Raw genomic sequence first — 57,435 nt, forward strand, 5'->3', positions numbered from 1 at the left:
CCTGCTCGGCTTTGCCGGCATCCCCTCGGAGCAAATCGAGGACGCCGTTTCCTGTCTGCAAACGGCCTGGAAAGACGTTTTGAAAGAAAAGGAGATTGATAGAAATGAAGGCTTATGAAAGGCTTCTCCATTACGCGTCGTTCGACACCACATCCTGCGAGGACAGCGAAAGCTGCCCCAGCACGCCGGGCCAGCTCCGTTTTGCGGACGCGCTGGCGGAGGAAATGAAGTCGCTCGGCTTTTCCGGCGTGCGCCGCGACGAATCCGGCTATGTCTACGGCACGCTCCCCGCGAGCTGTGAGGCAAAGGCCCCGGTGATCGGCCTGATTTCTCACATGGATACCTCAGACGCCGCGCCCGGCGCGGGAATCCGGCCCCGCATCGTCAGAAATTACGACGGCGGCGACATCGTGCTGAATCGGGAGAAAAACATCGTCATGCGCGCGGCGGATTATCGCAACCTGGCGGACTGCATCGGAGAGGACCTGATTGTGACCGACGGAACCACACTGCTCGGCGCGGACGACAAAGCGGGCATCGCGGAGATCCTGACGATGGCGGAGGAACTGAACCGCCGGGGGACCCCGCACGGAACCATCGCCGTCGCATTTACTCCTGACGAGGAAATCGGGCGCGGCGCGGACCGCTTCGACGTGAAGGGCTTCGGCGCCGACTTTGCCTACACGGTGGACGGCGGAACCGTCGGCGAGCTGGAATACGAGAATTTCAACGCGGCGGGGGCCGTCGTTACCGTGCATGGGGTCAGCGTTCATCCGGGCGACGCGAAAAACCGGCTGCGCAGCGCGGCTCAATTCGCCATGGAATTTCATTCCATGCTTCCGGAGGCGGAAACGCCGGAGCACACCGAGGGCCGCGAGGGCTTTTACCACCTGACCCGAATCGCGGGCGACGCGGAGCACGCCGAGCTGCGTTACATCATCCGCGACCACGACCGCGCGAAATTCGAGGCGCGCAAGGAAACCGTCCGAAAAATCGCGGACTATCTGAACGAAAAATACGGAGCGGGGACCTTCGAGCTTTCCCTCTCCGACTCCTATTACAATATGAAGGAAAAAATCGAAGAACATCCCGAGATTGTCGCGCGGGCCGAACAGGCCATGAGGGAAGCGGGCATGGAACCGCGCGCCGTCCCGATCCGCGGCGGCACGGATGGGGCCCGGCTCTCCTTCATGGGGCTTCCGTGCCCGAACCTGCCGACCGGCGGACAGAATTTCCACGGCCGGTTCGAGTTCATCCCGATCCGGTCGATGGAACAAATGGCGGAAGTCCTGATCAATCTGGTGAAAGCAGGCGGACGAGAATCATGAAGCTGGATCTGAAGCATCCCTCCTTGGAACAAAGAAACGAATACCTCTCTTTCGCAAAAGACTGGGCGGATCACGAAGAAGAAATCACGCCGTACTCCGCCCGGCTTCTGGGGCGGAGCTATGAGGAATGGCTCGCCGGCACTCTCCGGATGGAGCGGGAAGCCCCGGAACGCTTTGTCTGCGCGCACACGTTCTTTCTGACGGATGAAGCCGGAAAAATTTTGGGCGCGGTCAATATCCGCCATGAGCTGAACGGCGAACTGCTGAAATCCGGCGGGCATATCGGGTATGGAATCCGCCCCTCCGAGCGCCGGAAGGGGTACGCGGTCCGGATGCTCGCGCTGGCACTGCCGATCGCTGAACAATTAGGGATCGCAAGGGCCTTGATCACCTGCGACAAAGAGAACATTGCCTCCGCGAGAACGATCCTCCGCAACGGCGGAGTGCTGGAAAACGAGCTTGCGCTGGACGGCAGGACCGTCCAGCGCTACTGGATCGGACCGCGGCAGTCCCAATGCGGCGCTTTTTGAAATTTTATATCGCATTCAATGCAAAAATGTGATATGATAAATCGGTAAAGGCAGCCCCGTCGCAACGCTGTTTTTCAATTGAACCTTCTGATATTTCATGATATAATTAACTTTTATTAAAGATTGCAGTTAAAGGGGATTTACGGAACATGAACCTAGCCAACCAGTACCGCACGCATTTCTGCGGAGAAGTCAGCGAACAGCAGATCGGAAAGGAAGTCCGCGTAGCGGGTTGGGTCGAGAATATCCGCGACCACGGCGGAATCAAATTTCTCGATTTAAGGGATCATTCCGGCGTGGTGCAGATCGTCGTCTACGACGACGCGCTTCTGGCGGAAGTCAGCCGCGAATGCAGCCTGACCGCATCGGGCGCCGTCGTTCTGCGCGACGAGGAGACCGTCAATCCCAAAATTCCGACCGGGACGGTTGAGGTGAAAGTGGAAAATCTGACCGTGCTGGGGAAAGTGCTGGACAGCCTTCCGTTCGAAGTCCCCCTCTCCCGGGAAACCAAGGAGGACGTTCGACTGAAATACCGCTACCTGGATCTGCGCAATCCGAAGGTTCATCAGAATATCGTTCTGCGTTCCCAGGTGATCTCCTTTCTTCGCCGCAAAATGACCGACCTGGGTTTTCTTGAAATCCAGACGCCGATCCTTTCCGCCTCCTCGCCGGAGGGCGCGCGGGACTACCTGATCCCCAGCCGCCGGCACCCGGGCAAATTCTATGCCCTGCCTCAGGCCCCGCAGATTTTCAAACAGCTGCTGATGGTTTCCGGCTTCGACCGCTACTTTCAGATCGCCCCGTGCTTCCGCGACGAGGACGCGCGTGCCGACCGCTCGCCGGGTGAATTTTATCAGCTTGATTTCGAGCTTGCGTTCGCAACACAGGAGGATGTGTTCCAGGTCGCGGAGGAAGTCGTCGGCGAAACGTTCGCCAGGTTCTCAGACAAAACCGTGACCAAAGCGCCGTTTCCCCGCATCCCCTACGCCGAATCCATGCTGAAATATGGCACGGACAAACCGGATCTGCGCAATCCGCTGGTGATTCTGGACATTACCGATCTGTTTGAGGGGACCTCTTTCAAACCGTTTCAGAAGAAAACCGTCCGCGCGATCAGCGTGCCGGACTGCGGCGGGCAGCCGAAAAGCTTCTTCGAAAACATGCTCGGCTTTGCCGAAAGCATCGGCATGAAGGGCCTCGGCTATATCAAGGTCGCGGAAGACGGGCAGTATCAGGGCCCGATCAATAAATATCTTCCCGACGATAAACGCGCGGAACTGACGAAGCGCGGAGATCTGAAACCGGGAACGGTGATCTTTTTCGTCGCGGATGAGGCGGATGCGGCCGCCTCCCTTGCCGGGCAGATCCGTACGGAGCTGGGCCGGCGCCTCGGGCTGATCGACGAAAGCCGTTTCGACCTGTGCTTCATCGTCGATTTTCCAATGTTCGAACTGGACCCGGACACCGGGGAAACCGTCTTCACGCACAACCCGTTCTCCATGCCGCAGGGCGGGATGGAAGCGCTGCTGAACAAAAAACCTGAGGAAGTCCTCGCCTACCAGTACGACATTGTCTGCAACGGCGTGGAACTCTCCTCCGGAGCGGTGCGGAACCACCGCATCGACATCATGAAAAAGGCGTTTGAGATCGCGGGATATACGGAGGAGGACTTGAAAACCAAATTCACCTCGCTCTACCACGCGTTCCAGTTCGGCGCCCCGCCGCACGCCGGCATGGCGCCAGGTGTCGACCGGATGCTGATGCTTCTGACAGGAGAGGAAAACATCCGCGAGGTCATTGCGTTCCCGATGAATTCCAACGCGCAGGACATGATGATGGGCGCGCCGAACGAAGTGACGGAACAGCAGCTGCGCGAAGTGCATATCCGGCTGCGGAAACCGGCCGAAAGGAAGGTCTGAGATGGTCACTCACGAGGAGATCCTGAAAATCGCCCGCCTTGCAAAGCTCTCCGTCGCCCCGGAGGAGCTGGATGGCCTGACCAGGGATATGAACAGCATCATCGAATTCGCGGACGCCGTCAATTCAGTTGCCGCCGAAGATTCCGGCTTCGACAACATCAACAACCTGTCGAACGTATTCCGCGATGATACGGTCGTTTCCTCCTTTAGCCGAGAGGAAATCCTGAAAAACGCACCGAACCAGGAAGACGGATATTTCCTGGTCCGCCGGCGCAGTTAGGAGGCCCGGATGGAACAGCACGGATTGATTTCTAAAATCGGCGGGCTCCTTCGTTCCGGGGAAATCAGCTGCACGGAACTGACCAAAAAGTATCTGGAAACCGCCGAACAGGAAAACGGGCGCCTGAACGCCTATGTAAGACTGACGCCGGAAACCGCGCTGAAAACCGCGGCCGAGGTGGACCGGAAACTTTCGGCGGGTGAGAAGCTGTCCCCTCTCGCCGGAATTCCGATGACCCTCAAGGACAACATTTCCACCAGCGGCATTGAAACGACCTGCTGTTCGAAGATTCTGCAGGGCTATGTCCCGATCTATGACGCGACGGTGTGGTCCATCCTGAAGCAGCAGGACGCGGTCCTCATCGGAAAGACCAACATGGACGAGTTCGCGATGGGCTCCTCCTGCGAGACCTCCTGCTTTGGCGGAGCGAAAAATCCGCATAATACTGAGCGCGTGGCGGGCGGCAGCAGCGGCGGGGTTGCTTCGGCAGTCGCGGGCAACCTCGCGGCGTTCGGCCTCGGCTCGGACACCGGCGGCTCTATCCGTCAGCCCGCCAGCTTCTGCGGCATCGTCGGATTCAAGCCGACCTACGGAGCGGTTTCGCGCTACGGGCTGATCGCCTACGCCTCCAGCTTCGACCAGATCGGCCCCATCACAAGGAGCGTGGCGGACGCCGCGCTGGTCTACGACGCGATCGCCCAGTACGACCCGATGGACTCGACCAGCAGCGACAAGGCGGCACCCGCGTTTTCCTCTTTGGGGAAGGACATCAGGGGGCTGAAAATCGGCGTTCCGAAAGAATATTACGACGGGATCCGCCCGGACGTCAAAGCCGCTCTCGAAAACGCTTTAAAGGTCTGCCAGTCGCTCGGCGCGGAAATTGTGGAATTTTCGATGCCTTCGATCAAATACAGCCTGCCGGTTTATTATATCCTCGCCTGCGCGGAGGCTTCGTCCAATCTCGGCCGCTATGACGGCATCCGCTACGGCACCCTTACGGAACACTACGCCGACCGCGACGAGATGATCTGCAGGACGCGCAGCGAGGGCTTCGGCGCGGAGGTCAAGCGCCGCATCCTTCTCGGCACCTATGTTCTGAGCGCCGGTTATTACGACGCGTTTTATAAAAAAGCGCAGAACCTGCGCGGGACACTCGTCAAGGCGTTTGAGGACGCATTCTCCCGCTGCGACGTGATTGCGGCCCCGACCGTCCCGATGACGGCGTTCCCGCTGAACTTCACCGCGCGGGACGCGGTCGAAACCTATTTGACCGATATCTGCACCGTTCCGGTCAACATCGCGGGCCTGCCGGGCATCAGCGTCCCGTGCGGCTTTGGAAGCGACTCCATGCCGGTCGGACTTCAGCTCATCGGCGCGCGTTTTTCGGAACCGGCCCTGTTAAACGCCGCGTTTCAATACGAGCAGGCGGCGGGAGACGACGTTTTCCGCGCCTTGGAAACGGGGGTCGCACGATGAATTACGAGCTGGTCTGCGGACTGGAAACCCATGTGGAACTCGCGACAAAAACAAAGATTTTCTGCTCCTGCACCACTGAATTCGGCGGAGAGCCGAATACCCACTGCTGCCCTATCTGTATCGGGCTGCCGGGCACGCTGCCCAAGCTGAACCGGGCCGTTGTGGAGTACGCCGTGATGGCGGGCCTCGCCACCAACTGTGAAATCAGCCCGGTTTCCAAAATGGACCGCAAGAACTACGTATATCCGGACCTTCCGAAGGCATATCAGATTTCCCAGTACGACATGCCGCTGTGCCGGAACGGCCGGGTGGATCTGTCGAACGGGCGCAGGATCCGCCTCAACCGCATCCACATCGAAGAAGACGCGGGCAAGCTGGTCCACGAGCGCGGCAACACCTTCGTCGACTACAACCGCGGCGGCGTCCCGCTGATCGAGATCGTCACGGAACCCGACCTGCGCAGCATCGCGGAAGTCGAGGAATACGTGGAAAAGCTCCAGATGATTCTGCGCTACATCGGCGTTTCCGACTGCAAGATGCAGGAGGGCTCGCTGCGCTGCGACGTCAACGTGTCCGTTCGCCCCGCCGGGCAGGAAGCGTTCGGCACCCGCGCGGAAATCAAGAATATGAATTCGTTCGCTCATATGGTGAAAGCGATCGAATACGAATATGACCGGCAGGTGGACCTGCTGATGAGCGGCGAAGAGGTTGTGCAGGAAACCCGGCGCTACGATGAGGAATCCGGCTGCACCGAGGGAATGCGCGGCAAGGAAGACGCCGACGACTACCGCTATTTCCGCGAGCCGGACCTCGTGACCATCCGCATCACGGACGAAATGCGGGAAACCCTCCGCGCGAAGATGCCGGAGGACCCGCAAAAGCGCCTGACGCGGTTTGGATCGGATTACGGTCTGCCAGAAGCGGACGCGCGGCTGCTGATCGAGCACCGCCGCATCGCCGACTATTTCGAGGCGGCGGCGAAGGGCACGAAAAATCCGCGCGCGGCGGCCAACTGCATTCTGGGGCAGATGTTCGCCCGCCTCGGCAGCGAAGCCGAAAAAGAGCGGTTTGACGTCGCGGTTTCCCCAGAGCGGCTGCGCGAACTGATCCTGCTGCTGGACGCGGGCAAAATCCGGATGAACCTCGTGAAATCCACGCTGGAAAAGATGCTGGACTCCGGCAAGCCGGCCTCGGATTTTCTGAATGAAAAAGATCTTGCCGGATTGAGCGCGGATGATTTAAAAGCGATCTGTGAAAAAGCCGTTGCGGAAAATGAAGCGGCCGCTGCGGACTACCGCGCCGGGAAAGGAAAAGCGCTGAAAGCAATTCTCGGCTCTGTCATGAAGGCGACGCGCGGGCGCGCCGACCCGCAGGAAGCGGAAAGGCTGCTCGCGGAGCTGCTGAAAAAATAACGGAGAGTTCGGGCGGGCGGCTTCGGTCAATAACAGAAAGGGTAAGTGCTTTATGGATGTAAACATCCTGCTATTTTCTGATTTTGAAATCTTGGATGCTTTTGGCCCTGTGGAAATTTTAGGATGTATTGAGGAATACAGTCTGCATTACGTTTCAGTTACCGGCGGAATCATCAAAAGCAGACAGGGTACAAAAGTATTAACCGAGGAAATGAAAGACGCCGATTCTTATGGAATTCTGCTCATTCCCGGCGGGCAGGGAACACGGCCTTTAGTGAATGATATTGATTTCATCAAAAGGTTGTCCTATATGGTCATGAAATCAGAATATTGTCTTGCAATTTGTACAGGTTCAGCATTACTTGCGAAAACGGGACTTTTGGATCGTAAAAAAGCGACTTCGAACAAAAAGGCTTTTGAATGGGTACAATCAATCGACAAAAACGTTTTGTGGGTTAGAAAAGCCAGATGGGTAGAAGATCAAAAATATTATACATCTTCCGGGGTGTCTGCCGGAATAGACATGACATTGGGTTTTATCGCGGAAAGATTTGGAAAAGAGAAAGCACAAAAAATTGCCGAGCATATCGAATATATTTGGAATTCGGATTCTCATAACGATTTATTCGCGAAATGCGAAAGAGGCAAGCAGAAAATGGTTCATGGAATAAATTTGGAAAACGTCATGGTGGACTGCGATGATGAGCAAAAGCTGTGCGAATTTTATCATCAGCTGCTCGGATGGGAAAAAAGCCAAATGTTTGGCCATCCCGCGTTAAGCAGCGAAAACGGGACTGTATTTTTGTTTATGGAAGAAAAAGATTATGTTCCGCCCGTATGGCCCGAAGAAAACGGAAAGCAGCAAAAACAGATGCACTTTGATTTTCAGGTCCCGGACGTTGCGGCGGCAGTCGAATATGCTCAATCCATCGGGGCGGCGAAGACGGTAGCCCAATTCGGCGGCAATGAATGGGTAACGATGACGGACCCCGCAGGACATCCGTTCTGCCTTTGTGCGAAGGAGAATCAGCCTTAACTGCGATCCATGTCATTTTTACCAAACGCGTCAAAATATCTCGTATCAGTATATGATGTGAAACAAAGGCCGCGGGAACAAGGTTTGTTCCCGCGGCCTTTGTCATAATTTTTTCAGGAATCTCAAACCCCCGGCGGGGGTATTTGGCAGCTCAGACCCGGTTCAGCCAGTCGCCGTAGCCTTCCCGTTCCATCTCCTCCTTCGGGATGAACCGGAGCGACGCGCTGTTGATGCAGTATCGCAGACCTCCCAGTTCCATGGGGCCATCGGCAAAAACATGTCCCAGGTGGGCATCGCCGGTCCTGCTTCGCACCTCCGTGCGGATCATCCCGTGAGTCAGGTCCTTGTGCTCCGCGACAAGCTCCTGCGAAATCGGCCTGGAAAAGCTCGGCCATCCGCAGCCGGAGTCGAATTTGTCTTTTGACGTGAACAGGGGTTCTCCGGTGGTCACGTCCACATAGATTCCCGGCCTCTTTTCGTCCCAGTACGCATTCTGAAACGGCGGTTCCGTCGCGGCGTTCCGCGTCACCTCATACTGCGTTGGGGTCAGCTTTTCTTTCAGCGTCCGCGGGTCCGGCGCCGTGAATCGGTCCGGGCGTTCAACAGCCTCGGCCGCTTTTTTGATCTTCGCCGGGCTGATGTGGCAGTAGCCGCCCGGATTTTTGTCCAGATAATCCTGGTGGTATTCCTCCGCCGGATAAAAATTTTCGAGCGGCAGCACTTCCACCGCGACCGGCTTCGCCAACGTTTTTTGCAGGCGTTCGATTTCCGCGCGGATCACCGGCAGGTCTTTTCCGTCCGTGTAATAGATGCCGGTCCGGTATTGGATTCCGCTGTCCCCGCCCTGCCGGTTGACAGAAGCCGGATCGATCGCGTCGAAATACAGGCGCAGCAAAAATGCGAGCGATACCTTTCCCGGATCGTACTTCACGCGGACGGTCTCCGCGTGCCCGGAATCCCGGCACACCTGCTCATACGTCGGGGCTTCGTCCGGGCCGTTCGCATAGCCCGCCTCGGTTTCCAGTACCCCGCGAACGGACGAAAGATACTTCTGCATGCCCCAGAAGCATCCTCCCGCCAGATAAATTTCAGACATTATTGTTCCTCCACAATGTTTTGCACCCGCCCGACCTGATCTTCTTCCTCCAGCATCACCTTGATGCCGTGCGGATGCGTCGGGCTTTTGGTCAGGATCCGTTTGACATGGCCGCGCGTTAGCTTGCCGGTTGGCTGGTCTTTTTTCAGCACGATATCGACCAGCGCGCCGATTTCAATATTTTTCCGGATTTTACCGTCCATCGGTTCACCTTCCATCTTTCCCCGTATTTTGCTTTTTACGCCGGTGAAGCAAAAGCAACGTGACCGCCGTCAGAATCGGCGCAAGCAGATAAAGAAGCGGCAGCAGGAACGCCAGCGGCGTTTTCGCCGTCAGATAAACCGCCGTGGAGCCGTTCGCTCCGCCGATAACGGAAAGCGGTTCGGCTCCCGAAAACGCCGCTTTGATTCGAAACAGCACCGGGCGAAAAACCGCACAGGCCAGGACGCCGCATTCCAGAAGCGTGATGAGGCCGAAAATCATCGCGGCAAGCCGCAGCAGCGACAGGGATATTTTTTGTCTCTTTTCCCCGCCTATTCCCATTCAAAAGTCCCCCTTTTTCTTCCTCCACTGTAGCGGATTCCTGCCCGGATGTCAAGGCGGGGTATTTTTCGACCCCGGTCCCGGCTTTTGATCTCGGGACAATGCATCCCGCCCTGTAACGGCTGGATCATGGATCGTGTTTTTAAAAAAATCAGGGACCGCCGGATTACCGGCGGTCCCCTTTTTATTCATCAGGCCGTCTTCATGTGAAGCCTGAGCCTGTCTGAAATCATGGCGATAAATTCGGAATTGGTGGGTTTTCCTCTTGTATTGTGGATTGTATATCCGAAATAGGAATTCAAAATATCCACGTCACCGCGGTCCCACGCCACTTCAATCGCATGGCGTATCGCGCGTTCCACACGGGACGCCGTGGTGTTGTATCTCTTTGCAACACTGGGGTAAAGCTGTTTGGTCACTGCATTGATAATATCCGGAGTTTCAATTGCCATAATAATGGAATCACGAAGATAATGATATCCTTTAATATGCGCCGGAACGCCAATTTGATGCAGGATCTCCGTCACCTGAATTTCCAGGGACGGCTCCGGATCCTGAGAGGCCTGTCTGGATTTCGCGGGCGCGGCCGCAGAAAGGCCGTTCATATCGCAGAGCTGAACAATCCGGTCCGCCAGATCGGCGGCGTCGAACGGACAGATCGCAAAATACGCCGCACCGGACATCATGACCTCCCGCTCCAGCGTGGGACTTGTAAAATTGGAAACAATCACAAAAAGCGGTTTTGCCCCCGGCATTTTCGTCCGGGTCGCTTTGATCACGCCGATTCCGTCCAGCCTTGGCATGAAAAGATCGGCAAGCACTACATCAGGATGGATCGTTTCTATTTTTTCCAATAGCTTTATTCCATCTTTCTGCGCATAGCTGACTTCCAATTCAGAACTTTCAAAAACTCGACCGTAGTCGTTATGAAACTCCGTACTGTCATTTGCGATAAGCAATTTTATACGCTTTTCCATGTTTGATCCCCCTAATTGATTTATTATAGCGTTATAATACCATATATTGGTAAAAATGGCAATAGATTGGTAATATTTTTTTTGAATTAAGGGGAAAAAGATAAGCGCGTTGATTAAGACGCTTTTGATTTCATTGCGGAATCGACCGATTTGGATTCCGCCAGCATATTTTCAGCAAATACCCCGTAGCCGCGGGTCGGATCATTGACAAAAACATGGGTCACCGCACCGACCAGTTTACCGCCCTGAAGAATCGGGCTGCCGCTCATCCCCTGAACGATGCCGCCCGTTTGGGTAATCAGCTTCCCGTCGGTAATGTGAAGAATCAGATTTTTGCTCTGTACCTGATCTCTGTAGTCGATTCTTTCGATTTCAGCATCATAGTACTGTGGTGTGCCTCCATCAATGGTGGTCAGAATTTGTACTGCGCCAGCTTTGACATCCTGCTTCATGGCGACCTTCAAAGCGCCGCCTTCCGGAGCGGAATTCAAATACCCGTAGACTCCGGTTGTTACATTGGCAACCAGTCTGCCCATCGCGTCGCTGTCGGTAAAATACCCGCGAAGCTCTCCGGGTTTTCCTTTTAGTCCCTTCGACACACCGTTAATGGTGACCGGAACAATATCGCCGCTTAGCAGCGGCATCAGCTCGCCGGTGTCGGAATCACAGATTCCATGCCCCAGCCCCGCAAAGCTTTTGGTTGACGGGTCATAATAAGTCAGGGTTCCAATTCCCGCGGTGCTGTCGCGGACCCAAAGACCAGCTTTGTAGAGTCCGTCGGCTTCCGCCCGAACCGGCTGCAGGGTCACAGTGGAAAGGGTGCCGTCACGCCGGACGCAGAACCGCATGTTTTTGCCATCGCAGTTTTCCACGTCCTTTGCGACTTCACTGTTGGAACTGACTTCCTTTCCGTCAACTTCGGTAATCACATCCCCGATCTTCAGCCCCGCCTGTGCAGCAGGATTTACGGAGCCGGAGGAGGTCTGGATGTCCGCAAGCCCTACGATCACCACGCCGTCGGTAAACATTTTAATTCCGAACGGCGTTCCGCAGGGCACGACGCAGGTCTGGTCGACAATGCTGACGTCCACGGACTTAATTGGAATCAGGTGGTACAGCATTAAAGTACCCTGATACGTTTTTGGATAAGAGACGCCCGCGCTGGCTGTTACATCGCTGTCGCCGACAACCGTAATCGCACCGGACAACCACTCCAGATGGTTCCCTGTGGTCACGGTATAGGAATCGGGAGTAAAATAATCCGCCGTCAAAAGAACTACTGCCAGCAAAAGTTCAAGCATGGCGGCGGATGCGGTTAGCATTGAAATGATTTTTTTCAAAATTTCACCTCCCTTGCGCCGCACTATTACTCTGCTCACAAGGGAGGTCTTTTATGTTGTCAATTCTGTTTTATTTTACCAGAAAATAGAAAACGAAATAGGTTTTGACCATTCGCCGCCAAACGTGCCGGATATTTCATAAGGTGGGAACAAATTTATGTTGAAGGGAACGTATATCCGAAAATCAGAGCGGCATTTTATAAACATCTAATAAAAAGCTTTCCCAAATTTTCAGAAAAAATCTGAATTTTTTTCATAAGTTTAAGCAGGCCGGGATTTACCAGAAGCTCATCTTTCATTTCGGGCACACTATGGCGGGAGGTGATGAACAATGGACTTAGGTTCCGACAGCGGTATTCCCGGCATCCCCGCCGGCTCTGTTTTGCCGATCAACCAGGATTCCGATGAAAGCTATTTTCTGTCCCTGCCGGAAGAGACTCAGCAGGCACTTTTAAAACAAAATTTTTCTTCTGAGCAGCAGTTCCATAATGCCTTGGAACGTCAGAAGGAAAAAGAATAGAGAAAAAAAGCGGGCGGCCCTGAAAAGGGCTGCCCGCCGTATGATGTTGCTTACTCTTTTTCAAGGACCTGGAACCGGGAAACCAGCTGATTCAGCAGGCCCGCCTGTGCGCTCAGCTCTTCGCTGGAGGCTGCACTCTCTTCCGCCGTCGCGGAATTGGACTGAACAATGGCGGAAATCTGCTCCACGGAACGGCAAGAGTCTGGGAGCCCGCCGACACCTGGTCCGCGCCAGAGATTTGACCTGATCGGCAGTAATCGGTCCGAATCAGGAAAGCCGGGTCTTGAAATCCTCATAGTTGAACTCCCTGACGAGGCGGAAGCCCTCGGATTCCCCGTAGAGGAGGATCGCCGGAAGCCCGATCCCATTGAACGTGTTGTTCTTCACCATGGAGTAGATCGCCATGTCGCGGAAAACCAGCCGGTCTCCGGGCCTAAGCGGTTTTGGGAAGGAATAATCGCCGATGACGTCGCCCGCGAGGCAGGTCGGCCCGCCGAGGCGGTACGTATACGGCGTCTCCCCCGGTTTCCCCGCGTCCACGATTTCCGGGCGGTAAGGCATTTCCAGCACATCGGGCATATGGCACGCCGCAGAGGTGTCCAGAATGGCAATCCCCATTCCGTTCTCCATCACGTCCAGCACGGTGGAAACCAGAAATCCCGCGTTCAGCGCAATCGCTTCGCCCGGCTCCAGATAAACCTGCACGCCATACCTGTCGTGAATCCGGCGGATGCAGTCTTTCAGCAGGTCGAGACGGTAGCCCGGTTTGGTAATATGGTGCCCGCCCCCGAAATTGACCCATTTCATCCGGGACAAAAAGCGGCCGAACTTTTCCTCGAATACCCGCAGGGTACGGTCGAGCGTTTCCGCGCCCTGCTCGCACATTGTGTGGAAATGCAGCCCTTCGATTCCTTCCAGCTCTTCCGGGCGGAAGTTCCCAGGCGTTACGCCGAGGCGTGAGAACTCTCCGCAGGGATCGTAAATGCCGGTCTCGATCTCCGAGTACTCCGGATTGACGCGGATGCCGCAGCTCACTTTTCCGCCGCTGTTGCGCACCGCGCCTCTGAACTTTTCCCATTGGGAAAACGAATTGAATACAACGTGGTCGCTGTATTCCAGAATCTGATCAAACTCGTCCTCCCGGTAGGCGGGAGCGTAGATGTGGACTTCCTTCCCCATTTCTTCCCGTGCCAGCCTCGCCTCGAACAGGGAGCTGGAAGCGGCGCCGTCCAGGTATTTTCCGATCAGCGGATAAACGGAAAACATCGAAAACGCCTTCTGCGCCAGCAAAATCCGGCAGCCGGTCTCTTTCCGCACGGAATCGAGAATTTTCAGGTTTTCAGTAAGCAGTTGCTTGTCGATTACGTAGCACGGCGTGGGCGGAATCATCGGATCAAACATCATTCCCACCGTCAGCCGATCAGCGCCGGGGAAAAATCCTCGCGCCAGGGCAGCCCGCAGCGGTTCATCGCGTCCATGTACGGGTCCGGATCGAATTCCTCCACATTGAAGACCCCGGGCTTTTTCCATTTCCCGGTCAGCACCATCATCGCGCCGATCATCGCGGGAACGCCGGCCGTGTAGGCGACGGCCTGACTGCCGACTTCGCGGTAACACGCCTGGTGGTCGCAGATATTATAAACGTAATAGGTACGCTCTTTTCCGTCCTTGACGCCCTGAAAAATGCAGCCGATGTTGGTTTTGCCCTTTGTCCTTGGGCCGAGGGTGGAGGGGTCCGGCAGGACCGCTTTCAGGAATTGAAGCGGTACGATCTGCTTTCCCTCGAACTCGATCGGTTCGATCGAAGTCATTCCGACGTCTTCCAGCGCCCGCAGATGGTCCAGATAGCTCTGGGAAAACGTCATCCAGAACCGGATGCGCTGAATTCCCTTGATATTCTTCGCAAGGGATTCCAGTTCCTCGTGGTGCAGCAGATAAATATCCTTCGGCCCGATCTCCGGCAGATCGTACACCCGTTTGATTGCCATCGGTTCCGTTTCGACAAAGCGGCCGTTTTCAAAGTAGCTGCCCTTCGCGCTGACTTCGCGGATATTGATCTCCGGGTTAAAGTTGGTGGCAAACTTATAGCCGTGGTCGCCGGCGTTCGCGTCGACAATGTCGATGGAATGAATTTCGTCAAAGCAGTGCTTTTGGGCATAGGCGGAATAAACGCCCGTCACGCCCGGGTCGAATCCGCTGCCGAGCAGCGCGGTGATGCCGGCCTTCTCATAGCGGTCGCGGTAGTCCCACTGCCACTTATATTCAAAGTGCGCGGTTTCGGGCGGCTCGTAGTTTGCCGTGTCCACATAGTCGACCCTCGCTTCCAGGCAGGCGTCCATGATATGAAGGTCCTGATAGGGCAGCGCCACATTGATGACGATGTCCGGTTTTTCCCTCCGGATCAGCTGAACCAGCTCCGCCACGTTGTCCGCGTCAACCTGAGCGGTCGAAACCTTCGTTTTCCCGCCTTCCAATTTCTTCTTCAGCGCGTCGCATTTGCTTTTGGTCCGACTCGCAATGCAGAGTTCCTCAAAGACCTCCGGATTCTGACAGCATTTATGCGCGACAACGCTTGCTACGGCCCCCGCGCCGATCATCATAGCTTTTCCCATACCGGGTACCTCCTCTGGTTTATTCTTCTTCTTTCATCGGCTCCACTTTTTCCAACAGGTCGTTGACATAGGTCGGCAGCGAAAACGCCCCGACGTGGAGCTTCGTGTTATAGTATCGGGTCACAAGGCCCAAACGATTCCATTCCTCCGCCCGCAAGTCTTCCACCGGGCGCAATTTTTTGGAAGCGAAGCCGAACAGCCAGTGTCCCGACGAGTAGGTCGGAATATGCGCCTGATAGACCCGGCTGACCGGGAACGACTGCACGATCCTCTGGTGCGCGCGCTGCATGGCCACCGCGTCGTTGTGGTAAAACGGGCTCTCCTGCTGATTGACGAGAATCCCGTCCTCGTCAAGTGCCTTAAAGCAGTTGCCGTAGAACTCCTTGGTGAACAGCCCCTCTCCCGGCCCAAACGGGTCGGTGGAATCCACTAAGATCAGGTCGTATTCGTCCCGTTTGTCACGGACAAAGCGGAGCCCGTCCTCATAGAAAACGCGAACCCTGGGGTCGTCCAGTCTGCAGGCGGTCTGCGGCAGGTACTTTTTACAGGCCTCGACCACTTCGCGGTCGATCTCAACCAGGTCAATGCGCTCAATGCCCGGATAGCGCGTCAGCTCGCGCACCGCTCCGCCGTCTCCCCCGCCGATCACCAGAATCCGTTTTGCGGAAGGATTCACAGCCATCGGCACATGCGCGATCATCTCATGATAAATGAACTCGTCTTTCTCCGTCAGCATCATGAAACCGTCCAGCGTTAGAAAGCGGCCGAATTCCGGCGACTCAAAAATATCGATGCGCTGGAATTCGCTCTGGCTGCTGTAAAGCTGACGGTCCACCTTGATGGAAAAATTGACGTTTTTCGTATGTTTTTCGGTAAACCACAATTCCATCGTCAAATCTCCTTCAGAACCTGAATCGTTTTCATGCTGACATCCCGCATGCCGGTCAGCATGGCGCCCTTTTCTCCGGCATAGCGAACATATTCTACAATTTCCCGGGTAATTCGTTCTCCCGGGGCCACGACCGGAATGCCGGGCGGATAACACATGACGGATTCCCCGCTGATGCGCCCGGCGCTCAGTTCCACCGGAACCGGCTCTTTTTCGGCGTAGAACGCCTTCTGGGGCCGTTCGACCACCTGGGGCGGAATGTATTCCTGCGTGAGCAATCCGCTCTTGTCGCGCTCGTAGCGGCGCTTGATCTCGGAAAGGGCCGCAACCAGCCGCTCCGCATCAAGAGCGCGGTCTCCCATGGAAATGTAGGCGAGGATGTTGCCGAGGTCCCCGAACTCGATCTGAATATCGTATTCGTCCCGCAGCAGGTCATACACCTCGATCCCCGCCAGCCCGATGTCCAGCGTGTGGACCGAAAGCTTGGTCACGTCGAAGTCGTAAACGGTCCCGTCGTTGACCAGTTCCCGCGAAAACGCGTAATAACCGCCGATGCGATTGATCTCTTCACGGAGATACTCCGCCATGGAAACCACGCGCCGGAAGATTTCCCCGCCCCGCAGCGCGAGATTGCGGCGGGAGACATCCAGCGAGGACATGAGCAGGTAGGAAGCGCTGGTGGTCTGCGTCAGGTTGACGATCTGGTCGACATAGCTTTCATCCACGGCCGGACCGGTGAGCAGAAGGGAACTCTGGGTCAGCGAGCCGCCGGATTTGTGCATGCTGACCGCGGACAGGTCGGCTCCCGCCGCCATGGCGGAGACCGGCAGTCCCTCGCCGAAATAGAAATGGGTTCCGTGCGCCTCGTCGGCCAGAACGAGCATATGGTGTTTGTGCGCCAGCTCCACAATGGATTTCAGATCGGAGCAGATGCCGTAATAAGTCGGATTGTTCACAAAAACAGCTTTTGCGTCCGGATTTTCCTCGATCGCCCGGCTCACGTCCGAAAGCGACATCCCCAGGGAAATCCCAAGGCGCCGGTCGATGCCGGGGTTGACATAAACCGGAACCGCGCCGCAGAGAATCAGCGCGCTGATCGCGCTGCGGTGAACGTTGCGCGGCATGATGATTTTTTCGCCCTTCTTGCAGACGCTCATGATCATGCTCTGCACCGCGGACGTGGTGCCGTTCACCATGAAGAAAGCGTGGTGCGCGCCGAACGCCCCGGCGGCCAGTTCCTCCGCTTCCCGAATCACCGAGGAGGGATGGCAGAGGTTGTCCAGCGGCTTCATCGAGTTGACGTCCACCGTCAGGCATTTTTCCCCCAGGAATTCCGTCAGTTCGGGATTCCCCCTGCCGCGTTTGTGGCCGGGCACGTCAAACGGGACGATCCGCATGTCTTTAAAGCGGTTCAGGGCCTCCAGAAGCGGAGCCCGCTCCTGCCCCGTCAATGTTCCGCTCCCTCCGGCGTATCATAGACGTTCGCGCCGCTGAAAATCTCGATCATTTCCCTGCGCAGATTCTCCGTGATCGTCAGGCGCAGCTTGGGCGGAAGCTCATACACATCCGTGTTGAACAGATAATTCTGAAGGTCGATGTCCTTGATGAGCAGCTTCGTGTGGAACAGGTTGGCCTGATAGACGTTGATGTCGATCGCATCGTATTTCAGGAGGGTGGCGGCGTCAATATAATCCTGAATGGACGTGATCTTATGGTCCATAAAGAGTTTCTTTCCGCTGAAATCGCGCGTGAAGCCGCGGACGCGGTAATCGGCCGTGATGATGTCGGAGTCGAAGCTGCCGATCAGATAATTCAGCGTGTTGAGAGGAGAGATCTCTCCGCAGGTGGAAATGTCGATGTCCACGCGGAAGGTCGCGATCGCGTTGTCCGGATGATACTCCGGATAGGTATGCACGGTCGCGTGGCTTTTGTTCAGATGCGCGACGACCTCGCTGCCGGTGCCGTGGAGCACGCCCCTGCCCAGATTGCAGGAGCTGTCGATCTCATCGGGAGGAAACGCCTGCTCGGCAATCAGGAACGCGACGCTCGCGCCCTGCGGGTCGTAATCCTGCTTGCTCACATTCAGGACCTGGGCGCCGATCATTTCCGTCACGCGGTAAAGAATATCGGTCAGACGTTCCGAGTTGTACTGCTCGTCGATATATGCAATATAATCACGCTGCTCCCGTGCGCTTTTCGCGTAGCAAACATCATAAATGTTAAAGCTGAGCGATTTGGTAAGATTGTTGAAGCCGTAAAGTTTCAGCTTGTTTTCCAACCGTAACACCCGACCTTTCCCGGATTTAAAGCATTATGCGAATCACGAATTTTTTTTAAAAACAGCTGAAAAACCATTGAATTTCATGAATTTTACGGGTTAATCCTAAAAGATCTTCCTTATTCTCCGATTTTCATGTTTTTCTTGATAAATTCTCTTTAAAAAATCAATATATATTATATACAGAAATCCCTATTAGTCAAGGGAATTTCCCGGATTGCCCGATAAAATTTGGGCGCTGTCCAAAAGCCGGCGCTTCGGATTGCCTTTTCTGTTTTTTCATCCGCGGTTCAGTCTGCAAAACATCCGCGCCGATCAGGCGGATGTCTCCATCTCCATGAATAAGGTTTACCGAACCGCCGCAATTCATTCCGCAGTGTCCCATTTCTCACCGCAGTCCCAAGAGAGAAGAAGCATTTGAAAGGCAACAAGGCGGTATTTACCGGGAACTCCCGGCAAATACCGCCTTGTTGCCTTTTGAAATTGGAATTGGGTCTTGCTTATTTCAGTTCTTCCGTCGGGATTTCGTCCATATCGTCAAACGCGCGGTTTTCCCCGGCCATAGCCCAGATGAACGCATAGTTTGAAGTGCCGCAGCCCGCGTGGATCGACCAGCTCGGATTGATGACAGCCTGCTCGTTGTGCATGACGATGTGCCTGGTTTCCCGTCCCTCGCCCATCAGATGGAACACAACATTGTCTTTGGGAATATTGAAATACAGGTAGACTTCCATCCGCCTTTCGTGCGTGTGAACCGGCATCGTGTTCCAAACGCTTCCGGGCTCCAGAATCGTGCAGCCCATGGAAAGCTGGCAGGTCTGCAGAACGTCCGGGTGGACAAACTGGTTGATCGTCCTCAGGTTGCTGGTCCCGGAAGATCCCAGCCTGCGGTGGATTGCTTTTTCAAACGGGATCAGGGTCGTGGGACAAGCGCAGTGAGCCGGAGTGGAACACATGTAAAATTTGGGAGGCCGCGCTGCGTCCACGGCCTTGAAAACCACTTCTTTGGTGCCCATGGAAAGGTATAAACCGCACAAATGCCCGACCGCATACTCCCTGCCGTCGGCGATGACAATCCCGTCGCCGCCGATGTTGATCATGCCCAGTTCCCGGCGCTCCAAAAAACAGTGAACGCCGAAATTTTTCCAGCAGTCGATGTTTTGATCCAGGCGGACCTCCCGGACGACAGGCATGGCGCCCATGGTGACGATGCGGTCGATGTGGGAATAGGTGGCCGTGACGTCGTCCGGCTCAAAGAGTCTCTCGATCAGAAATTCCTTTCTGATTTCTTCGGTCGTGTAATGTTTAAAGTCTTTCTGGTTTGCTGAATAGCGTATGTCCAAGGTAATCCCTCCAGATGAATCATGAGAACGGTCAGGGCTGTTTGCCGATATAGGCCAGAATTCCGCCGTCCACATAAAGAATGTGTCCATTTACAAAATTGGATGCTTCGGAAGCGAGAAAAACAGCCGGCCCCATCAGGTCGTCGGTTTTCCCCCAGCGGGCCGCCGGGGTCTTTGAGATGATAAATTTGTTGAACGGATGATCAGGGGTGCGAAGCGGGGCGGTCTGCGGCGTTTCAATGTACCCGGGGCCGATGCCGTTGCACTGGATGTTGTACTGTCCGTATTCGGACGCGATATTCCGGGTCAGCATCTTCAGGCCGCCTTTGGCTGCGGCGTAAGCGCTGACGGTCTCTCTGCCAAGCTCGCTCATCATGGAGCAGATATTGATGATTTTGCCGTGGCCGCGGCGGATCATGCCGGGAATCACAGCCTTGGAGACAATAAACGGGGCGTTGAGATCAACGTCGATCACCTGGCGGAATTCCGACGCCGCCATGTCGCACATGGGGATGCGCTTGATGATCCCCGCGTTGTTCACCAGGATGTCGATCGGCCCGGCTTCGGACTCCGCTTTTTCAACAAGGCTTTTTACCTGATCCTCGTCGGTCACGTCGCAGACATAGCCGTGGGCCTGGATGTTCCGCTCTGCATACGCATCGAGGCCCTTATCGACAAGTTCCTGCCTCAGATCGTTAAACACGATTTTCGCTCCAGCCTGTGAGAAAGCGGTTGCAAGCGCCATTCCGATTCCGTAGGATGCGCCCGTTACAAGAGCCGTTTTCCCTTTCAGGGAAAATTGATTTAAAATATCCATCTTTAACCTCCAAATCATAGCTTGCCGTTCTTTTATCAACGGCCGGGGCACAGGCCGTTTCGACCCGGACCCTTCCGTATCAAAGCGCCGCTAAACGAAATCCTCCCGCATCGGAGTAAAAATATCCAGCAGCACGCCGGCTTTCAGGCAGGTGCAGCCATGCTCGACGCCATTCAGTTTCAACATGGTGTCTCCTGCTTTCACAATTCTTTTTTCTCCATCGATATTGAATTCAAATTCCCCGCTGACCACGTAGGTAATCTGTGTATGCGGATGATGATGGAGCGCGCCCGCCGCACCCTGTGCGAACGTGTTTTCCACGCACATCAGGTCTTTGCTGTACGCCAGTGTTCTCCTGACGACGCCTTTTCCATTATCGAAGGGTTCCGCTTCCCCGTGAAACACCCATCTTTGATTTAACATTCTGCTTTTTTCTCCTTATTCCATTTATCTTTTTTTCCAAAAGCCTTTTTAGCGGTAGGCCAAACGATGCTTAAAACGCCGACAAGAATAAACAAAAATGACACGGGGCGCGTGAAGAACATGGCATAGCTGCCGTTCGCGTAGCTGATGCTATTTCTGAAATAGCTTTCCAAATTGCCGCTCAGGACGAAAGAGAGGAGAAGCGGGCTCACCGGGATCTTGGCGATTTTCATCACGATGCCCAGCGCACAGCAGGCCAGCATCATGTAGATATCAAAAATGCTGTTCGCCGCCGTAAATGCGCCGATGAAGCAGATGACCAAAATGGCGCTGTACAAAAAGTGGTATGGGATTTTCAAAATCATCGGAAACCATCTTTTGGTTGCCAGTTCAACAATGAGTACAACGATCGCGCTTACAAGGACGCACGCAAAGACCAGGTATGATATTTCAGGATTCGACGACATCAGAAGCGGTCCCGGCTGCAGCCCGTGAATCATCATGCCCGTCAGCAGCATCGCCGTAATGCTGTCTCCCGGAATGCCGAGCGCGATCATCGGGATAATCGCGCCGCCGACAGAGGCGTTATTCGACGTTTCCGAAGCCCAAATGCCCCCCGGATAACCGGTTCCGAACAATTCGGAGTGTTTGCTGCTGGATTTTGCCTGTGCATAAGCGATCAGATTGGACACCCCGGACCCTATTCCGGGCAGAAAGCCCACCCAGAGTCCCAGCAAAAATGACCGGACGATGGTCCCGATATGCTCCGTAAAATCCTGCCTTTTGAGCCCAAGTCCTTTTAAATTCGCTTTTTTGACCTCAGGCAGCTCCTGCGAACCCTTCGCAAAGTTTTCCACGACCTGCAAACAGGCAAACACACCCAGCGTGATGGCGATCAGGCTGATGCCGTTGTCCAGATTATGGTTCCCAAACGTGAACCGCAGAACACCGGAAACGCTGTCCATTCCGAAGTAACCGAGCAGCAGACCGATTGCGGTCGACAAAAGGCATTTGAACATACTGCCTTCCGCCAGAGCCGACACCAGCGTGATGGCGCAGAAGCACAGGCTGAAGTACTCCCACGGGCCAAGCATCAGGGCCAGCTGGGCGATCAGCGGGCTTAAAAAGGTAGCGATCAGAATGGAGCCGAGCGTTCCGATAAACGACGCGATGATCCCGATCGAAAGCGCTTTGGAGGCCTCGCCCTTCTGCGTCATCGGATAAGCGTCAAAGGTCGTCGCGATGGATGAGGAGGCGCCCGGAATTCCCATCAACGTCGCCGAGATGAAAGCGCCGGACACGCCTCCAATATACATGGCCAAAAGCATGCAGAAGCTGGTTTCCGTATCCATGCTGAACGTTACAGGGAGCAGGAGGGAAATGCCAATCGCCGCGCTCAGGCCCGGTATGGCTCCGAAAATAATGCCTACAATACAGGTCCCCACGATCAGAAGAAAATGAACAGGCTGAAAACAGATCAGCAGACTTGTCAGATAGGTACTCATGATTCACCCCTTAAAATATGCCCAACACACCTTCGGGCAGACTGATGGCAAAACCTTTCGTAAAGATCAGGTAAAGCGCGGCTGTCAGGGCAACCGCAATCACCGCGGACAGCGCCGCCGGCACCTTTTTTCCGCCGCTCAGCATTTTGATCAGAACAAACGATATGACCGGGGTCGATATGTTAAAGCCGAGGAACTGAAGCCCGACGGCATAGAGGACCATCACGCCGAAAGCGACGAAAAGCCGTTTCCAGCCGTCCTTCGCCAGATAAGCCTCATCTTCCTCCCGTTTCAGCAGCGATTCGACAAGCATGCCTAATCCGCATACCGCCATCAGCGCTTCCGCAATAATTGGCATCAGGGTCGGTCCCGGCTCGACCAGGTTCGCCGGCGTTCTGATCTCCTGTGTGTGATAAAAAAAGAACGCGGCGGCCAATACGGCTCCAATCCCGACAATGCCGTCTTTTTTGAGCGTTTTTTCTCCCAATGGGATTCCCTCCTTTTTTCTGCGCTTGCCTCCCGTTACTGCTTCACACTGTAAATGCCGAGGTCCTTCGCCACCTTCACGGCGCTGTCGTATTCTTCCTGGTACATCTTCTGGGATTCCTGGACGTCGTGCCACTCGGCAATCTGGCCCATCTGTTTCATGCCCTTGGTGTATTCCGAGTCCGCGGACGCGATGTTTTTCAGGGAGGCGTTGATCTTTTCGACCAGGTCCTGGCTCATGCCGGCAGGCCCGACCAGGTAATAGCTCGTACCCCAGGCGACATTCTGATACCCCTGCTCCTGGACGGATTTATAGTTCTGTTTCTGCGCCGCGGCGGCGTCAAAATCTTCAATTTTCGCCCCGTCCGTCCCGATCGTGGCCAGGACCTTCAGCTTGCCCGCCTTCTCATATTCGAGCCCGTTGCTCAGCGAAATGCTTCCGATATCAATAAATCCGCCCGCGAGATTCGTCAGCCGGTCCGTTTCTTCGGCGCACTGCACATTGTTGAACTTGACTCCGCACTCCGACTCGATTTTTCCCAGCATAAACTGTGTCGTTCCGCCCGGAGCCATGCCCGCCTTTACGATTCCCGGATGGGTTTTGCAGTAATCGACCATTTCCTTGAACGTGTTGTAGGGAGCGTCTTTCCTCGCCGCGATGCAGCGAAGCCCGTTGTTCCCGATGGCCGCTATCACCGTTACCTGCTTGGCCGGATCGACCTCGCTGGTTCCGGTAATATACTGCGTCATGATCGCCGTGTGCGCCACACAGAGATTCGCGCCGTCCGGCTTCTGGTTTGCAATGTTCTGAAAGCACACGGCGGTATTGTCGTAATTGTAGACCGAGAAATTGATCCCCTGCTCCTTATTGAGCCCCGTGGAAAGATACCTGGTCGTCAGATCGGAACCGCCCCCGGCCTTTCCGGGCACCATCAGGTTCACGGTTCCGGCCGGCCAGTTTACACTCGAGGCCGAATCGGCCTTTGACGCGCCGGAAGACGCGGAGCTCCCCCCGCCGCTCTGCGAACACGCGCAAAGCATGGACCCCAATAAACATACGGCTAAAACGCTTTCCAATACTTTTTTCATTTTCATACTCCTTTTTATTTTCTTGATGCTGATGCATCAGCTTTCCACGTAGAATACCTGGCGGCTCTCCATCAGGCCGTCCTCTTCGAGCCTTGCGAGATCCATGCGCTGAGGATTCCCAGGGACATCCGTCTGGCAGTAGAATCTGCCGTTCTTTTCTTCCGGCCGGTACAGCATATACTCCCCGACCGGCTTGCTGATCGGCTCATGGTACTCGATCAGCTCGTCCTCCCTGTACAGACACCCGAAAATCGCATTCAGGTATACCCTGCCGCCGGAAGAGAAGCGGACGTGGTGTTCCCTTGCCATGTCCCTGATCCGGATCAGGTCGTCCATCCGGCTCATTCTGCCGACGGACGGCTGCAAATGGTCCACGCCCTTCTCTATGTAGGTCTCATAGGCAAACGAGATCCTCATGGATTCCCCGAATGCGATTGGAATCGAGATCCCCATGTTCTTCAGCCGCTTGATCTCATTCATATCGTGCGAATGGACCGGCTCTTCCAGCCATGCGGGACGGTAAGGTCCCACAAGCTCTGAAAAATGGAATGCGGTTTCGGCGTCCCATTTTTGGTTGGCGTCTACCGCGATATCGATTTTGTCACCAACCGCCTTTCTGACCTTTTCCAGCCGCCTTACATCTCTTTCGATATCACTGCTGCCGACTTTGAATTTGACGGTCGTATACCCCTCTTCGGCATAACGGACCATGTCTTCCACCAGCGCGCTGTCGTCCAGTAAGATCGAACCTCCTCCCTTGTAGGCCGCGGCCCAGTCCTTTTTCGCGCCGAGGAAACGGTGCAGCGGCAGTCCTGCCCTCTGGGAAAGAATGTCCAGCATCATCAGGTCCAAAGAACCGACTTCCACTGCCTGCGGGCTTTGGAATCCGCTGTTCCGCACCTTCCAGTACAAATTTTTCCGCCACTCGTTGTAGCTTCTTTTCTCTCCGTTGAGAATGAGCGGAAGGATGTCTTTTATAAAACCGCGCCCGACGCAAAGGTGCGCGCAGGCGCCTTCTTCATCGTAGAGCTCAATGCATCCATGCTCGGGCGCAAATTTTCCCATCCCGCCCGTGCCGTCCTGAAAGGGCCTTGGCAGCGGAATCGGCTTAAAGCTGTAATATACCGCTTTTCGGAACTGGATTTGATCCTTAAAATCAAATGAAAACATCAGAAGCCTCCTAGGTGTTCGCGCTGAATTTTGTCTTATATTGTAACCGCTGCCGCGGGAAGGATCAATTCTTTTCCTGACCAAAAAGGCCTTTCGTTTTTATGCAGTACAACTTTGGATTTCAGTATGAATGAAAAACATTTCAATCGGCTTTTTTGCATTTCAGTTTTATTTCAACATGAAATGGATCCGATGCCTTCTCCTAAATTTTTTTTTACAAAATTCTTTGGGTTTATGGTATAATCGTACAGAAAAATATTATTTTGACGTCTCTTTTAGGAATGGGAGGAAATTATGTCGGGGATCGCTCTGTTTGCTCCGGACGATGAGACCTGCCATCAGGCGGAGGATTTTCTGAAAACAGCGAAAGACAGCCATATTTCTATCTTTAAAAGGAGCCAGACGGAAGACATCCTCGTGGAGGCCCAGAAAGCCATATCCGAGGGAGTCACTATCATCATTGCGAGGGGCCGTCAGGCGGAGATCATAAAAAAGAATACGAATGTCACCGTTGCGGACATCGTATTAACGGCTCAGGAACTTGGCCTTCTGATTCTGAAGGCCAAGAATATCATCGGCATCAATAAGCGCCGGATTTGCATCGGACTGTTCGGATGGGGGGAAATGTTCTGCGATACCACCTATTTTGAACAGCTGTATGACGTGACTTTGAGGCGTTATCCGCTGCACGAAGAGGAAGAATGGCGCAATGTAATCCGGAACTCGGTAAATGACGGGATTGACATTATCATCGGCGGCAAATCCGTTATGGAATACGCCGAGGCGATCGATATTCCCAGTCTCTACCTCTCGGGAACCGGGGAATCTCTGCGGGTCGCCATAAAAAATGCCGAGTCTCTTTACCATATGGCAAAAATCGAGGAGCGCAACTACGCTCAGTTTTCCACCGTGCTGGACAGTTCTTCCAACGGCATCATCAAACTGAGCAGCAACGGCAAGATCCTGATTTTGAACCGCATGATGGAGGAAATTATCGGCATTGGTTCGGACAAGCTGATTGGGCTTCCGATCAACCGCATTTTCAAGGAGATCAACCAGGAAAAGATTCTTGAGGTTTTAAACGGAGAAACCGAAAACTATTCCACGCTTCTCACTTTCCGAAACCAGGAGCTGGTTTTGATCATGGAGCCGATCATTGTCGATCAGGCGATCGAGGGAGGCATCCTTTCCTTCAACCGCTTGCACCGTATTAATGCCGCAAACAAAAATCAGCTGGAGAAGCAGTATCTCAGCGGTTATGTCGCGCACGCCACATTCGACGACATCAGTAAAAAAATGAAAGGGCTTTATAAGATCGTGGAAACCGCGAAGCTGTACGCCCTGTCTTCCAGCCCGATGCTGATCGAGTCGCTTTCCGGCCCCGAACTGGATGTGATCGCTCAGGGAATCCATAATTACAGCATGAGGAGAAACGGCCCATTCCTCATGATCAACATGGCCGGCATGACGGAAGATCAGCAGTCCGCCGCGCTGTTCGGCACGCCGGGGTCCCAGGACGGCGGCGCCCTTTTGGATGCGGATCACGGCACGCTTGTCATTCAAAGCATCGACAAGCTCAGCCTTCCCATCCAATACAAACTGACCAGAGCGATCCGCTCCAAAAGGATCTCCACCGGCAAACGGCCGTCAGACTTCACGATTTTTGACACGCGCATTATCGCCTGCACCGCAAAGGACCTGACCGAACTTAGAAAAAAGTACCTGTTTCGCTCCGATTTGTACTTCACTTTAAAGTCGCTCTGCCTCAGGATCCCGGAGCTGAAAGACAGGCCGGAAGACGTGGCCTTCCTGCTCAGCACCTACACCAGGCAATATATGCAGCAGTACTCCCGGTTTCACGTGCTGACCGGCCAGGCCAGGAAACTGCTCCTGGAATATCCCTGGGAAGGAAACAGCATTCAACTGCAGACTTTTTGCGAGCGGATGATTCTTACCGCGCAAAGCCGAAGCATCACGGAAGAATACGTGCTTTCCCTCCTGAATGAGCTTTACCATAACGACCTGAACATCTATGAGGACATGGCTTCTGAAAAACTCAAAAACGCGGAATTCCTTGACAAACTTGAGGACCCCATGTACAAACTGATTTACGGCGCCCTGCAAAAATACAAGGGAAACCGCAAGCTTGCCGCCGCCGAGCTTAAAATCAGCACCACGACTTTATGGCGTAAAATGAAAAAATACCAAATGACTCAAGACTGGCAGAAGTAGAAGGAACAACAGTATGGCATTACTGGGAACAACTCGGGAAGCGTGCGGTTTCGCCTCAACAATCACCGGCCGTGCGTGCGGGACGGTCAGACGGCAGCTTAATCGAAAAAGGAAGGACCTCCTTTTGCTAAAACAGTGCGGGCAGCGCCGACCGCACAAAAATGCAAAAGGAGGTCCTTTTATAACAATGGATGAAAAAGTTTACCGCAAAAACCGTCAATGACTGCTGCGGGCTGTTTTGACAAAGTCCCCGGGATTAGTGGAGCTCAGCCGATAAATTCTTTGACAATGGAGTTAAAACGCTCAGGTTCTTCAAAAAACAGAAGATGTCCGCGTTCTTCGAAAAGCTCAAGTTTGGAGTTTGGAATGTGTTCCTGGTTCCACACCTGCGCTCTCCAGTCTATAAAGCTCTTTTTGCCCCCGATAATCAGCGCCGGAATGGTAATCGTGGGAAGCACATCCCTCCAGTCGCCAAGCCAATGAGTAAAGGCAAGAGTGGCTGTATAATCAGCCGGCATCTTTATGTTCTCGGCTATGAGGGCGTTTTTGTCTTTTTCGGGGACCTGCTTTGTGAGAAGGCCTTCGATCAGTGCCTTTGAATACGCCGCTTTATCCTCACGGATCGCCTTGCAGTTCGCAAGCAATTCCTCATAGGTCCAAAGCCCGATCTCATTCTCCTTACATTTGAGCAGCCATGCGGGCTCATCGACGAGGATCATTTTCGACAGCCGCTCTGAGCCGAAGGTGTCCCAGTAACTCCATATGACGGAGCAGCCCATCGACCATCCCAGGATATTGACGTCCTTCAGATTCAGACCGACCAGCATATCATGGATATCCTTTGAAAGACGGGAAAGGCGGTAGCCATGATCCGGCTTTTCCGACTCGCCGTGGCCGCGCTGATCCACCGCAATCACCCTGAAATCCTTCGCCAGCTCCGGGATATTGTACCTGAACGCTTCCGAGGACTGCGCCCAGCCGTGGATCATGACAAGCGGCTTGCCGGAACCCGCTTCCAGATAGTGCAGTTTCGTTCCGTCGCTAACGGTAAAATACTTTGACATTATGCTGTCCATTTCAATTCTCCCCTTTAATTTTATCGTTTATTAAGCCGGGGACCAATTCACGGCGGTTTACACCACCTCCTAAATTCCGTCAGCACGAATTCAGCCCCCTGTGCGAATGGTGGACTGCAAGCTGTGCGCATTTATCGGTGAATAAAATTGCACCATTTATAGCGCAACAGGCTACGGCTGTCCACAACAGCCCGGTTTGCAATTAGACGTTAACGCCTTGCTTTTTACAGGGATCCAAGCAGCAGCCGAAGAAATATCGGTGCAAAAACATGCACCTTTTACTGCAACGGATTCTATAACATTTTCTCAGACAGGAGAGAAATAGCCGAAACTGCATTTTTCCCAATTTTGCTTTACAATAAAAGTAATTTTATTGTATAATTGAGAATGGTGTATTATACAGCTTTGAAACAGCCGCTTTTCTCAATCCCTTCGAATCCGCCCCGGCGCGGTCTTATTAATAGTGCTATTATTTTCACCATTAATATAATCCATTCTGTGGGATTTGTCAAGCAGCTTTAACAGATTTGTTTTGATACGAGAGAGTATAATGGAGGCAACAACGTGCAGTTGGTAGTTTTGGCGGGAGATCTGGGGCCTAAATGGTTCCATGTTGCTCTTCGTGCGATGGTGCTGATCGCGAGGTCGAACGGCATGATGACCAGTTCTCAGCTTGCGGAAAAGCTCGGGTGCGAAAATACCTATCTCAAGAAAATCATGATCCGCCTGGCGAAAAGCCATCTTATCGTATCATACCCCGGACGATACGGGGGATACTCACTCGGCAAGCCGGCTGGTCAAATCAAGGTGCTTGATGTTTATCAGGCGCTGGTCACGACGACACCGACTCCTTATTATTCAGTGCCGTCGACTGGCCCCGAGTATTATATTTCGCTGATCGTTACAAAGGGCGAAAAAGCGTTTCAAAGCGTGCTGAATGAATTTACGATGGAAGACCTTCTCGAGGACGGAGAAGACGAATGACCGCGTTTTTACGCGCCGGGGTAAAACACATGCTTCAGCGACCAGACTGACGTGCCGATTGCGTGTCTGCTGATTCTGGCTTCGGGAAGTTCAAGCTGAAACGCGTGAATGCCGCCCGGATAAAGCGTGAAACCGGTCGGGACACCCGCCTGAGAGAGCCTTGTCACAAAAGCGATCGTTTCGTCCCGGTGCGGGTCCAGATCCCCCACATAGCAGTAGCATGGGGGCAAACCGTGCAGATCAATTTCCCGCGCCGGCGCCGCGTAGGGAGAAACGTCGTCCCTGTTCTCGTGCCCTTTTCCAAGGTAAAAGTTCCATATTTTTCTGACCGAATCGTAATTCAGGGCTCTCGGGTCCCTGAATTCGGTACTCGACTTGGTTCTCAGGCGATCATCTATGGTTGGGGCGATCGGCATCTGAAAGACAGGCATCGGGCCACCGCGGTCTCTCGCCATCAGGCATACCGCAACCGTCAGGCCACCGCCGGAACTCAGTCCTGTAACAGCAATTCGCGACGGGTCCACGCCGATTTCTTCTGCGTTTGAAGAAAGCCATAAAAGCGCAGCGTAACAATCCTCATAAGCGGCCGGAGCCGGGTTTTCCGGCGCCAGCCTGTACGCGGGCGATACGATGACGCAGCCGACATCTTTCACATATCGATAACACATGGCGTCTTCATGCTCAGGGCTTCCTATTGTGTAGCCGCCGTAATGAAAATACAAAAGGCCGGGGAGGTTCCCGGTCCTTATTTTTGGTCCGTAAAGGCGGATCTGAATCGGCGGCGCGCCTTCCGGACCCGGAATAAGCCGTTCAGATACCGAAACTTCCGGGTCCGGAGGAACGGGAATCGGAGGATAAATGATATCTCTTCCGATTTTTTTTATGATATTCGCGCTGCTCCATGCGCCAAGATAGGCCGGCGGCTGTGTTAAAATGTGAACGAATTCCGGGTCAATATGCTGATCCAAATAGGATTCACCCATCTACATGCCTTCTTTACCGTTTTCCCTGCGAATCTGGGTTCCGGATTTAAACCCTGTCAGCCGTTTTTTCAGGAAAGGCCGCTTTTCTGTAATAGACAAGCGATGTCAATCGGCTTTGACCGCAGAGGTTCTTCTAAATTAATGGAGGAATCAACCCATGACATTCGTCAGACTGCCCAGTTTTTCAATGGTGACCCGGACTTCGTCGCCGGGCTTCAGCCATTGCTGTTTTTCTTTCGGCATTCCCAAAATAACGCCGGCGGGTGTTCCGGTAAAGAGGATATCTCCGGGCTTCAGGGTCATGAACCGGGAAACATAGCTGATGACGGTCGCGCAGTCAAAGATCATGTCGCGTGTGTTGGCGGACTGCCGCAGTTCGCCGTTGACGCGGCATTCAATTTTCAGAGACTGGGGGTTGATTTCGTCTGCGGTCGTGATGAATGGACCGACAGGAGCGAATCCGTCGCAGGTTTTGCCGAGCATCCATTGTGGAGTCCGGGACTGAAGGTCCCGCGCGGAAAGGTCGTTTCCCGGCGCGTAGCCGAACACGCAGGAAAGAGCTTCCTCTTTTGTAACGTCGCGCGTTTCCCGGCCGATGACAACGACCAGTTCCGCTTCGTAATCGAATTTCTCCGCAGCCGAGGGAAGCCTGATGACATCATGGTGGGCCGCAAGCGCATTGTTATACTTATTGAAGAGAACCGGATATTTCGGTATCTCCGACTTTGTTTCTGAAGTGTGGCTCACATAGTTCAACCCGACGCAAAGAATCTTTTCAGGACTTGTCACACAGGGCAGGTAGCAAATGTCGTTTTCCAAAATCGGCTGCGTTCCCGATTCGGCAAAAAGCCTGAGGTTTTTCAATGCCACTTCTCCACCCAGAATTACATCTTCCATTGTCCGCAAAGCATTGCCGCCCGGCGAGGCCGCAGCATCGATCAAACCATTTTTCGTCAGGATCCCAAGCCGTTTTTTCCCATTCAGAGAAATTTGCGCCAGTTTCATGCTGATTTCTCCCTTTTCATCATTTTTCACTGATTTGCTTAGGTCTCGTTTGAAAAATCAAGGAACTTGTCTATCAAACAAGGCCTAGCGTTTTGTTTTTCAGTATATCATATCGCCTCAGTGGTTCAATTCAACAAATGGAATATTTCGCATGCTTCTGTCCCCGTCTTTTGCTTTTTCGGCGGCTCCATTACTGGAAAACGTATTGTATATCGGACGGGTTCCCCGTTAAATGCTTAACAATAGCGCTTCTTTCAGGACCGGATTCTCCAATTGGGACCATCTAACCTGTTGATCCCCCCAAGCCATTCCAGAATAACCAATCCTCTTCTATATGTTTCATTATTGCAATGATACTTCTTTCAAGCTCATAGATCAACCGATTCGTTACTGTTTCTTCCAATTTTCATAAATGTCGCTTGGTACCTATCCCGCATGCCCGAACAGCAAGAAAAGGCGGTTTCTCCCGGTCAGTACCGCCTTTTTTCGTTTCGTGCTATTCTATTCCTGGTAAAAAGCAGGTCATTTCGTATCATTCTCCGCTCGCTTCTCAAGATAAGCATTCAGACCGTCAAGGAACGCTTCCGGATTCTCCACTTTTTTAATAGCAAGCAATTCCCCAAAGCTTCGGGGGTACGCTCCCGAACAAGTGAAAACCGTTACGCGATTTTGTAGGCAATACTCCAGAATTCCGGGAACTCTGTAAACATCTTCCACCATCGTATCCTTTGTAATTTTCATAATAGCTCCCCCTGACTGGATAATACTTATAAATAAACAAATTCCGGATGTTTTGGCATCTGAATCAAACTGCAATCGGAAGCTTCAAAGCATTTTTATTATACTTCTCATAACTCGATAAATCAACCAATACTCCTGCCCCCATTTCCAATTTCTACAAATAAGCCTAGACACCCAAAACATAAGGCGGCACCCTCCGGTTTCTCCCGGTCAGTACCGCCCTTTCTCGCTTCGTGCTATTCTATTCCTGGTAAAAAGGTGGTCAAAATCACCTGTTTTGCCGGGCTCTATCCCGCGAAAGCCTCTTCGGCCCTCTCTTTGTAGTGGTGGGCCTCTTCAAGCATCATGTCCTTGACCTTCATCAGTCGGATCTGCGTGGAGCGCTCGTTCTCATCGAGCTTCATCGTGATATATTTGATATTCTCCTGCAGGTCCGGAATCATGATGTGTTCCAGCGCGTTCACGCGGCGGCGGGTCTTTTCTATCTCGGCAGCCATCATGCGGCAGGATTTTTCGACCTCCGCGAGCTTCAGCATATCCGGAAGCAGGTCCGCCAGCGACTTGACCGCGTCGTCCAGATCGCCGGAGGTAAACGCAAAGCCGTAGGAGTAAATGTCGTTCGGATCGGACGTCCGGGTCTGATATTTGAAAACCGGAACCTCCACGCTCATGACGTTGCGCTGCGAGACCTCCAGCGAGACCTCCTGCTTGGGAGCCATCAGGGCAACGTTCACTTCCTCGTCGGGCATTCCCGCGCGGGCCAGAACAAAATTCTGGTTTGCGGAGCGGATCCCCCCCTCAACCTTCTCTCGCAGGGAACGGTTCAGGCGGACCAGATCCAGGTACTGCCGCATCAGTTCGTCGCGTTTGTCTTTTAAAAGTTTATGCCCGCGCATCGCGGTGACCAGCTTTTTCTTCAGCCGTGTCAGCTCCATGCGGGTCGGATTCACATGTGTGGCGGCCATCCCGTAGCCCCCTTCCTATCACTTGCCATAATACTGGTCGAGGAATTCATCCTTGATTCGTTTCAGCTCGCCGCGCGGCAGAATGGAAAGCAGCTTCCAGCCAAGGTCCAGCGTTTCTTCAATGCCGCGGTTGCTGTCATAACCCTGGGAAACATACTGCTTTTCAAATTCGTCGGAAAATTTCGCATACAGCTTGTCAATATCCGTCAGCGCCGCCTCGCCGAGAACCACCATCAGTTCCTTGGCGTCTTTGCCGCGCGCATAGGCCGCAAAAAGCTGGTTCATCGTATCCGCGTGGTCGGCGCGCGTCTTGCCTTTGCCGATGCCCTTATCCTTCAGGCGGGAAAGCGACGGCAGAACGTCGATCGGCGGCGCGATACCCTTGCGGTAAAGCTCGCGGCTTAAAATGATCTGACCCTCCGTGATATATCCGGTCAGGTCCGGGATCGGGTGGGTCTTGTCGTCCTCCGGCATGGAGAGGATCGGGATCAGCGTAATGCTGCCGCTCTTCCCCTTCTGCCGGCCCGCGCGCTCGTACAGGGACGCGAGGTCCGTGTACATGTAGCCCGGATATCCGCGGCGTCCGGGAACTTCCTTGCGCGCCGCGGAGATCTCGCGCAGCGCGTCGGCATAGTTCGTGATATCCGTCAGGATGACCAGCACATGCATGTTCTTTTCAAACGCGAGATATTCGGCGGCGGTCAGCGCCATGCGCGGCGTCGCGATCCGCTCGACGGCCGGGTCGTTCGCCAGATTGACGAACACGACGGTCCGGTCGATGGCGCCGGTCTCGCGGAAGCTCTCGATAAAGTAGTTGGACTCTTCGTAGGTGATGCCGATGGCGGCGAACACCACGGCGAACGGTTCTTCCGTCCCGATCACCTTCGCCTGTTTCGCGATCTGCGCCGCGAGATTCGCGTGCGGCAGGCCGCTGGCGGAAAAGATCGGAAGCTTTTGCCCGCGGACCAGCGTGTTCAGTCCGTCAATAGCGGAAACGCCGGTCTGAATAAATTCCTGCGGGTAGTTCCGCGCCGCCGGGTTCATCGGCAGGCCGTTGATATCAAGCCGTTTTTCCGGCAGAATTTCCGGACCGCCGTCGATCGGGTGTCCAAGGCCATCGAAAATGCGGCTGAGCATATCCTCCGAAACGCCGAGTTCCATGCTGCGGCCGAGAAAGCGGACCTTGCTGTTGTCGAGGTTGATGCCGGTGCTGCTTTCAAACAGCTGAACCAGCGCGTTGCCGCCGTCGATTTCCAGCACCTTGCAGCGGCGCTTTTCACCGCTCGCCAGCTCGATTTCTCCCAGTTCGTTGTAGGCGACGTCTTCCACGCCGCGGACCAGCATCAGAGGACCCGCAACCTCCTGAATGGTCTTGTATTCCTTTGGCATCAGAAGTCCTCCTTTCGGCTGAGCAGGTCTTCAATTTCTTTTCCGAGCTCCGTCGTGATTTCATCGAATTCCGCAGCGACTTTGTCCGCCGCAATATACTTGAAGCGCCCAATCCTCTCGCGGACCGGCAGGCTGACAAGGCCGTTGACCGGCGCGCCCTTCTGCAAAGCCGCCACCGTGTCGTCGTAGAACCGCAGAACCAGCTTCATCGTCAGGTACTGCTTTTCCAGCGGCGTGAACATGTCGACTTCGTTAAAGGCGTTCTGCTGCAGGAAATCCTCGCGGACGCTCCGCGCGGCTTCCAGCTTGAGGCGGTCCGGGGCGGAAAGGGCGTCCATGCCGACCAGCTTGACGATTTCATCCAGCTCGCTTTCGTCGTGCAGCAGGCGGAGAATTCTTGCGCGCAGCTCCATCCAGTCCGGATGCACATTTTCATTGAACCATTTGCCCAGGGAATCGGCGTACAGCGAATAACTGGTCAGCCAGTTGATGGCGGGGAAATGACGGGCGTAAGCCAGCGCGGAATCCAAACTCCAGAACACCTTGACGATGCGCAGCGTCGCCTGGGATACCGGCTCGGAAATATCGCCGCCCGGAGGGGAAACGGCTCCGATGACCGACAGTGAGCCTTCGCGGTCTTCTTTTCCGATGGTCTTGACGCGCCCGGCGCGCTCATAGAACTGAGCCAGACGGCTTCCCAGGTAAGCCGGGTAGCCTTCTTCACCGGGCATTTCCTCCAGACGGCCGGACATCTCGCGAAGGGCTTCCGCCCAGCGGGATGTGGAGTCGGCCATCAAAGCGACGGAATAGCCCATGTCTCTGAAGTATTCCGCAATGGTGATTCCCGTGTAAATGGAGGCTTCCCGCGCGGCCACCGGCATGTCGGAGGTGTTGGCGATCAGCACGGTCCGTTTCATCAGGGAATAGCCGGATTTCGGGTCCTTCAGTTCGGGGAACTCGTTCAGAACGTCGGTCATTTCATTGCCGCGCTCACCGCAGCCGATGTAGACGACAATGTCCGCGTCCGCCCACTTGGCGAGCTGATGCTGCACGACGGTCTTGCCGCTTCCGAACGGTCCCGGGACCGCCGCCGTGCCGCCGCGCGCGATCGGGAACATCGTATCGATGATCCTCTGCCCGGTGATGAGCGGCATGTCGGGCGAAAGCTTTGTCTGATACGGGCGGCCGATCCGGACGGGCCATTTCTGCATCAGGGAGATTTCCCGTTCCGCGCCGTCCTCCGTCCGAATCTTTGCCACGATCTCCTCGACCGTATAATCTCCCTCGGCAATCGACGAAACCGTTCCCGTGGTCCCGTTCGGCACGAGAACCCGGTGCTCGACGATCTCCGTTTCCTGCACGGTTCCCAGAATATCGCCGCCGGTGACCTGATCCCCAGCGGATACCTTCGGGACAAAATGCCATTTTACATCGCGTTTTAGGGCGGGAATCTCGACCCCGCGCTGAAGGTTATTGCCGGTCATTTTCATGATTTCCTCCAGCGGGCGCTGGATTCCGTCGTAAATGCTGCTGATCAGTCCGGGGCCCAGTTCCACGCTCAGCGGCGCGCCGGTGGATTCCACCGGTTCGCCCGGCTTCAGGCCGGAGGTCTCCTCATAGACCTGAACGGAAGCCTGGTCCCCGTGGATCTCTATGATTTCACCAATCAGGCGCTGCTCGCTGACACGCACCACGTCGAACATATTCGCGTCGCGCATTCCGTCGGCGATGACCAGAGGTCCGGCAACCTTTTTGATCGTGCCTTTGCTCATTTTCCTTCTCACCTGCTTCTTTCGTTATCGCTGTTGAAAATAATATCGGAGCCGACCGCCTGCTCCACCGTTTTCTTCACGTTCCGCATTCCGATCCCCGTATTCCCGGAAACGCCCGGAATCGGAATGATGGCCGGAAGCTGCTGGGACTCATACCGGCTGATTTCCGACGAAAGGCCCTCGAACACCGCCTCCGTCACATAAATCACGGCGTAGTCCTCCTCCGCAAGGCGTCTCAGTTCCCCGGAGGCTTCGGCAAGATCCCGAACGGGACATACGTCCAGCCCCAGCGAGGCAAATCCGTAAATGCTGTCGCGGTCGCCGAGTACGGCGGTTTTATACATACGTCTCCCTCAGCCTTTCCCGGACGGACTCATCCGAAAGCCGGTTCAGCTTGCCGGACAATATGATCCTGACCGTTTTTATTTCATTTTCCCGCGCCAGAAGGTATGCAGCGACCGGCGCGATGGTAAACGGGTTGTATTTCTGCGGGCGGATCTGCTCCATCAGCAGATCATCACACCAGCGTTCAAACGAAGAGACCGATTTCCGCACGGCGGGCACGGCTCCCGCGTAGGGCGTCATGGCCAGATACTCCAGAACGGCATCCACGCCGGACGCCGCCGCGCGGGCCAGCTTTTTTACATCAAGCGTGGAGCAGGGAGCAAGGGCGTGTTCAAGGAATTCCAGCGGCTTGCCCGTGCGCGCCGAACGGACGGCGATCCGGATATCGGCGGACGCGACCGTCAGCTCCGCGTATTTCTGCAGCACTTCATTGTCGGATGCCATGCCGGCATTCAGCACCGCTTCCAGGGCGGCCCGGTCGATGACGACATCGCACATCTGGCCGTCGTGGTTTTGCAGAAGCACCCTGCACGCCTCCTGAGCGGCGCCGCGCATCTGCTCAGGCAGCTGCGTGAAGTCCTGGTCCCGGACCGCCTTCAGAATCAGGCTGGGATCGATCGTTCCGCTTTCGAAATAGATGTTCGGCGTCTTCGAGTCCATGCAGACTTCCTTCACCGCCGCTTTCAGATTGTGGTAATCGTTTGCGTAAAGGAAGACGTCAAACGCCGACAGATCCTCACCGATCAGCTCCCGAATCAGCTTCCATGTCTTTTCGCGCTCCGCGGACAAAATCTCCCCGGCATTGCCGGAAGAAACATCCCACCCTTTTTCGGAAAGGACATGCAGGCAATCCTCGTAATTTTTGCAGGCCATCAGCTGTTCCAGCGTCTGAGCGCCGAAAAGCGACAGCTCCTTCGAGCGGATGCGGGCAACTGCATATACATAATCCTGTTTTTCGGCCATTTTCAACCCCCCGCAAACACGAGCTGGTTCACCTTGTCCTGCAGCTCGTCGCGGCGGGCGTCAAACAGAGCCGAAAACGAGCAGTTTTCCTCGATTCCGCCATAGGACAGCACAAAACCGCCGTCAATATTCCTCGCCTGCCCGGAAACCCTGAGCGACGCGCCCTGCCCTTTGACGGCGGCGTTCAGAGCCGCTTCAAAACCGGCGGGAAGCCTCTTCAGGTCAGCGGGGGAAAAGAGGATCTCCCCCTCGCGGGGCAGCGCGTTTTTCACCGCCATCTTCAGAATAAGCTTAAAATATTCGTCGTCGGGCAGGGCATACAGAGACTGCTTTGCCTTTTCAATGATATCCGCAATCAGCTGTTGCTTTGCGCCCAGAACCGCCTTGCGAATCTGCAGGGCGGCCGCAGACTCGGCCCTCTCCCGGATCATGGCCGCCTCTTCTTCGGCGCGCCTGCCGACGGCGGCGCACTGCTCGGCCGCATCCTTCCCGGCCTGGCTGCGGATCTCTTCCGCCTGTGCGCGCGCTTTTTCCAGCATCGCGTTCACCGCCGAGTCCGATTCGGACGTGATATCCTGTATGATTTTATCTAACCCTGTCATTGACAAGTTCTCCTAACTGTTAAACGTTCAGTCCGCCGACGCCGAAAATCGCAAGAATGGAAACCAGAAGGGCAAGAATCGCGTATGTTTCAACCATTGCGGGGAAAATCATGGCTTTGCCGAACTGGTCCGGGCGTTTGGAAACGAGCCCGATGCTGGCGATTGCGGCATTGCCCTGGTGAATGGCGGAAAAATAGCCGACCAGCGCCATCGGCATGCAGGCCGCAAAATACAGCAGCCCTTTCGCGCCGGACATGGCCCCCGCTCCGCCGCCGAGGATGCCGGTCTGGGAAAGAGCGATAAACGCGATCAGCAGGCCGTAAATGCCCTGTGTGCCGGGAAGGAGCTGAAGGACGAGCACCTTGCCGAACATGGACGGATCCTCCGTGACGACGCCCGCCGCCGCCTGGCCGGTTTTGCCGACTCCGTGTGCCGAGCCCATTCCGGGGAGAAGCGCTGCGAGCGCCGCGCCCAAAAGCGCAAGGGGAAGCCCAAGACTGTTAAAAAAGTTCATGATTCATTTTCCTCCTTGAATTGATAATATTTAGTATGAGCGCTTGCGGAAAATGGGGTGAACTTCCGCCCGCCGCCCGAATAAAACTTGCCGAAAAACTCCACGTACTGGAGTCGGTTCGTATGAACGTACGCGCCCAGCATATTGATCATGATGTTCATCGTATGCCCCACGATGAATATCAGGATGAAGACAATCGCGCCCACGACGCCGCCGCCGGACATGCTCGCCATCTTGTTGACCACGCTGGCGATGACCCCGGTTGCAAGCCCCAGGGCCAGCAGGCGGGAGTAGGAAAGCACGTCGCTCAGATACCCCGTCACGTTGTACAGGGCGTACAGCCCCTTCATGATCCGCTTGACCGGACTGCGCGATTCGCGTCCGCCCGTCAGGATAATGCCGACCGCCCCCACGGCCGCGGCGACTGTCGCGACCTTCGCGGCGGCTGCCGAAACCGTGAAGGTAAGGCTGAACATGTCGTGCATCATGCTCGTGGAAAGCAGGAGCACAATGAGCCCGCCGACCAGCAGATACCAAAAGACCACATCATACAGCGCGTCCAGATACCGTCCCGTGTGCAGCGCCTGATACAGGTTGGCGCCCAGCCCGGCAAAGAGGTGGATAATACCCACCAGCAGGCAGAAAACCAACAGGCGCATCGGCTGGTTCAGCGGTGCGAACCAGACGGCCGGTATGGTCACATTCGCGTGAAAGAAGGTCTTTCCCACCACGTCGACCACGTCCCCGAAATAGCTGCCGAACATCACGCCCCAGAAGGTCGTGGAAAGGCCGCAGTAGAAAAACATGTTCATCATGTGATGCATGGACAGCTTCATATGCGGATACTTTTTCATGAGAATGAATGTGACGAGGGTCATGATGATTCCATAAGCCGCATCGCCCAGCATCATGCCGTACAGAAAGTAATAAAACGGAGCCATCAGCGCAGTCGGATCGATTTCTCCCTTGCCCGGCAGGCTGAATGACTCGACGACATCCTCCACCGGGGTTGCAAACGCGTTGTTTTTTAAAAGGACGGGAGCGTCGTCCTTTTCGTCCGGGTCGGAAAACTCGATCGCCAGGTCGAATCTTTTGGAAAGCGCCGCTTCCAGGCCCGAAGCCTTTTTCGCCGGAACATAACCGGTCAGAAGGAAAGTGCGCTTCGACTGTGCCAGACGCCCGATCACCTCGTATTTTTCCGAGCGCATGGTATCGTAATCTTCCAGCAGTTTCAGGTCGCCGCGGCATTCCGCATAGCTCTTGACCTCGGATTCGTCGCGCTCTATGGACTTCCTGCACTCCTCTTCCTCCGCTTTCAGCGCTTCGGTTTCCCTCGCCGGCGTCCTTTCCGGCTGGACGGCCGGCCTTGCAAAGCCCAGCGCGTTCAGCGCCGCGGCGTAAGCCTCCCCGTCCTTCTTTTCGCAGAGAAAGAAAACGCAGGTCTGGTCCTTTAAGGAGCCGACAACCTCCGCAGCAAAGGGCCCGGCTTCCGGCGCCGCCTTGGCCAGATTTACACTCAGTTCCTCCCGGGTCAGGGCGCCGGGCAGAGAACCGATCAATGCCGCGGTCTTCTTTGTCCCCGCGAAACTCAGCGGAACGTCAAGCTCCATCCAGGGGGACAGCGCTTCCCGCTCCAGCTCCGTGCGGACGATCTCCGCGCGGCTTTCCGCAAGATTTTTCTCCAGTTCCTCCAGCCGTGCGGCAACGCGCACCGTTTCGTCGTGCCGCTGTGCGAACTCCTCGTACTGCTGCGCGGTCAGCTGCTCTTTCCCCTCCAGCGCGGCCAGCATGGACTGGTTCTGGGGAACGGCGCGGTTCAGGATCTCCAGCGCGCGCCTTGCCGCCGCAACGTTCTTTTCGAAAGCTGTCCGCGAGTCCGACAGATCGCTTTTATGGAAGACTCCATCTTCCAAGCCGGTGTCGCCGACCTCGACAACGCCGCGGCGCTGCAGATCTTCGAGAAGCTGCTTGCGGTTTTTTCTGAGCGCGCAGATCACCACACGCTTCATTTGTATCACTGCCAATTGGATATTCCCTCCTTGCGTCCGGCACCCGCAGGCGTCAGATCAGTTCGGACAAAACAAGCCGGACCGCCTCGTCCTGCCGGCGCAGCGCCGTTTGGCGCATCGATTCGACTTGGGAAGCAATTTTGGACTGCACGTCCATTTTCATCTCGCCGCCCCTGCTGTCCGCTTCGTCGAGAAGCGCCCTGGCCTCCCGTTTTGCTTTTTCCAGCATCGCGCCGGCCGCCTCCGCGGCTTCCCTTCGCGCATCCTGTAAAATGACATCGCACTGTTCGGCTGCCTGCTCTTCGGCTTTCTGAGCGTCGGACTCCGTTTTCTTGATCGCATCTACGATTTCCGTTGCCATTTTTTCACCTCGAACCAACCGGCAAATGACTGCCGTTATTTTTTGCTATTTATTTTTAATAATATCTGTATCCAGTTTTTTATTCTACATCTAAGTCAAAAAATAATCAAATCTTTTTCCTGGTTTTCCCGGTTTTTTTTATGCAACACGACTGAAAATCCGGAGAATAAAAATTCCGGAGCATAATAATAAAATCCGGAACGGACTGATATCGTTTCTCTTAAAATTAAACGCCTATGCGCCTTCTATTTTTCATATCAGGATTATAATTTTGCAATGATCCCTATACTATAAGGAAATAAGGATTAGGAAAAGGAAAGGATTGTGATTTTCATGGCTGTGATTGGAGCATTCATCATGCCTCATCCTCCGATTATCATTCCGTCAGTCGGAAAAGGCGAAGAGCGCAGAATTCAGAAAACCTCCGACGCATATCAGCGCGCGGCGGCGGAGATTGCCCGGATGAAACCCGAAACGCTGGTGGTTCTGTCTCCTCACGCCGTGGCATACGCCGACTATCTCCACATTGCGCCGGGCGCAGCGGCCAAAGGCGATTTTTCTGAATTCGGGTCCGCAGACCCGCCGCTGGAATTTTCCTGCGATACCCAATTCGTTTCCGCTCTTTCGGACGAAGCGGGCCGGCGCGGGCTGCCCGCAGGAACGTTCGGGGATAAACGCCGGCCGGTCGACCACGGAGCACTGGTCCCCCTTACTTTTATCACTCGGGCTTACCGCGATTTTCGACTGGTCAGGTGCTCGATCTCCGGCCTGGGCGCCTCCGCGCACTACCGGTTCGGCCAGTGCATCGCGCGGGCAGCGGAGCAGCTTGGCCGCAGGGTCGTTCTGATCGCGAGCGGCGACCTCTCCCACAAGCTGAAGGAAGACGGGCCGTACGGCTTCGCGGAAGAGGGGCCGAGGTTTGACCGCGAAGCGACGGAGGCAATGAAGGCCGGAGACTTCCTGCGCTTTCTGACGTTTGACGAGGAGTTCTGCGAAGCGGCGGCGGAATGCGGCCTGCCTTCGTTTCAGATTCTGGCCGGGGTTTTCGACGGAACTGCCGTGAAACCGGAATTTTTGTCCTATGAAGGCCCGTTCGGCGTCGGCTACGCCGTCTGCGGGTATACTCCCCAGGGTCCCGACGAAAGCCGCAGATTCGGGGAAAACGCGGAGCAGCGGAAAAAGGAAGCTCTTCTCGGAAAGCGGAAAGGCGAGGACGAGTATGTCCGGCTTGCCCGGATGTCGCTGGAAAACCGGATCATCGAAGGCAAACGCCTCCCCCTCCCGGAGGGACTGCCGCCCGATCTTGCAAACCGCCGGGCCGGCGTGTTCGTCTCGCTGAAAAAGGACGGCCGCCTTCGCGGCTGCATCGGAACCATTCAGGCAACACAGAGCTGCGTCGCGGAAGAAATTATTTGCAACGCGGTCAGCGCCGGATTGCGCGATCCCCGGTTTGAGCCGGTCGGCGAAGAGGAACTGCCGAAGCTGGTTTACAGCGTAGACGTCCTTGGAGAGGCGGAGCCCGCCGCTTTTCCCGGCGGTCTCGACCCCGCCCGCTACGGAGTCATCGTCCGCAGCGGAGAGCGGTGCGGACTGCTGCTGCCGGACCTGCCCGGCGTAAGCACGCCGCAGGAGCAGGTTTCCATCGCACTGCGCAAGGCCGGGATCGGCGAAAACGAATCCTATACAATGGAGCGGTTCGAGGTGGTGCGGCACACATGAGCAAAGTTGTGTGCGGGGTTTGTCCCCACGCCTGCGCCCTTGAGGAAGGACGGACCGGCTTCTGCGGCGCTAGGTCGAACCGGGGCGGCAAAATCGCCGCCGACAGCTACGGCAGGGTGACGGCCATCGCGCTGGATCCGGTGGAAAAGAAACCGCTGCGCCGTTTTTTTCCCGGCAGCCGGATCCTCTCCGTCGGCAGCTACGGGTGTAATCTGCGCTGCCCCTTTTGTCAGAACCACGACATCTCCATGGTGAAATGGGACGACGACAGAACGGAGTTCCTCTTTCCCCAGCTGCTGACCGACCAGGCGCTGGAGCTGAAAGCACAGGGAAATATCGGCCTTGCCTTCACCTACAACGAGCCGTTGATCTGCCCGGAATACGTAATGGACTGTTCCCGGCTGAACCGGAAAAACGGCCTGAAGAACGTCGTGGTCACTAACGGGTACGTCAGCCTGGAACCGCTTAAACGGCTTTTGCCCCTGGTTGACGCGATGAATATAGACCTCAAAAGCTTTTCTCCGGAATTTTACCGGAAGATTTCGGGAGGGCTGGAGGAGGTCAAGCGCACGATTTCCCTCGCGGCGGAAGTCTGCCATGTGGAAGTGACGACGCTGATCGTGCCCGGAGAGAACGATTCCCCGGAGGAGATGGAACGCCTGTCCGGCTGGCTGGCGGAAGTGGACCCTGAAATTCCGCTGCATGTCACACGATTCTTCCCCAGATACAAAATGGAGGACAGCTTTCCGACTCCGGTCGGTACCATTGATTCTCTCGCCGAAACCGCGCGCAAAAACCTCAAATATGTTTACGAGGGCAACATATAAAAAATCCGCCGCGGAAGAGATCATCCGCGGCGGTCATGTTTTTCTTACGGCTGATTATTGAACCCCTTCGATCTTTGTGACGAACATCCTCTGGGCGTCGTCGTCCTTGTAAACGCCCGTATAGGTAACTTTCACATTCTGACCAACCTTGAAGCCGTTGTCCAGATTCACGAGAGTCACGCCGAGCCTGCGGACGGTCAGGTCGTGTCCGTCCGTCGTATGAATCAGGACGCTCATCATCGCGGCGTCTTTGACGACGCCGACGACGGTATGCTCCGTTTTGTCAAACGCAGGGTCCTCCGATGCGGGAGTGGGCGCTTTGTCGTTGTAGGTATAGGTGTACACGTTCCCGTCCTTCGGGCTGTAAAGAAGCAGCGGGCCTTCGGTGTAATCTTCATCCCAGGCGGAATAAGTGCGGTAAGTCACGCCGTTCAGGGCAACCGGCTTGTCCTTCTCCTCTTTCAGCGTGTATTTCTTCCAGTCGAGCGGAACAGCCGACTCAATCTTCTCCTTGATCTGATCGTCGGTCAGGCTGGAGACGCTCCCCGACGACGCAGAAGACGGAACTGCGGAAGACACGGCGGAAGACGGCACGGCGGAGGAGCTTTCCGAACCGGTGCCGGACGACGACGGGCTTCCCACGGGAAGCTTTCCGTTGGTGAACAGAAGGACGCCCCCACAAATAATCACGACAAGAACAATAATCAGAAGCCAACCTGTTTTTTTCATAGATGATTCCTCCTGTTAAATGTTTCCGGAACGATCCGCCCTTTCACTATACCTTATTTTTCGCCTGAATTCAACAGATAAGACAAATCTGTAAGGAATCGCATTGCGGCGAACAGGCTTGCAAAGTTCCCGCACTATTGTTATAATAACCTCACGGCGTAAGCGGAAGCAGAGCTTCCGACGCCTGAGAGAACATTGAACCATGATTGCGGCCCGGTCGCGTTTCTATGCGGCTCTGCGGTTCATGTTATAATAACCTCACGGCGTAAGCGGAAGCAGAGCTTCCGACGCCTGAGAGAACATTGAACCATGATTGCGGCCTGATTGCGTTTTATGCGGCTCCGCGGTTCATGTTATAATAACCTCACGGCGTAAGCGGAAGCAGAGCTTCCGACGCCTGAGAGAACATTGGACCATGATTGCGGCCCGGTCGCGTTTCTATGCGGCTCTGCGGTTCATGTTATAATAACCTCACGGCGTAAGCGGAAGCAGAGCTTCCGACGCCTGAGAGAACATTGAACCATGATTGCGGCCTGATTGCGTTTTATGCGGCTCCGCGGTTCATGTTATAATAAAGCGGGAATCGGAATACAATACATCCGGAAGACAGGCGCCTGCTTTGCGGGCCGGAAAAAAGGTGGATCTCATGCAGCACTGGAAAAAGATGATTGCTCCGATCGTGATCACTGTCCTTGCGGCGGCCGTATTTCTCCTATGGCTGCTGGCTGTCGCTCTGTCGCCAGGTCTTCCACTGCATATAAAAATTATTGCGGGACTGATTCCGGCGGCGTTGATCGGCGTTGCCGTTTTCGTCCTGATCGAACGAATCAGAGAGATAAGGAGCGGTGAAGAAGATGATCTTGGTCAATACTGACTATATAACGGGCAAAGAGCTTGAAATGCTCGGCCTGGTGAAAGGAAGCACCATCCAGTCCAAAAACATCGGGAGGGACATCACCCAGGGTTTCAAATCCATTGTCGGCGGAGAACTGAAATCCTATACCGATATGATGAACGGCGCCCGTGCGCTTGCCACCAAACGGATGGCGGAAGAGGCCGAATCCATGGGAGCGGACGCGGTCGTGAACATCCGTTACGCCTCGTCCTCCGTCATGCAGGGTGCGGCGGAAGTCATGGCTTACGGCACGGCTGTGAAATTCAAGTAACGGTTACCGGCAAATCAAACAGGGGGCGCGGCAATGTGCCGCGTCCGTTTTTAAATGCGGGGAATTATAAAATGAATCAAAAACGGGACTTTCCTAAATTGACCGTCACACAGAAAGCGGAGCGGAGCATTCTTGCGGGACATCCGTGGGTTTACGGCACGGAGATCACCGGCGGAGATCCGTGCGGGGACGGGGATCTGGCCGACGTGGTCAGCCGGCGCGGCGCGTACCTCGGCACCGGTTTTTACAACTCCCATTCGAAAATCAGGGTCCGGCTGATCTCCCGCAACGCGAACGACCGGTTCGACGAGGCCTTTTTCGAGCGCAGGCTGCGCTATGCGTGGGAATACCGTAAAACCGTTCTGGAAAAGGACGACCTGGCCTGCTGCCGCATCATCTTTGGGGAAGCGGACCTCTTCCCCGGGCTGACCGTGGACCGGTTCGGGAATATCCTGGTGGCGCAGACCCTGTCGCTCGGCATTGAGAAAATCAAGCCGATGCTGTTCCGCCTGCTGTACCGCATCCTGACCGGGGACGGACAGAAGATCGACGGCATCTACGAGCGCAACGACTCCGGGCTTCGCGATCTGGAAGGGATGAAACAGGGGCGCGGCTTTTTCCCTCTGGACGGGCTGGCGGCGCCGGAATCCGGCAGGACTGTCATCCGCGAAAACGGAATCGAATACACCGTCGATTTTGAAAACGGGCAGAAAACGGGGTTTTTCCTCGACCAGAAATACAACCGCAGGGCGGCCGCCGCCGTCGCGCGCGGCAAAAGGGTCCTCGACTGCTTCACCGACACCGGCAGCTTTGCGCTGAACGCCGCGGCGGCCGGCGCGGCTCGCGTCCACGCGGTGGACATTTCCGAAAACGCGATCGCAATGGCGGGGGAAAACGCGGAACGCAACGGCCTCTCGGACCGCATGTCGTTTGAAACCGCCAATGTATTCGACCTGCTCCCCTCCCTGGCCGAAAACGGGAACCGGGAATATGATTTTGTGATCCTTGATCCTCCGGCCTTCACCAAATCCCGGCAGACGGTCGCGAACGCCTCCCGCGGATACCGGGAAATCAACTACCGGGCGATGAAGCTTCTTCCGAGGGGAGGATACCTCGCGACCTGCTCCTGTTCCCACTTTATGACGGACGAGCTGTTCCGGGACGTGCTCCGCCGCGCGGCTCTGGACGCCCAGGTGGCGCTTCGCCAGATCGAGGCCAGGCAGCAGGCCCCGGACCACCCGATCCTGTGGAATGTGCCGGAAACCTCCTACCTGAAATTCTATCTGTTCCAGATTGTCTGACCCCAGTTTGGCAGGCAACTATTTCCTCCCGGACCGGTCCGGTTGTAAAATGCGGCATTGTGTTCTATAATAATGTCGATATCTGACGAACGCACAACCGCGTTTTTCATCCGCCCTGTTTCCTTCGAACCGTATTTGGGAGAAAATGTATGCTGAGAAAAAGAATCTGTCCGTTTCTGCTCGCCGCGCTGTTCGGCTTGCTGACCGCCTGCTCCTCCGGTCAGGGGAGTTCATCCGCGCCCGTATCGTCGGAAGGGGACAAGGCAAGTTCGTCTTCCTCCTCCGTGTCTTCCTCTGATTCCGCCCCGGCGTCCTCCTCTTCCTCCGGGGCTGCCTCCAAATCCGCCGCCTCGTCTTCCGCGGCCAAGACCTCCTCCGCGTCCCCGGCCCAGGAAAAATCGAAGACCGTCAAGGTCACGGTCCCTGAGGGATTTACCCTTCCCCAGATCGCGGCGAGGCTGGAGGCGAAGGGAGTCTGCCGCGCCGACGATTTCATCAAAGCCGCGCAGACGTACGATTTCAGCTATTATTCCCTTGTCGCCAAAATACCGAACAGCCCAAACCGCTGTTACAAGCTGGAGGGTTACCTGTACCCCGACACCTATGAGTTTTACACCGACATGAAGCCGCAGGACGCGGTCGGGAAATTCCTTCGCAGCGCGGAAAGCCAGATCGGAAGCAAATATTCTTATTCCGGCATGACGACGGACCAGCTGATCACGCTCGCCTCCATTATCGAGCGGGAAGCCGACGATTCGGACAATATGAAGAAGGTGTCGTCTGTATTCCATAACCGGCTGAAAACAGGCATGATCCTTCAGGCGGACTCGACCCGCGATTACTGCAACCTTTATCTGGTCCCGAAATTCGGCGACAAATACAACAAATATTACAACACCTATCCCAACCGCAGTCCGGGCCTTCCGATCGGGCCGATCTGCAATCCGGGCGCGGACGCCCTTTACGCGGCGGCACATCCGGCGGACACGGATTATCTGTACTTTGCGACAGGGACGGACCATAACTATTACTACGGCGCCACCCAGCAGGACCGCGACACATTGATGGCGAACGCCGGTGTCACGCCGCTCTATGCGGACTAATGAAACCACAAACGGACAAGGTGAAAAAGAATGAATGCGACAACCGATGCGCGTCAACAGTTCGAGCGGATGACAGAGACCCCGATCCCCCGCCTGATCTGTTCCCTCGCGGGACCGACGATGGTCAGCATGCTGATCTCGGCGGGTTACAATCTCGCGGATACTTACTTTGTCGGCCAGCTCGGCACCAGCGCCACCGGAGCGGTCGGCGTCGTGTTTTCCCTGATGGCGGTCATTCAGGCAGTGGGATTCATGCTGGGCATGGGGTCCGGCGGAGTGATTTCCCGGTTTCTGGGGCAGAAGAGAAACACGGAGGCCACTCAGGCCGCCTCCACCGCCTTTTTTACGGCGATTGCCGCCGGCTTTCTCATTATGATTCCGGGGCTGATTTTCAGCGGCAGTCTGATGCGCCTGCTGGGCGCGACGGATACCATCTTTCCCTATGCGCAAAACTATGCGCAGTACATTCTTTACGGCGCTCCGATCATGTGCGCAACCTTTGTCATGAACAACGATCTGCGCGCCGAGGGGAAAGCGTTTTTTTCCATGATCGGCATCGCGACCGGCTGCATTCTAAACGTATTCCTCGACCCCCTGATGATCTTTACGTTTCACCTGGGCATCGCGGGCGCGGCGATTGCCACCGTGATCGGCCAATCCGTCAGTTTCGTCATCCTGATTTTCAATTATGTCCGACGCCGGACAATTGTTGGAATCAGCGTGAAACATTTCTCATACAAATGGAGTATGCACGGGGAAATTCTGAGAACCGGGATGCCGTCCTTTTTCCGTCAGGGACTTGCCAGCATCGCGACCATTGCCCTGAATGTCTCCGCCGCGCTGTACGGCGACGCCGCCGTTGCGGCCATGTCGATCGTCGGCCGCTCTTTTTTCTTCATTCTCTCCGCCCTGCTCGGCTTCGGCCAGGGATTTCAGCCGGTCGCGGGCTACAATTACGGCGCAAAATGCTACGCCCGCCTGAAGCAGGCGTACTGGTTCTGCCTGCGGGTCGGCTTTTTCGGTTTGCTTGTCCTGTGTTCCGCCGCGTTTCTTTTCGCTCCGCAGATCATGGCGCTGTTCCGCCGGGACGACCCGCAGGTGATCGCGATCGGCGCGTTCGCATTCCGGGTCCAATGCGCCGTCATGCCGCTTCAGACCTTCGTGGTTATTTCCAACATGCTGTTCCAGTCCATTGGAAAGGCAAAGCAGGCGACCTGGCTGGCCGTTCTGCGGCAGGGGCTCTGCTTTCTGCCCGCGATTGTGCTTCTGCCGAGGTTCTTCGGAATCCTGGGCGTCCAGATCAGCCAGCCGGCGGCGGACTGTTTCACTTTTGTGATCGCGCTGTTCATTACTTCCCCGTTCCTGCGAACTCTGAATGAGATGATCCACTCCGGCAACTGCCCTGTGCCGGAAAAAGAAATCGCGGGGAAAACCGAAAAAAGTGAACCTTAAAGGAGAAATATCTGCCGGAGGTGTGCCGCCGTGTCGCTGAATCAATCAAATCTAACCTTTCTGCGCCAATCTCTCCCGTTTTGGAACCGCCTGACGGAACAGGAGAAAAAGCTGGTGGAATCCAACGCGGCGGCGAGGTCCCATCCCGCGGGCAGCAGTCTGCACAACGGCTCGGCGGACTGCGCGGGCCTGTTTGTCGTGAAAAGCGGGCAGGTGCGCACCTTTATTCTTTCGGACGCGGGCCGGGAAATCACCCTGTTCCGCCTGTTTGAGAGGGATATCTGCATTTTTTCCGCCTCGTGCATCCTGAAAAACATCCGGTTCGACGTGTTCATCGAAGCCGTGCAGGACAGCGAAACCATCCTGATCCCCACTTCCGTCTACAAGTACCTGAACCAGAACTCACTCGCGGTATCGGATTATACCAACCAGCTTTTGTCGTCGCGGTTTTCCGACGTGGTATGGCTAATGGAGCAGATTCTGTTCATGAGCTTCGACCGGCGGCTTGCGATGTTTCTGCTGGAGGAATCGGCTATCAGCGGCGGAGACCTTCTGACGACAACGCATGAGGAAATCGCCAAGAATATGGGGACCGCGCGGGAAGTCGTAACGCGCATGCTCCGCTATTTCCAGTCCGAAGGGCTGGTGCGGCTTTCCCGCGGAGAGATACGGATCCTCAGCCGGAAAAAGCTGCAGGCTCTCTCCTCGCAAGCCGCACAAACGCCGGGGCACGGAAAAAGCTGAACGGGCCGCGGGAGAACATTTGACAAACAGAAAGGGATCCCTCTTTCCGCCAAGCCCGGAAAGAGGGATCAAATTTTATCAAATATAAAACATATAACAGGAATCCTGTTTCTGTCTTTCGGACTCGGACAGAAGGTCCAGCAGCGTAATCTTCCGAAGGACTTGTTCCACCGACAGATCCAGAACGGAGAAAACGGAATTTTGCATCGCCTTTTCGATATTCCCCGCTTTTTGCTGTACAGACTCCACCGTCTTTTCAAAAAGGGACTGCTCCAGCGCCCTCAGAATTTCATAGACGAGTATTTCCTGCGGCGGTCTTGACAGCTTGTACCCGCCCTGCGCTCCCTTGATGGCAAGAACCAGCCCGCCGCGCTTCAGCAGCGAAAACACCTGTTCAAGATAGATTTTTGAGATGCCGAGCCGCTCCGAAAGGCTGATGATGGTGATACAGGCGTCGCTTCCATATCCCTCCGCCATGCATATCATAGCGGCCAGGCCGTATCTCCCCTTTGAAGAGATTCTCATAAGAATTCTCCTTTGATCTGCTTCTTATTTCTATCATATCCAATCCGATTGGGGAAGTCAAGTCCGACCGCCGCAAATCATACTATTTTTCTATTTTTGCTCGGTCTGCATTGACAGGAAACGGAAAAGCGACCTATAATGAGACAAAATAGAAAATAGCAGAGGTGGGAAATCCTTGTTTGCGAAAACTGTTACGGACCTGATCGGAAACACTCCGTTGCTGGAGCTTTCCAACTATGAACGCAGGCACGGCTTGAACGCGGCCGTTCTCGCGAAGCTGGAATATCTGAATCCGGCCGGAAGCGTCAAGGACCGCATTGCAAAGTCCATGATCGAGGACGCTGAGAAATCAGGGCTTTTGAAACCCGGCTCGGTAATCATCGAGCCGACAAGCGGCAACGCGGGAATCGGCCTGGCCTCGGTCGCGGCCTCAAAAGGGTACCGCATCATTCTGACCATGCCGGAAACCATGAGCGTCGAGCGCCGGAAGCTGCTGGGAGCCTATGGCGCCGAGGTGGTGCTGACCGACGGGAATCTGGGAATGCAGGGCGCCATCGACAAAGCCGCAGAACTTCAGAAGGAGACGCCGGATTCCTTCCTCCCCGGCCAGTTCACCAACCCCTCCAATCCGCGCGCTCACTACGATACCACGGGGCCAGAAATCTGGCGGGACACAGAGGGCGGCGTGGATATTTTTATTGCCGGGGTCGGAACGGGCGGAACCGTCACCGGAGTCGCGCGATACCTGAAGGAAAAAAAGCCGGAAGTGCGCGCCGTCGCGGTGGAACCGGCGGACTCTGCGGTTCTTTCGGGCAAAAAACCCGGCCCGCACAAGCTGCAGGGCCTTGGGGCGGGATTCGTGCCGAGAACGCTCGACACCGGATTGTTGGATGAGATCATCCCCGTGCGGGACGAAGACGCCTATCAGACCGGAAAAGAGCTTGCCCGGTGGGAAGGCATCCTGACGGGAATTTCGTCGGGAGCGGCCGTCTGGGCGGCAAGGCTGCTCGCCCAGCGCCCGGAAAACCGCGGGAAGCGGATCGTCGCCCTTCTGCCGGACACCGGCGAGCGGTATCTTTCCACGCCGTTTTATTTCGACTGACTCGGAGGAAATCCATGCTGGACCAATTTTCCCGCTCTCAGCTTCTGCTGGGCGGCGAGGCCATGAAAAAGATCAAAAACGCATCGGTCGCCGTCTTCGGGATCGGCGGGGTCGGCTCCTATGCCGTTGAGGCGCTTGCCCGCGCCGGGGTCGGCACTCTCGCGCTGTTCGACGACGACCGCGTCTGCCTGACGAATCTGAACCGCCAGATTCACGCCACTCGCAAGACCATCGGGACCCCGAAAGTGGAGGCGATGCGCGACCGGATCCTGGAGATCAACCCGGACTGCCGGGTGGAGCTTCACCAATGCTTTTACACGCCAGATAATGCCGGCGAATTCGACCTGTCCCGATACGGCTATGTGATCGACGCGGTAGACACCGTCACCGCGAAGCTGGAGCTGATCGTCCGCGCGAAGCAAGCGGGCGTCCCGGTGATCAGCTGCATGGGCGCCGGCAACAAGCTGGATCCGACCCGGTTCGAGGTTGCGGACATCTACAAAACCAGCGTCTGCCCGCTCGCGCGGGTCATGCGCCGGGAACTCAAGGCGCGCGGAGTGAAAAGCCTGAAAGTCGTCTACTCGAAGGAGCCCCCACTTCAACCGATCGACGATTGCGAGATCAGCTGCCGGAACCACTGCGTCTGCCCTCCCGGCACCCGCAGAAAGTGCACCGAGCGCCGCGCCATCCCGGGGAGCGTCCCGTTCGTCCCTCCGGTCGCCGGAATGATCCTCGCCGGAGAAGTTCTCAAGGATCTCGCCGGAATAGGACAGCTTCCGTCCCCGCCGGAAACGGACCCGCGGGAAGGTGCTTCCTCCATAGAACCGTAATAAAAAGCTCCGCCCCGCGCGGAGCTTTTTCATCGTTTTCGTACGGAAGATTCTGTGTTATAATAACCTCACGGCGTAAGCGGAAGCAGAGCTTCCGACGCCTGAGAGAACATTGAACCATGATTGGCGGGCCGGTCCTGTTTTCTAAAGCTCTGTGGTTCATGTTATAATAACCTCACGGCGTAAGCGGAAGCAAAGCTTCCGACGCCTGAGAGAACATTGAAACATGATTGCGGGCCGGTCCTGTTTTCTAAGGCTCTGTGGTTCATGTTATAATAACCTCACGGCGTAAGCGGAAGCAAAGCTTCCGACGCCTGAGAGAACATTGAACCATGATTGCAGCCCGGACACATTTTCTGCGGCTTCGCGGTTCATGTTATAATAACCTCACGGCGTAAGCGGAAGCAAAGCTTCCGACGCCTGAGAGAACATTGAAACATGATTGCGGGCCGGTCCTGTTTTCTAAGGCTCTGTGGTTCATGTTATAATAACCTCACGGCGTAAGCGGAAGCAAAGCTTCCGACGCCTGAGAGAACATTGAACCATGATTGCAGCCCGGACACATTTTCTGCGGCTTCGCGGTTCATGTTATAATAACCTCACGGCGTAAGCGGAAGCAGAGCTTCCGACGCCTGAGAGAACATTGAACCATGATTGGCGGGCCGGTCCTGTTTTCTAAAGCTCTGTGGTTCATGTTATAATAACCTCACGGCGTAAGCGGAAGCAAAGCTTCCGACGCCTGAGAGAACATTGAACCATGATTGGCGGGCCGGTCCTGTTTTCTAAGGCTCTGTGGTTCATGTTATAATATTTAAAATTAGAACAGGGAGGCATTCTTATGAATTCCAGATTTCTGCACACCAACTTTACCGTGCTGAACCTTGACAAAAGCCTGGAGTTTTACAGCCGCGCGCTGGGCCTGAAGGAAGTCCGCCGCATCACTCCTCCGGACGGGTCGTTCCTCATTGTTTTTCTGGGGGACGGACAGACCGATTACAACCTGGAGCTGACCTGGTACCGCGACCGCAAAGGACCCTACAATCTCGGCGACAACGAAATCCATCTCGCCGTAAAGGTCCCGGATAAAAAAGCCGCCTACGCCCTCCACAAGGAAATGGGATGCATCTGCTACGAGAACCACGACATGAACCTCTACTTTATCTCCGATCCGGACGGGTACTGGATCGAAATTTTGGATTAAACCGATGAAACTGCTTCACCTCTCCGATCTCCACATCGGCAAGCGCGTCTGCGAATTCAGCATGCTGGAAGACCAGAGGCATATCCTGGAACAGATTGCCGGAATCGCGCGCGACGTGCGCCCGGACGCCGTTCTGATCGCGGGCGACCTCTATGACCGGAGCATTCCGGTCGGGGAGGCCGTCACGCTTTTGGATGATTTTCTGACCGAGCTGTCCGGACAGGCTATTCCCGTATTCGCCATCAGCGGGAATCACGATTCTCCGGAACGGCTTGATTTCGGCAGCCGCATCATGCGCAAAAACGACGTGATGATCGCGGGCACCTTCCAGGGAACCGTTCCCCACGCCGTTCTTTCCGACCGGTTCGGAACCGTACATATTTATTTGCTGCCGTTCCTGCGTCCCGCCGCGGCACAGCCTTTTTTCGGACCCGAAAAAACGGACACCTACGACCACGCGGTCCGCGCGGCGCTCGGCACGGTCCCGCCCGACCCCGGCGAGCGGAACGTTCTGGTCGCTCATCAATTCGTCGTCAGCGGCTCCGCGGAGCCGGACCGCTGCGACAGTGAAACGGTTTCCGTCGGCGGGCTGGACAGCGTCGATGTTTCCGCGTTCGACGGGTTCGACTACGTCGCCCTCGGCCATCTGCACGGGCCGCAGCAGATCGGACGCCCGACGGCGCGCTATGCCGGCTCCCCGCTGAAATATTCCTTTTCGGAGACCCGGCAGAAAAAGAGTGTCACGGTGGCGGAGCTGGGCGAGAAAGGAAAAATCGAGCTGACCCGGATTCCCCTGACGCCGCTGCGGGACATGAGGGAGATTCGCGGCCCGATCGAGGCGCTGACCGCGCCGGAAACCTTTGAGGGAACCAACCGGGAGGATTACATCCGCGCCGTTCTGACCGATGAAAAGGAGATTGCCGACGCGGCCGGAAAGCTGCGCGCGATTTATCCCAATCTGATGCGGATCGATTTTGAAAACAGGCGGATGGATTCCCAAAATACCGGCACTTCAGCGTCGGGAGATCCCTCGCTCAGAACGCCGATGCAGTTGTTTGAAGAATTCTATCAGGACCGCAACGGAGCGCCGATGTCCGGCGAGGAACGGGAGATCATCGGAAAAATCATCGAGGAAGCCGGGAGGGACGCCATATGAAGCCGCTGAACCTGGTCGTCAGCGCGTTCGGCCCCTACGCCGGCCGGGTGGAACTCCCCATGCGGGAATTTGGGTCCGGCGGGCTGTTTCTGATCTGCGGGGACACTGGCGCGGGCAAGACCACGATTTTTGACGCGATCTCGTTCGCGCTGTTCGGCGAGGTCAGCGGCTCCACCCGGACCCTCGACACGCTGAGGAGCAATTTCGCAGAGCCGGATACCAAAACCTTTGTGGAGCTTCTCTTCTCCCATGGCGGGAAGGAATACAAAATTCTGCGAAATCCGAGTTACAAACGCCCGAAGAAAAGAGGCGCCGGGGAAGCGACGGAAACCGCGGACGCCGTTCTGACCCTGCCGGACGGCTCCGTGCGGACGGGAAGCTCCCGCGTGACGCAGGAGATCGTCGGGCTGCTCGGCATCGACCACAGGCAGTTCAAACAGGTGGCGATGATCGCTCAGGGAGAATTTCTCGATCTGCTTCTCGCGGAAAGCGCCGAACGCGCGGAAATCTTCCGCCGCGTGTTTTCCACCGACCTGTTCCGCCGCGTGGAGGAACTGCTGAAAACCCGGGAGCTGGAATTGCGCCGCGGCTGGGAGGAGAGCGCCCGCGGCATTCTGCAGGACGCCGCTCTGATCCGTCCCGGGGAGAACAGCGCACTCGAAGAGGCGCTGTCCGCCTGTCTCGGCGAAAATGACGTCAATCTGATCCCTCAAGTCCTGCAGCTCCTGTCCGCCGCAAACGCGGACGACGCCGGCGAGCTGAAAGCCGCAGAGAACGAGCTGGCCGGGTCGCGGGACAGAGTTTCCGGGCTGATCGCTTCTCTGGCCGCCGCACGGCAGACGGTGCAGGCTTTTGAGTCGCTGGAATCGGCAAAAAAACATCATGCGGAGCTTCTGGAACAAGGCGGGGAGATGGAGCGGCAGGCAAAAGCGCTGCGCGCGGCGGAGCAGGCCGGGTCGCGCGTCACGCCGGCCCGTTCCGCATTGCTCCGGGAACAAAAGGCGCTCCAGGCGCTGGAAGAGGAGATTGCGGCCCTGGCCGGAAAAATCGCCGCTGCGGATGCCGCCCTCGGCGGATTGAAAGCGGCGGCGGAGGCGGAGCGCGAGAAGGAGCCGGAGCGCGAAAAACTTTCGGGTGCGATCGGCACGCTTTCCTCCGTACTCCCGGGCTACCGGAAAGCGGAGCTTCTGGAACGGCAAACCGTGGAGCTGGAGCGTTCCCTCGCCGGACAGGACACGCTTCTGGGTTCCCTCAGCGAAAAAAAGAAAACCCTTGCGGAGGTGCGCGATCGGCTTCGGGCAGAACTTGAAGGCCTGGCGGACGCGGAGGTCGAACGCCTCGCCTGCAAAACGGCCGAGGAAAATGCCCGCAGGACCTGCGAGGCTCTTTCCGGGATCCTGAACTCCGTCGGGAACATCCGAAAACTGATCGACGGATACCGTTCGACGCGGAACGGATATCTGAAAGAAGAGGCCGCTTACCGTGAGGCGAATGCCTCCTGCGACCTGGCGGAACGGGCCTTTCTGCGCCAGCAGGCCGGGCTTCTTGCCTCCGGTTTGGCCGACGGGGCTCCCTGCCCCGTCTGCGGCTCCACCAGCCATCCCCGCCCGGCCGTCCTGGACGGGCCGGCCGTGACGGAAGAACAGCTCCGACGCCTGAAAGCGGAGCGCGACCGGCATCACGGCGCGCTGGAATCGGCCGGCCTGAAACTCAAAGCCGCCGAAACCCGCATTCTGTCCGACCGGGAAAACCTTCGCAAATCCGTCAACGATCTGCTCGGCGGCGTCACGGGCGATGAAAACGTTCAGGCTCTGGAACAAAGAGCGCTCCAAGTTCGCGCACAGGCCGAACAGGATCGCACCCAGGCTCTGGCAAAGCTGGGCGCTCAGGAAAAACGCTGCCGGAGAAAATCCGAATGCTCCGCGCGGCTGGGCCTGACCGAAAAAGATCTGGCGGACGCCGACCGCGAGCTGGAAACACTGACCGGAAAAAGAAACAGCTTTTCGGCATCGCTGGAGGCAAAGCGCGCCGAGACGATGTCGGCGCGCGCTTCCCTCCCTTTCCCGACGGAGAGGGAAGCCGGGCAAAAACTCGATGAGCTGAACCGCACGCTCACCGCGATGAAACAGTCTCTTCAAAAGGCGGAGGACGCATACCGTTCCTGTCTCGGCGAACGGGAAGGGGCGGCCGCCGTCCTTGAGGATAACCGAAAAAGGGTGGGTCTGACCCGAACCCAGGCGGAAGGGCTGGAGCAGGAGTACCGTCTCCGCCTGACGGAGGCCGGATTCCGGACGGAGGAAGAATATCTCGCATGCATCCTTCCTGCCGAGCAAATGGAACGGCTGCGGCAAAATCAGACCGATTACCGGGACGACCGGCTGCGGACCGAGGACATGATACGCCGCCTCACGGCGGAGACCTCCGGGAAAACTCCCTCCGACCTCGCGGGGCTGGAGCAGGAGCTCGCCCGGGAACAACAGGAACAGCTTTCAAGAGAATCCGCTTTTCATACGCTTTCCGCCCATCTGGAAAACAATCAGGGCGTACAGCGGCGGATCAGCCGGTCCTTG

57 protein-coding genes (2 of these 57 cut by a window edge) are annotated in these 57,435 nt (G+C 55.7%); 24 read left to right on the forward strand and 33 right to left on the reverse strand.

The genetic code is table 11. The features are described 5' to 3' along the window. The 8 genes from pdxR to VA597_RS14385 form a co-directional block, all read left to right on the forward strand. Positions 1-118: the 3' end of a MocR-like pyridoxine biosynthesis transcription factor PdxR gene (gene pdxR, locus VA597_RS14350; RefSeq protein WP_128743611.1), read on the forward strand. The gene continues 1,289 nt to the left of window position 1, outside the view; 118 of the gene's 1,407 nt are visible here — the last part of the coding sequence; its start codon lies off the left edge, out of view; its stop codon occupies positions 116-118. Beyond that, the gene (gene pepT / locus VA597_RS14355) at positions 105-1,328 is read left to right on the forward strand and encodes a peptidase T (RefSeq protein ID WP_128743612.1); all 1,224 of its coding nucleotides are present in this window, start codon (positions 105-107) and stop codon (positions 1,326-1,328) included. Before pdxR ends, pepT begins: the two co-directional genes overlap by 14 nt. Next, the gene (locus VA597_RS14360) at positions 1,325-1,858 is read left to right on the forward strand and encodes a GNAT family N-acetyltransferase (RefSeq protein WP_128743613.1); all 534 of its coding nucleotides are present in this window, start codon (positions 1,325-1,327) and stop codon (positions 1,856-1,858) included. The genes pepT and VA597_RS14360 overlap by 4 nt, the downstream gene beginning before the upstream one ends. Positions 1,859-2,007: 149 nt before the next feature. Next, entirely contained in the window at positions 2,008-3,777 is a 1,770-nt protein-coding gene (aspS, locus tag VA597_RS14365; RefSeq protein ID WP_128743614.1) for an aspartate--tRNA ligase, read from the forward strand. 1 nt (position 3,778) lies between these two features. Beyond that, positions 3,779-4,057, forward strand: a complete 279-nt coding sequence (gene gatC / locus VA597_RS14370; protein WP_128743615.1) for an Asp-tRNA(Asn)/Glu-tRNA(Gln) amidotransferase subunit GatC — start codon at positions 3,779-3,781, stop codon at positions 4,055-4,057. 9 nt (positions 4,058-4,066) lie between these two features. Beyond that, on the forward strand, positions 4,067-5,533 hold the full coding sequence (gene gatA / locus VA597_RS14375) for an Asp-tRNA(Asn)/Glu-tRNA(Gln) amidotransferase subunit GatA (protein WP_128743616.1): 1,467 nt from the start codon (positions 4,067-4,069) through the stop codon (positions 5,531-5,533). After that, positions 5,530-6,945, forward strand: coding sequence for an Asp-tRNA(Asn)/Glu-tRNA(Gln) amidotransferase subunit GatB (gene gatB, locus VA597_RS14380; protein WP_128743617.1), 1,416 nt, complete (start codon positions 5,530-5,532; stop codon positions 6,943-6,945). The genes gatA and gatB overlap by 4 nt, the downstream gene beginning before the upstream one ends. A 52-nt stretch (positions 6,946-6,997) precedes the next feature. Beyond that, on the forward strand, positions 6,998-7,981 hold the full coding sequence (locus VA597_RS14385; RefSeq protein WP_326974788.1) for a DJ-1/PfpI family protein: 984 nt from the start codon (positions 6,998-7,000) through the stop codon (positions 7,979-7,981). 151 nt (positions 7,982-8,132) lie between these two features. On the opposite strand, the gene msrB is transcribed toward VA597_RS14385, so the two are convergent. From msrB to spoIVB, 5 genes are all read right to left on the reverse strand, one after another. Next, a complete protein-coding gene (msrB, locus tag VA597_RS14390) occupies positions 8,133-9,077 on the reverse strand; it encodes a peptide-methionine (R)-S-oxide reductase MsrB (RefSeq protein WP_128743618.1) in 945 nt (314 codons plus the stop codon). Next, complete coding sequence (locus VA597_RS14395; protein WP_128743619.1) at positions 9,077-9,280, reverse strand: YwbE family protein; 204 nt, start codon at positions 9,278-9,280, stop codon at positions 9,077-9,079. The genes msrB and VA597_RS14395 overlap by 1 nt, the downstream gene beginning before the upstream one ends. Positions 9,281-9,284: 4 nt before the next feature. Beyond that, entirely contained in the window at positions 9,285-9,620 is a 336-nt protein-coding gene (locus VA597_RS14400) for a hypothetical protein (RefSeq protein WP_128743620.1), read from the reverse strand. A 191-nt stretch (positions 9,621-9,811) separates the two neighbouring features. Beyond that, complete coding sequence (gene spo0A, locus VA597_RS14405) at positions 9,812-10,597, reverse strand: sporulation transcription factor Spo0A (protein ID WP_128743621.1); 786 nt, start codon at positions 10,595-10,597, stop codon at positions 9,812-9,814. A gap of 113 nt (positions 10,598-10,710) precedes the next feature. Beyond that, the gene (gene spoIVB / locus VA597_RS14410; RefSeq protein ID WP_243112532.1) at positions 10,711-11,937 is read right to left on the reverse strand and encodes a SpoIVB peptidase; all 1,227 of its coding nucleotides are present in this window, start codon (positions 11,935-11,937) and stop codon (positions 10,711-10,713) included. Between the two features lie 331 nt (positions 11,938-12,268). Here spoIVB and VA597_RS14415 point away from each other — a divergent pair, with 331 nt between their 5' ends. Beyond that, positions 12,269-12,457, forward strand: coding sequence for a hypothetical protein (locus VA597_RS14415; protein WP_128743622.1), 189 nt, complete (start codon positions 12,269-12,271; stop codon positions 12,455-12,457). Between the two features lie 50 nt (positions 12,458-12,507). On the opposite strand, the gene VA597_RS14420 is transcribed toward VA597_RS14415, so the two are convergent. The 13 genes from VA597_RS14420 to VA597_RS14480 all read right to left on the reverse strand — a co-directional run bounded on the left by VA597_RS14420 (position 12,508) and on the right by VA597_RS14480 (position 25,069). Beyond that, positions 12,508-12,645 (reverse strand): hypothetical protein, encoded by a 138-nt coding sequence (locus VA597_RS14420; protein ID WP_442872779.1) that lies wholly within the window; start codon positions 12,643-12,645, stop codon positions 12,508-12,510. A 79-nt stretch (positions 12,646-12,724) separates the two neighbouring features. After that, a complete protein-coding gene (nspC, locus tag VA597_RS14425; RefSeq protein WP_128743624.1) occupies positions 12,725-13,861 on the reverse strand; it encodes a carboxynorspermidine decarboxylase in 1,137 nt (378 codons plus the stop codon). Positions 13,862-13,869: 8 nt separating this feature from the next. Beyond that, on the reverse strand, positions 13,870-15,069 hold the full coding sequence (locus VA597_RS14430) for a saccharopine dehydrogenase family protein (RefSeq protein WP_128743625.1): 1,200 nt from the start codon (positions 15,067-15,069) through the stop codon (positions 13,870-13,872). Between the two features lie 19 nt (positions 15,070-15,088). Then, on the reverse strand, positions 15,089-15,958 hold the full coding sequence (gene speE, locus VA597_RS14435) for a polyamine aminopropyltransferase (protein WP_128743626.1): 870 nt from the start codon (positions 15,956-15,958) through the stop codon (positions 15,089-15,091). Between the two features lie 2 nt (positions 15,959-15,960). Further along, positions 15,961-17,409, reverse strand: coding sequence for an aminotransferase class I/II-fold pyridoxal phosphate-dependent enzyme (locus tag VA597_RS14440; protein WP_128743627.1), 1,449 nt, complete (start codon positions 17,407-17,409; stop codon positions 15,961-15,963). Next, positions 17,406-18,245: an adenosylmethionine decarboxylase gene (gene speD / locus VA597_RS14445; protein WP_128743628.1), complete on the reverse strand. Its 840-nt coding sequence runs from the start codon at positions 18,243-18,245 to the stop codon at positions 17,406-17,408. Before speD ends, VA597_RS14440 begins: the two co-directional genes overlap by 4 nt. 491 nt (positions 18,246-18,736) lie before the next feature. After that, entirely contained in the window at positions 18,737-19,579 is an 843-nt protein-coding gene (kduI, locus tag VA597_RS14450) for a 5-dehydro-4-deoxy-D-glucuronate isomerase (protein ID WP_128743629.1), read from the reverse strand. A 31-nt stretch (positions 19,580-19,610) separates the two neighbouring features. After that, the gene (locus tag VA597_RS14455) at positions 19,611-20,396 is read right to left on the reverse strand and encodes a gluconate 5-dehydrogenase (protein ID WP_128743630.1); all 786 of its coding nucleotides are present in this window, start codon (positions 20,394-20,396) and stop codon (positions 19,611-19,613) included. A 90-nt stretch (positions 20,397-20,486) separates the two neighbouring features. Beyond that, positions 20,487-20,819: a cupin domain-containing protein gene (locus VA597_RS14460; RefSeq protein WP_128743631.1), complete on the reverse strand. Its 333-nt coding sequence runs from the start codon at positions 20,817-20,819 to the stop codon at positions 20,487-20,489. Beyond that, on the reverse strand, positions 20,813-22,324 hold the full coding sequence (locus tag VA597_RS14465; RefSeq protein ID WP_128743632.1) for a tripartite tricarboxylate transporter permease: 1,512 nt from the start codon (positions 22,322-22,324) through the stop codon (positions 20,813-20,815). The genes VA597_RS14460 and VA597_RS14465 overlap by 7 nt, the downstream gene beginning before the upstream one ends. A gap of 10 nt (positions 22,325-22,334) precedes the next feature. Continuing rightward, the gene (locus VA597_RS14470; RefSeq protein WP_164919084.1) at positions 22,335-22,811 is read right to left on the reverse strand and encodes a tripartite tricarboxylate transporter TctB family protein; all 477 of its coding nucleotides are present in this window, start codon (positions 22,809-22,811) and stop codon (positions 22,335-22,337) included. A 35-nt stretch (positions 22,812-22,846) separates the two neighbouring features. Then, the gene (locus VA597_RS14475; protein WP_164919085.1) at positions 22,847-23,899 is read right to left on the reverse strand and encodes a tripartite tricarboxylate transporter substrate binding protein; all 1,053 of its coding nucleotides are present in this window, start codon (positions 23,897-23,899) and stop codon (positions 22,847-22,849) included. A 36-nt stretch (positions 23,900-23,935) separates the two neighbouring features. Beyond that, a complete protein-coding gene (locus VA597_RS14480) occupies positions 23,936-25,069 on the reverse strand; it encodes an enolase C-terminal domain-like protein (RefSeq protein ID WP_128743635.1) in 1,134 nt (377 codons plus the stop codon). Positions 25,070-25,363: 294 nt separating this feature from the next. On the opposite strand from VA597_RS14480, the gene VA597_RS14485 reads away from it, so the two are divergent. Further along, a complete protein-coding gene (locus tag VA597_RS14485; protein WP_128743636.1) occupies positions 25,364-27,301 on the forward strand; it encodes a PrpR N-terminal domain-containing protein in 1,938 nt (645 codons plus the stop codon). 266 nt (positions 27,302-27,567) lie between these two features. On the opposite strand, the gene VA597_RS14490 is transcribed toward VA597_RS14485, so the two are convergent. Further along, entirely contained in the window at positions 27,568-28,377 is an 810-nt protein-coding gene (locus VA597_RS14490) for an alpha/beta fold hydrolase (RefSeq protein WP_128743637.1), read from the reverse strand. Between the two features lie 564 nt (positions 28,378-28,941). On the opposite strand from VA597_RS14490, the gene VA597_RS14495 reads away from it, so the two are divergent. Beyond that, on the forward strand, positions 28,942-29,361 hold the full coding sequence (locus VA597_RS14495) for an Rrf2 family transcriptional regulator (RefSeq protein WP_128743638.1): 420 nt from the start codon (positions 28,942-28,944) through the stop codon (positions 29,359-29,361). A gap of 8 nt (positions 29,362-29,369) precedes the next feature. On the opposite strand, the gene VA597_RS14500 is transcribed toward VA597_RS14495, so the two are convergent. The 12 genes from VA597_RS14500 to VA597_RS14555 all read right to left on the reverse strand — a co-directional run bounded on the left by VA597_RS14500 (position 29,370) and on the right by VA597_RS14555 (position 41,010). Further along, a complete protein-coding gene (locus VA597_RS14500; RefSeq protein WP_128743639.1) occupies positions 29,370-30,344 on the reverse strand; it encodes an alpha/beta hydrolase in 975 nt (324 codons plus the stop codon). Positions 30,345-30,494: 150 nt separating this feature from the next. Next, complete coding sequence (locus VA597_RS14505; protein ID WP_128743640.1) at positions 30,495-31,349, reverse strand: fumarylacetoacetate hydrolase family protein; 855 nt, start codon at positions 31,347-31,349, stop codon at positions 30,495-30,497. Between the two features lie 522 nt (positions 31,350-31,871). Then, the gene (locus VA597_RS14510) at positions 31,872-32,090 is read right to left on the reverse strand and encodes a hypothetical protein (RefSeq protein ID WP_128743641.1); all 219 of its coding nucleotides are present in this window, start codon (positions 32,088-32,090) and stop codon (positions 31,872-31,874) included. Positions 32,091-32,377: 287 nt separating this feature from the next. Continuing rightward, complete coding sequence (locus VA597_RS14515; RefSeq protein WP_128743642.1) at positions 32,378-33,055, reverse strand: V-type ATP synthase subunit D; 678 nt, start codon at positions 33,053-33,055, stop codon at positions 32,378-32,380. 18 nt (positions 33,056-33,073) lie between these two features. Further along, on the reverse strand, positions 33,074-34,444 hold the full coding sequence (locus tag VA597_RS14520; RefSeq protein ID WP_128743643.1) for a V-type ATP synthase subunit B: 1,371 nt from the start codon (positions 34,442-34,444) through the stop codon (positions 33,074-33,076). Further along, positions 34,444-36,216, reverse strand: a complete 1,773-nt coding sequence (locus tag VA597_RS14525) for a V-type ATP synthase subunit A (RefSeq protein ID WP_128743644.1) — start codon at positions 36,214-36,216, stop codon at positions 34,444-34,446. Before VA597_RS14525 ends, VA597_RS14520 begins: the two co-directional genes overlap by 1 nt. A gap of 8 nt (positions 36,217-36,224) precedes the next feature. After that, positions 36,225-36,560 carry a V-type ATP synthase subunit F gene (locus VA597_RS14530; RefSeq protein WP_128743645.1) on the reverse strand — a complete coding sequence of 112 codons (336 nt, stop codon included), beginning with the start codon at positions 36,558-36,560 and terminating at the stop codon, positions 36,225-36,227. After that, the gene (locus VA597_RS14535) at positions 36,553-37,524 is read right to left on the reverse strand and encodes a V-type ATPase subunit (RefSeq protein ID WP_128743646.1); all 972 of its coding nucleotides are present in this window, start codon (positions 37,522-37,524) and stop codon (positions 36,553-36,555) included. The genes VA597_RS14530 and VA597_RS14535 overlap by 8 nt, the downstream gene beginning before the upstream one ends. 2 nt (positions 37,525-37,526) lie before the next feature. Further along, positions 37,527-38,126 carry a V-type ATP synthase subunit E gene (locus VA597_RS14540; RefSeq protein ID WP_128743647.1) on the reverse strand — a complete coding sequence of 200 codons (600 nt, stop codon included), beginning with the start codon at positions 38,124-38,126 and terminating at the stop codon, positions 37,527-37,529. Positions 38,127-38,145: 19 nt separating this feature from the next. Then, complete coding sequence (locus VA597_RS14545; protein ID WP_128743648.1) at positions 38,146-38,640, reverse strand: V-type ATP synthase subunit K; 495 nt, start codon at positions 38,638-38,640, stop codon at positions 38,146-38,148. After that, complete coding sequence (locus VA597_RS14550; protein ID WP_243112829.1) at positions 38,637-40,658, reverse strand: V-type ATP synthase subunit I; 2,022 nt, start codon at positions 40,656-40,658, stop codon at positions 38,637-38,639. The genes VA597_RS14545 and VA597_RS14550 overlap by 4 nt, the downstream gene beginning before the upstream one ends. A 43-nt stretch (positions 40,659-40,701) precedes the next feature. After that, positions 40,702-41,010: a hypothetical protein gene (locus VA597_RS14555; RefSeq protein WP_128743650.1), complete on the reverse strand. Its 309-nt coding sequence runs from the start codon at positions 41,008-41,010 to the stop codon at positions 40,702-40,704. A 333-nt stretch (positions 41,011-41,343) separates the two neighbouring features. On the opposite strand from VA597_RS14555, the gene amrA reads away from it, so the two are divergent. After that, the gene (amrA, locus tag VA597_RS14560; protein WP_128743651.1) at positions 41,344-42,729 is read left to right on the forward strand and encodes an AmmeMemoRadiSam system protein A; all 1,386 of its coding nucleotides are present in this window, start codon (positions 41,344-41,346) and stop codon (positions 42,727-42,729) included. Next, on the forward strand, positions 42,726-43,556 hold the full coding sequence (gene amrS, locus VA597_RS14565; RefSeq protein ID WP_128743652.1) for an AmmeMemoRadiSam system radical SAM enzyme: 831 nt from the start codon (positions 42,726-42,728) through the stop codon (positions 43,554-43,556). The genes amrA and amrS overlap by 4 nt, the downstream gene beginning before the upstream one ends. 54 nt (positions 43,557-43,610) lie before the next feature. On the opposite strand, the gene VA597_RS14570 is transcribed toward amrS, so the two are convergent. After that, positions 43,611-44,285: a hypothetical protein gene (locus VA597_RS14570; RefSeq protein ID WP_128743653.1), complete on the reverse strand. Its 675-nt coding sequence runs from the start codon at positions 44,283-44,285 to the stop codon at positions 43,611-43,613. A 646-nt stretch (positions 44,286-44,931) separates the two neighbouring features. On the opposite strand from VA597_RS14570, the gene VA597_RS14575 reads away from it, so the two are divergent. The 6 genes from VA597_RS14575 to VA597_RS14600 all read left to right on the forward strand — a co-directional run bounded on the left by VA597_RS14575 (position 44,932) and on the right by VA597_RS14600 (position 50,051). Further along, entirely contained in the window at positions 44,932-45,159 is a 228-nt protein-coding gene (locus VA597_RS14575; RefSeq protein ID WP_128743654.1) for a hypothetical protein, read from the forward strand. Next, on the forward strand, positions 45,140-45,451 hold the full coding sequence (locus VA597_RS14580) for a YbjQ family protein (RefSeq protein ID WP_128743655.1): 312 nt from the start codon (positions 45,140-45,142) through the stop codon (positions 45,449-45,451). Before VA597_RS14575 ends, VA597_RS14580 begins: the two co-directional genes overlap by 20 nt. Positions 45,452-45,522: 71 nt before the next feature. Further along, positions 45,523-46,752 carry a class I SAM-dependent rRNA methyltransferase gene (locus VA597_RS14585; RefSeq protein WP_128743656.1) on the forward strand — a complete coding sequence of 410 codons (1,230 nt, stop codon included), beginning with the start codon at positions 45,523-45,525 and terminating at the stop codon, positions 46,750-46,752. 149 nt (positions 46,753-46,901) lie between these two features. After that, positions 46,902-47,855 carry an endolytic transglycosylase MltG gene (gene mltG, locus VA597_RS14590; protein WP_326974791.1) on the forward strand — a complete coding sequence of 318 codons (954 nt, stop codon included), beginning with the start codon at positions 46,902-46,904 and terminating at the stop codon, positions 47,853-47,855. Between the two features lie 30 nt (positions 47,856-47,885). Next, a complete protein-coding gene (locus VA597_RS14595) occupies positions 47,886-49,307 on the forward strand; it encodes an MATE family efflux transporter (protein ID WP_326974792.1) in 1,422 nt (473 codons plus the stop codon). A 30-nt stretch (positions 49,308-49,337) separates the two neighbouring features. Continuing rightward, positions 49,338-50,051 (forward strand): Crp/Fnr family transcriptional regulator, encoded by a 714-nt coding sequence (locus VA597_RS14600; RefSeq protein ID WP_326974793.1) that lies wholly within the window; start codon positions 49,338-49,340, stop codon positions 50,049-50,051. 78 nt (positions 50,052-50,129) lie between these two features. On the opposite strand, the gene VA597_RS14605 is transcribed toward VA597_RS14600, so the two are convergent. Further along, the gene (locus VA597_RS14605; protein ID WP_128743659.1) at positions 50,130-50,576 is read right to left on the reverse strand and encodes an RrF2 family transcriptional regulator; all 447 of its coding nucleotides are present in this window, start codon (positions 50,574-50,576) and stop codon (positions 50,130-50,132) included. A 175-nt stretch (positions 50,577-50,751) separates the two neighbouring features. Between VA597_RS14605 and cysK the strand changes: the two genes are divergently transcribed. The 5 genes from cysK to VA597_RS14630 form a co-directional block, all read left to right on the forward strand. Beyond that, complete coding sequence (gene cysK, locus VA597_RS14610) at positions 50,752-51,678, forward strand: cysteine synthase A (RefSeq protein WP_128743660.1); 927 nt, start codon at positions 50,752-50,754, stop codon at positions 51,676-51,678. 14 nt (positions 51,679-51,692) lie between these two features. Then, complete coding sequence (locus VA597_RS14615; RefSeq protein WP_128743661.1) at positions 51,693-52,508, forward strand: tRNA threonylcarbamoyladenosine dehydratase; 816 nt, start codon at positions 51,693-51,695, stop codon at positions 52,506-52,508. Between the two features lie 838 nt (positions 52,509-53,346). Next, the gene (locus VA597_RS14620; protein WP_326974794.1) at positions 53,347-53,709 is read left to right on the forward strand and encodes a VOC family protein; all 363 of its coding nucleotides are present in this window, start codon (positions 53,347-53,349) and stop codon (positions 53,707-53,709) included. A 4-nt stretch (positions 53,710-53,713) separates the two neighbouring features. Beyond that, complete coding sequence (locus VA597_RS14625; protein ID WP_326974795.1) at positions 53,714-54,865, forward strand: exonuclease SbcCD subunit D; 1,152 nt, start codon at positions 53,714-53,716, stop codon at positions 54,863-54,865. Continuing rightward, positions 54,862-57,435, forward strand: the 5' portion of a protein-coding gene (locus tag VA597_RS14630; protein WP_326974796.1) for an SMC family ATPase. The gene runs 573 nt beyond the window's last position; the window shows 2,574 of its 3,147 coding nt (coding positions 1-2,574); it begins with the start codon at positions 54,862-54,864; its stop codon lies beyond the right edge, outside the window. Before VA597_RS14625 ends, VA597_RS14630 begins: the two co-directional genes overlap by 4 nt.

Origin of the sequence: Caproicibacter sp. BJN0012 (assembly GCF_035986805.1) — a bacterium.
Taxonomy (GTDB): domain Bacteria; phylum Bacillota; class Clostridia; order Oscillospirales; family Acutalibacteraceae; genus Caproicibacter.

Coding starts and splice junctions, on each gene's coding strand:
- pepT (WP_128743612.1), top strand. CDS start 105: ATGAAGGCTTATGAAAGGCTTCTCCATTACGCGTCGTTCGACACCACA.
- VA597_RS14360 (WP_128743613.1), top strand. CDS start 1,325: ATGAAGCTGGATCTGAAGCATCCCTCCTTGGAACAAAGAAACGAATAC.
- aspS (WP_128743614.1), top strand. CDS start 2,008: ATGAACCTAGCCAACCAGTACCGCACGCATTTCTGCGGAGAAGTCAGC.
- gatC (WP_128743615.1), top strand. CDS start 3,779: ATGGTCACTCACGAGGAGATCCTGAAAATCGCCCGCCTTGCAAAGCTC.
- gatA (WP_128743616.1), top strand. CDS start 4,067: ATGGAACAGCACGGATTGATTTCTAAAATCGGCGGGCTCCTTCGTTCC.
- gatB (WP_128743617.1), top strand. CDS start 5,530: ATGAATTACGAGCTGGTCTGCGGACTGGAAACCCATGTGGAACTCGCG.
- VA597_RS14385 (WP_326974788.1), top strand. CDS start 6,998: ATGGATGTAAACATCCTGCTATTTTCTGATTTTGAAATCTTGGATGCT.
- msrB (WP_128743618.1), bottom strand. CDS start 9,077: ATGTCTGAAATTTATCTGGCGGGAGGATGCTTCTGGGGCATGCAGAAG.
- VA597_RS14395 (WP_128743619.1), bottom strand. CDS start 9,280: ATGGACGGTAAAATCCGGAAAAATATTGAAATCGGCGCGCTGGTCGAT.
- VA597_RS14400 (WP_128743620.1), bottom strand. CDS start 9,620: ATGGGAATAGGCGGGGAAAAGAGACAAAAAATATCCCTGTCGCTGCTG.
- spo0A (WP_128743621.1), bottom strand. CDS start 10,597: ATGGAAAAGCGTATAAAATTGCTTATCGCAAATGACAGTACGGAGTTT.
- VA597_RS14415 (WP_128743622.1), top strand. CDS start 12,269: ATGGACTTAGGTTCCGACAGCGGTATTCCCGGCATCCCCGCCGGCTCT.
- nspC (WP_128743624.1), bottom strand. CDS start 13,861: ATGATGTTTGATCCGATGATTCCGCCCACGCCGTGCTACGTAATCGAC.
- VA597_RS14430 (WP_128743625.1), bottom strand. CDS start 15,069: ATGGGAAAAGCTATGATGATCGGCGCGGGGGCCGTAGCAAGCGTTGTC.
- speE (WP_128743626.1), bottom strand. CDS start 15,958: ATGGAATTGTGGTTTACCGAAAAACATACGAAAAACGTCAATTTTTCC.
- VA597_RS14455 (WP_128743630.1), bottom strand. CDS start 20,396: ATGGATATTTTAAATCAATTTTCCCTGAAAGGGAAAACGGCTCTTGTA.
- VA597_RS14460 (WP_128743631.1), bottom strand. CDS start 20,819: ATGTTAAATCAAAGATGGGTGTTTCACGGGGAAGCGGAACCCTTCGAT.
- VA597_RS14465 (WP_128743632.1), bottom strand. CDS start 22,324: ATGAGTACCTATCTGACAAGTCTGCTGATCTGTTTTCAGCCTGTTCAT.
- VA597_RS14475 (WP_164919085.1), bottom strand. CDS start 23,899: ATGAAAAAAGTATTGGAAAGCGTTTTAGCCGTATGTTTATTGGGGTCC.
- VA597_RS14480 (WP_128743635.1), bottom strand. CDS start 25,069: ATGTTTTCATTTGATTTTAAGGATCAAATCCAGTTCCGAAAAGCGGTA.
- VA597_RS14485 (WP_128743636.1), top strand. CDS start 25,364: ATGTCGGGGATCGCTCTGTTTGCTCCGGACGATGAGACCTGCCATCAG.
- VA597_RS14490 (WP_128743637.1), bottom strand. CDS start 28,377: ATGGACAGCATAATGTCAAAGTATTTTACCGTTAGCGACGGAACGAAA.
- VA597_RS14500 (WP_128743639.1), bottom strand. CDS start 30,344: ATGGGTGAATCCTATTTGGATCAGCATATTGACCCGGAATTCGTTCAC.
- VA597_RS14505 (WP_128743640.1), bottom strand. CDS start 31,349: ATGAAACTGGCGCAAATTTCTCTGAATGGGAAAAAACGGCTTGGGATC.
- VA597_RS14510 (WP_128743641.1), bottom strand. CDS start 32,090: ATGAAAATTACAAAGGATACGATGGTGGAAGATGTTTACAGAGTTCCC.
- VA597_RS14515 (WP_128743642.1), bottom strand. CDS start 33,055: ATGGCCGCCACACATGTGAATCCGACCCGCATGGAGCTGACACGGCTG.
- VA597_RS14520 (WP_128743643.1), bottom strand. CDS start 34,444: ATGCCAAAGGAATACAAGACCATTCAGGAGGTTGCGGGTCCTCTGATG.
- VA597_RS14525 (WP_128743644.1), bottom strand. CDS start 36,216: ATGAGCAAAGGCACGATCAAAAAGGTTGCCGGACCTCTGGTCATCGCC.
- VA597_RS14530 (WP_128743645.1), bottom strand. CDS start 36,560: ATGTATAAAACCGCCGTACTCGGCGACCGCGACAGCATTTACGGATTT.
- VA597_RS14535 (WP_128743646.1), bottom strand. CDS start 37,524: ATGGCCGAAAAACAGGATTATGTATATGCAGTTGCCCGCATCCGCTCG.
- VA597_RS14540 (WP_128743647.1), bottom strand. CDS start 38,126: ATGACAGGGTTAGATAAAATCATACAGGATATCACGTCCGAATCGGAC.
- VA597_RS14545 (WP_128743648.1), bottom strand. CDS start 38,640: ATGAACTTTTTTAACAGTCTTGGGCTTCCCCTTGCGCTTTTGGGCGCG.
- VA597_RS14555 (WP_128743650.1), bottom strand. CDS start 41,010: ATGGCAACGGAAATCGTAGATGCGATCAAGAAAACGGAGTCCGACGCT.
- amrA (WP_128743651.1), top strand. CDS start 41,344: ATGGCTGTGATTGGAGCATTCATCATGCCTCATCCTCCGATTATCATT.
- amrS (WP_128743652.1), top strand. CDS start 42,726: ATGAGCAAAGTTGTGTGCGGGGTTTGTCCCCACGCCTGCGCCCTTGAG.
- VA597_RS14570 (WP_128743653.1), bottom strand. CDS start 44,285: ATGAAAAAAACAGGTTGGCTTCTGATTATTGTTCTTGTCGTGATTATT.
- VA597_RS14575 (WP_128743654.1), top strand. CDS start 44,932: ATGCAGCACTGGAAAAAGATGATTGCTCCGATCGTGATCACTGTCCTT.
- VA597_RS14580 (WP_128743655.1), top strand. CDS start 45,140: ATGATCTTGGTCAATACTGACTATATAACGGGCAAAGAGCTTGAAATG.
- VA597_RS14585 (WP_128743656.1), top strand. CDS start 45,523: ATGAATCAAAAACGGGACTTTCCTAAATTGACCGTCACACAGAAAGCG.
- mltG (WP_326974791.1), top strand. CDS start 46,902: ATGCTGAGAAAAAGAATCTGTCCGTTTCTGCTCGCCGCGCTGTTCGGC.
- VA597_RS14595 (WP_326974792.1), top strand. CDS start 47,886: ATGAATGCGACAACCGATGCGCGTCAACAGTTCGAGCGGATGACAGAG.
- VA597_RS14605 (WP_128743659.1), bottom strand. CDS start 50,576: ATGAGAATCTCTTCAAAGGGGAGATACGGCCTGGCCGCTATGATATGC.
- VA597_RS14615 (WP_128743661.1), top strand. CDS start 51,693: ATGCTGGACCAATTTTCCCGCTCTCAGCTTCTGCTGGGCGGCGAGGCC.
- VA597_RS14620 (WP_326974794.1), top strand. CDS start 53,347: ATGAATTCCAGATTTCTGCACACCAACTTTACCGTGCTGAACCTTGAC.
- VA597_RS14625 (WP_326974795.1), top strand. CDS start 53,714: ATGAAACTGCTTCACCTCTCCGATCTCCACATCGGCAAGCGCGTCTGC.